Annotated in this window: 48 protein-coding genes and 4 pseudogenes (2 of these 52 cut by a window edge); 25 read left to right on the top strand and 27 right to left on the bottom strand. The window is 67.4% G+C overall.

Annotation, left to right across the window (positions count from 1 at the left end; all coding sequences use genetic code 11):
- Positions 1-641: the 5' portion of a S41 family peptidase gene (locus BKE41_RS02495; protein WP_245295889.1), read on the bottom strand. Its footprint begins 619 nt before the window's first position; only the first 641 of its 1,260 coding nucleotides appear in the window; its start codon is at positions 639-641; the stop codon falls past the left edge of the window.
- Between the two features lie 166 nt (positions 642-807).
- Positions 808-2,421: a bifunctional aminoglycoside phosphotransferase/ATP-binding protein gene (locus tag BKE41_RS02490; RefSeq protein WP_070998479.1), complete on the bottom strand. Its 1,614-nt coding sequence runs from the start codon at positions 2,419-2,421 to the stop codon at positions 808-810.
- A 212-nt stretch (positions 2,422-2,633) separates the two neighbouring features.
- On the opposite strand from BKE41_RS02490, the gene BKE41_RS02485 reads away from it, so the two are divergent.
- The 4 genes from BKE41_RS02485 (at position 2,634) to BKE41_RS02470 (ending at position 7,071) form a co-directional block, all read left to right on the top strand.
- Positions 2,634-3,035 (top strand): DUF6455 family protein, encoded by a 402-nt coding sequence (locus tag BKE41_RS02485; protein ID WP_024831150.1) that lies wholly within the window; start codon positions 2,634-2,636, stop codon positions 3,033-3,035.
- Positions 3,036-3,120: 85 nt separating this feature from the next.
- Complete coding sequence (locus BKE41_RS02480) at positions 3,121-5,730, top strand: HAD-IC family P-type ATPase (protein ID WP_070998477.1); 2,610 nt, start codon at positions 3,121-3,123, stop codon at positions 5,728-5,730.
- Between the two features lie 67 nt (positions 5,731-5,797).
- Positions 5,798-6,094: a hypothetical protein gene (locus BKE41_RS02475; RefSeq protein WP_070998475.1), complete on the top strand. Its 297-nt coding sequence runs from the start codon at positions 5,798-5,800 to the stop codon at positions 6,092-6,094.
- Positions 6,095-6,210: 116 nt separating this feature from the next.
- Positions 6,211-7,071: a universal stress protein gene (locus BKE41_RS02470; protein ID WP_070998473.1), complete on the top strand. Its 861-nt coding sequence runs from the start codon at positions 6,211-6,213 to the stop codon at positions 7,069-7,071.
- A 273-nt stretch (positions 7,072-7,344) separates the two neighbouring features.
- On the opposite strand, the gene BKE41_RS02465 is transcribed toward BKE41_RS02470, so the two are convergent.
- From BKE41_RS02465 to BKE41_RS02450, 4 genes are all read right to left on the bottom strand, one after another.
- Positions 7,345-8,037 (bottom strand): helix-turn-helix domain-containing protein, encoded by a 693-nt coding sequence (locus tag BKE41_RS02465; protein WP_070998471.1) that lies wholly within the window; start codon positions 8,035-8,037, stop codon positions 7,345-7,347.
- 121 nt (positions 8,038-8,158) lie between these two features.
- Positions 8,159-8,383 carry a hypothetical protein gene (locus BKE41_RS02460; protein WP_070998469.1) on the bottom strand — a complete coding sequence of 75 codons (225 nt, stop codon included), beginning with the start codon at positions 8,381-8,383 and terminating at the stop codon, positions 8,159-8,161.
- A gap of 91 nt (positions 8,384-8,474) precedes the next feature.
- Positions 8,475-8,843 carry an SPW repeat protein gene (locus BKE41_RS02455; protein WP_070998467.1) on the bottom strand — a complete coding sequence of 123 codons (369 nt, stop codon included), beginning with the start codon at positions 8,841-8,843 and terminating at the stop codon, positions 8,475-8,477.
- 401 nt (positions 8,844-9,244) lie between these two features.
- Positions 9,245-10,141 carry a LysR substrate-binding domain-containing protein gene (locus tag BKE41_RS02450; RefSeq protein ID WP_012317416.1) on the bottom strand — a complete coding sequence of 299 codons (897 nt, stop codon included), beginning with the start codon at positions 10,139-10,141 and terminating at the stop codon, positions 9,245-9,247.
- Between the two features lie 326 nt (positions 10,142-10,467).
- Here BKE41_RS02450 and BKE41_RS02445 point away from each other — a divergent pair, with 326 nt between their 5' ends.
- The 3 genes from BKE41_RS02445 to BKE41_RS02435 all read left to right on the top strand — a co-directional run bounded on the left by BKE41_RS02445 (position 10,468) and on the right by BKE41_RS02435 (position 13,782).
- Entirely contained in the window at positions 10,468-10,746 is a 279-nt protein-coding gene (locus tag BKE41_RS02445; protein WP_012317415.1) for a hypothetical protein, read from the top strand.
- Positions 10,747-11,075: 329 nt separating this feature from the next.
- Positions 11,076-12,776: an ABC transporter ATP-binding protein gene (locus BKE41_RS02440; RefSeq protein WP_070998465.1), complete on the top strand. Its 1,701-nt coding sequence runs from the start codon at positions 11,076-11,078 to the stop codon at positions 12,774-12,776.
- Positions 12,760-13,782 carry an HlyD family efflux transporter periplasmic adaptor subunit gene (locus tag BKE41_RS02435; protein WP_012317413.1) on the top strand — a complete coding sequence of 341 codons (1,023 nt, stop codon included), beginning with the start codon at positions 12,760-12,762 and terminating at the stop codon, positions 13,780-13,782. The genes BKE41_RS02440 and BKE41_RS02435 overlap by 17 nt, the downstream gene beginning before the upstream one ends.
- A 111-nt stretch (positions 13,783-13,893) precedes the next feature.
- Here BKE41_RS02435 and BKE41_RS02430 read toward each other — a convergent pair whose 3' ends face one another.
- The 3 genes from BKE41_RS02430 to BKE41_RS02420 all read right to left on the bottom strand — a co-directional run bounded on the left by BKE41_RS02430 (position 13,894) and on the right by BKE41_RS02420 (position 16,521).
- Positions 13,894-14,283 carry a response regulator gene (locus tag BKE41_RS02430; protein ID WP_070998463.1) on the bottom strand — a complete coding sequence of 130 codons (390 nt, stop codon included), beginning with the start codon at positions 14,281-14,283 and terminating at the stop codon, positions 13,894-13,896.
- A gap of 89 nt (positions 14,284-14,372) precedes the next feature.
- Positions 14,373-14,981 (bottom strand): response regulator FixJ, encoded by a 609-nt coding sequence (gene fixJ, locus BKE41_RS02425; protein WP_012317411.1) that lies wholly within the window; start codon positions 14,979-14,981, stop codon positions 14,373-14,375.
- Positions 14,971-16,521, bottom strand: coding sequence for a PAS domain S-box protein (locus BKE41_RS02420; RefSeq protein ID WP_071000621.1), 1,551 nt, complete (start codon positions 16,519-16,521; stop codon positions 14,971-14,973). The genes fixJ and BKE41_RS02420 overlap by 11 nt, the downstream gene beginning before the upstream one ends.
- Positions 16,522-16,782: 261 nt before the next feature.
- Between BKE41_RS02420 and BKE41_RS02415 the strand changes: the two genes are divergently transcribed.
- Positions 16,783-17,643 carry a universal stress protein gene (locus tag BKE41_RS02415; protein WP_070998461.1) on the top strand — a complete coding sequence of 287 codons (861 nt, stop codon included), beginning with the start codon at positions 16,783-16,785 and terminating at the stop codon, positions 17,641-17,643.
- Between the two features lie 242 nt (positions 17,644-17,885).
- Here BKE41_RS02415 and BKE41_RS02410 read toward each other — a convergent pair whose 3' ends face one another.
- The 5 genes from BKE41_RS02410 to BKE41_RS32570 form a co-directional block, all read right to left on the bottom strand.
- A complete protein-coding gene (locus BKE41_RS02410) occupies positions 17,886-18,317 on the bottom strand; it encodes a BLUF domain-containing protein (RefSeq protein ID WP_070998459.1) in 432 nt (143 codons plus the stop codon).
- Between the two features lie 79 nt (positions 18,318-18,396).
- On the bottom strand, positions 18,397-18,723 hold the full coding sequence (locus tag BKE41_RS02405; RefSeq protein ID WP_070998457.1) for a cytochrome c: 327 nt from the start codon (positions 18,721-18,723) through the stop codon (positions 18,397-18,399).
- Complete coding sequence (locus BKE41_RS02400; protein ID WP_070998455.1) at positions 18,723-19,535, bottom strand: universal stress protein; 813 nt, start codon at positions 19,533-19,535, stop codon at positions 18,723-18,725. The genes BKE41_RS02405 and BKE41_RS02400 overlap by 1 nt, the downstream gene beginning before the upstream one ends.
- Before the next feature lie 100 nt (positions 19,536-19,635).
- Positions 19,636-21,561, bottom strand: coding sequence for a heavy metal translocating P-type ATPase (locus BKE41_RS02395; RefSeq protein WP_070998453.1), 1,926 nt, complete (start codon positions 21,559-21,561; stop codon positions 19,636-19,638).
- Between the two features lie 64 nt (positions 21,562-21,625).
- Positions 21,626-21,898: an ATP-binding protein gene (locus BKE41_RS32570; protein ID WP_024831162.1), complete on the bottom strand. Its 273-nt coding sequence runs from the start codon at positions 21,896-21,898 to the stop codon at positions 21,626-21,628.
- Here BKE41_RS32570 and BKE41_RS32565 point away from each other — a divergent pair.
- The 5 genes and pseudogenes from BKE41_RS32565 to BKE41_RS29960 form a co-directional block, all read left to right on the top strand.
- Positions 21,818-22,381: pseudogene (locus BKE41_RS32565) on the top strand (efflux RND transporter periplasmic adaptor subunit); the annotation flags it as partial. The gene BKE41_RS32570 and the pseudogene BKE41_RS32565 sit on opposite strands and share 81 nt — an antisense overlap.
- A 25-nt stretch (positions 22,382-22,406) precedes the next feature.
- Entirely contained in the window at positions 22,407-22,820 is a 414-nt protein-coding gene (locus BKE41_RS32560) for a hypothetical protein (RefSeq protein ID WP_312892934.1), read from the top strand.
- 9 nt (positions 22,821-22,829) lie between these two features.
- Positions 22,830-25,628, top strand: a pseudogene (locus BKE41_RS02385) (CusA/CzcA family heavy metal efflux RND transporter).
- Positions 25,568-25,966, top strand: coding sequence for an efflux RND transporter permease subunit (locus BKE41_RS31915; RefSeq protein ID WP_245295887.1), 399 nt, complete (start codon positions 25,568-25,570; stop codon positions 25,964-25,966). Before BKE41_RS02385 ends, BKE41_RS31915 begins: the two are co-directional and overlap by 61 nt.
- A gap of 95 nt (positions 25,967-26,061) precedes the next feature.
- Positions 26,062-26,364 (top strand): annotated as a pseudogene (locus BKE41_RS29960) (IS3 family transposase); the annotation flags it as partial.
- An 87-nt stretch (positions 26,365-26,451) separates the two neighbouring features.
- Here BKE41_RS29960 and BKE41_RS02380 read toward each other — a convergent pair.
- The gene (locus BKE41_RS02380) at positions 26,452-27,531 is read right to left on the bottom strand and encodes a PAS domain-containing protein (protein WP_058606527.1); all 1,080 of its coding nucleotides are present in this window, start codon (positions 27,529-27,531) and stop codon (positions 26,452-26,454) included.
- A 571-nt stretch (positions 27,532-28,102) separates the two neighbouring features.
- Between BKE41_RS02380 and BKE41_RS02375 the strand changes: the two genes are divergently transcribed.
- The 4 genes from BKE41_RS02375 to BKE41_RS02360 all read left to right on the top strand — a co-directional run bounded on the left by BKE41_RS02375 (position 28,103) and on the right by BKE41_RS02360 (position 34,708).
- Entirely contained in the window at positions 28,103-30,508 is a 2,406-nt protein-coding gene (locus BKE41_RS02375; protein WP_070998451.1) for an EAL domain-containing protein, read from the top strand.
- Positions 30,509-30,650: 142 nt separating this feature from the next.
- Positions 30,651-32,348 (top strand): methyl-accepting chemotaxis protein, encoded by a 1,698-nt coding sequence (locus tag BKE41_RS02370; protein ID WP_070998449.1) that lies wholly within the window; start codon positions 30,651-30,653, stop codon positions 32,346-32,348.
- Positions 32,349-32,486: 138 nt separating this feature from the next.
- Positions 32,487-32,807, top strand: coding sequence for a hypothetical protein (locus BKE41_RS02365; protein WP_070998447.1), 321 nt, complete (start codon positions 32,487-32,489; stop codon positions 32,805-32,807).
- A gap of 440 nt (positions 32,808-33,247) precedes the next feature.
- A complete protein-coding gene (locus BKE41_RS02360; protein WP_070998445.1) occupies positions 33,248-34,708 on the top strand; it encodes a PAS domain-containing methyl-accepting chemotaxis protein in 1,461 nt (486 codons plus the stop codon).
- Positions 34,709-35,062: 354 nt separating this feature from the next.
- On the opposite strand, the gene BKE41_RS02355 is transcribed toward BKE41_RS02360, so the two are convergent.
- The gene (locus BKE41_RS02355; RefSeq protein WP_070998443.1) at positions 35,063-35,281 is read right to left on the bottom strand and encodes a hypothetical protein; all 219 of its coding nucleotides are present in this window, start codon (positions 35,279-35,281) and stop codon (positions 35,063-35,065) included.
- 1,159 nt (positions 35,282-36,440) lie between these two features.
- On the opposite strand from BKE41_RS02355, the gene BKE41_RS31015 reads away from it, so the two are divergent.
- The 4 genes from BKE41_RS31015 (at position 36,441) to BKE41_RS02335 (ending at position 38,898) form a co-directional block, all read left to right on the top strand.
- Entirely contained in the window at positions 36,441-36,716 is a 276-nt protein-coding gene (locus tag BKE41_RS31015; protein ID WP_133250850.1) for a hypothetical protein, read from the top strand.
- A gap of 21 nt (positions 36,717-36,737) precedes the next feature.
- A complete protein-coding gene (locus BKE41_RS02350) occupies positions 36,738-37,637 on the top strand; it encodes a hypothetical protein (protein ID WP_012317399.1) in 900 nt (299 codons plus the stop codon).
- Between the two features lie 197 nt (positions 37,638-37,834).
- The gene (locus tag BKE41_RS31010; protein WP_159392707.1) at positions 37,835-38,122 is read left to right on the top strand and encodes a hypothetical protein; all 288 of its coding nucleotides are present in this window, start codon (positions 37,835-37,837) and stop codon (positions 38,120-38,122) included.
- 581 nt (positions 38,123-38,703) lie between these two features.
- The gene (locus BKE41_RS02335) at positions 38,704-38,898 is read left to right on the top strand and encodes a hypothetical protein (RefSeq protein ID WP_133250851.1); all 195 of its coding nucleotides are present in this window, start codon (positions 38,704-38,706) and stop codon (positions 38,896-38,898) included.
- 1,072 nt (positions 38,899-39,970) lie between these two features.
- Here BKE41_RS02335 and BKE41_RS02325 read toward each other — a convergent pair.
- The 3 genes from BKE41_RS02325 to BKE41_RS02320 all read right to left on the bottom strand — a co-directional run bounded on the left by BKE41_RS02325 (position 39,971) and on the right by BKE41_RS02320 (position 42,313).
- On the bottom strand, positions 39,971-40,813 hold the full coding sequence (locus tag BKE41_RS02325) for an AMP-binding protein (protein ID WP_051475906.1): 843 nt from the start codon (positions 40,811-40,813) through the stop codon (positions 39,971-39,973).
- A gap of 501 nt (positions 40,814-41,314) precedes the next feature.
- Complete coding sequence (locus BKE41_RS31005) at positions 41,315-41,551, bottom strand: hypothetical protein (protein ID WP_133250852.1); 237 nt, start codon at positions 41,549-41,551, stop codon at positions 41,315-41,317.
- 99 nt (positions 41,552-41,650) lie between these two features.
- A complete protein-coding gene (locus tag BKE41_RS02320) occupies positions 41,651-42,313 on the bottom strand; it encodes a hypothetical protein (protein ID WP_159392706.1) in 663 nt (220 codons plus the stop codon).
- A gap of 470 nt (positions 42,314-42,783) precedes the next feature.
- Here BKE41_RS02320 and BKE41_RS29955 point away from each other — a divergent pair.
- Positions 42,784-43,658, top strand: a pseudogene (locus BKE41_RS29955) (IS5 family transposase).
- Here BKE41_RS29955 and BKE41_RS32555 read toward each other — a convergent pair.
- Both BKE41_RS32555 and BKE41_RS32550 read right to left on the bottom strand, forming a co-directional pair.
- Positions 43,651-43,992, bottom strand: a complete 342-nt coding sequence (locus BKE41_RS32555) for a hypothetical protein (protein ID WP_158682002.1) — start codon at positions 43,990-43,992, stop codon at positions 43,651-43,653. The pseudogene BKE41_RS29955 and the gene BKE41_RS32555 sit on opposite strands and share 8 nt — an antisense overlap.
- The gene (locus BKE41_RS32550) at positions 43,989-44,387 is read right to left on the bottom strand and encodes a hypothetical protein (RefSeq protein WP_159392705.1); all 399 of its coding nucleotides are present in this window, start codon (positions 44,385-44,387) and stop codon (positions 43,989-43,991) included. Before BKE41_RS32550 ends, BKE41_RS32555 begins: the two co-directional genes overlap by 4 nt.
- Before the next feature lie 651 nt (positions 44,388-45,038).
- On the opposite strand from BKE41_RS32550, the gene BKE41_RS30990 reads away from it, so the two are divergent.
- Complete coding sequence (locus BKE41_RS30990) at positions 45,039-45,386, top strand: hypothetical protein (protein WP_159392704.1); 348 nt, start codon at positions 45,039-45,041, stop codon at positions 45,384-45,386.
- Between the two features lie 443 nt (positions 45,387-45,829).
- On the opposite strand, the gene BKE41_RS02300 is transcribed toward BKE41_RS30990, so the two are convergent.
- The gene (locus tag BKE41_RS02300; protein ID WP_024831176.1) at positions 45,830-47,830 is read right to left on the bottom strand and encodes a glycosyltransferase; all 2,001 of its coding nucleotides are present in this window, start codon (positions 47,828-47,830) and stop codon (positions 45,830-45,832) included.
- Positions 47,812-49,062, bottom strand: coding sequence for an HlyD family efflux transporter periplasmic adaptor subunit (locus tag BKE41_RS02295; RefSeq protein WP_059407898.1), 1,251 nt, complete (start codon positions 49,060-49,062; stop codon positions 47,812-47,814). Before BKE41_RS02295 ends, BKE41_RS02300 begins: the two co-directional genes overlap by 19 nt.
- Positions 49,063-49,789: 727 nt before the next feature.
- On the opposite strand from BKE41_RS02295, the gene BKE41_RS02290 reads away from it, so the two are divergent.
- Complete coding sequence (locus BKE41_RS02290) at positions 49,790-50,767, top strand: sensor histidine kinase (RefSeq protein ID WP_053620294.1); 978 nt, start codon at positions 49,790-49,792, stop codon at positions 50,765-50,767.
- A 390-nt stretch (positions 50,768-51,157) separates the two neighbouring features.
- Here BKE41_RS02290 and BKE41_RS02285 read toward each other — a convergent pair whose 3' ends face one another.
- From BKE41_RS02285 to BKE41_RS02275, 3 genes are all read right to left on the bottom strand, one after another.
- Positions 51,158-51,394 (bottom strand): hypothetical protein, encoded by a 237-nt coding sequence (locus BKE41_RS02285; protein ID WP_012317391.1) that lies wholly within the window; start codon positions 51,392-51,394, stop codon positions 51,158-51,160.
- Between the two features lie 145 nt (positions 51,395-51,539).
- Complete coding sequence (locus tag BKE41_RS02280) at positions 51,540-52,895, bottom strand: sigma-54 dependent transcriptional regulator (protein ID WP_012317390.1); 1,356 nt, start codon at positions 52,893-52,895, stop codon at positions 51,540-51,542.
- Positions 52,892-54,754: an ATP-binding protein gene (locus BKE41_RS02275; RefSeq protein WP_070998435.1), complete on the bottom strand. Its 1,863-nt coding sequence runs from the start codon at positions 54,752-54,754 to the stop codon at positions 52,892-52,894. The genes BKE41_RS02280 and BKE41_RS02275 overlap by 4 nt, the downstream gene beginning before the upstream one ends.
- 295 nt (positions 54,755-55,049) lie before the next feature.
- Between BKE41_RS02275 and BKE41_RS02270 the strand changes: the two genes are divergently transcribed.
- Entirely contained in the window at positions 55,050-56,393 is a 1,344-nt protein-coding gene (locus tag BKE41_RS02270) for a dicarboxylate/amino acid:cation symporter (protein WP_012317388.1), read from the top strand.
- Positions 56,394-56,527: 134 nt separating this feature from the next.
- Here the strand turns inward: BKE41_RS02270 and BKE41_RS02265 are convergent, their stop codons facing one another.
- Positions 56,528-57,062: the 3' portion of an HD domain-containing phosphohydrolase gene (locus BKE41_RS02265; RefSeq protein ID WP_029360087.1), read on the bottom strand. It continues 542 nt past the right edge of the window; 535 of the gene's 1,077 nt are visible here — the last part of the coding sequence; the start codon falls outside the window, past its right edge; its stop codon occupies positions 56,528-56,530.

Here is a 57,062-nt window from a genome sequence, read left to right as displayed (position 1 = left end):
CGGTCCCGGCCAATGCGGGCCTTCAGGGTCTCGACCGCGCTGACCAGCCTGCCAGTGGTGAACTCGTCGAAGTGATCGACACCGACATAGGCGATGGCATCCAGGACCCGTATGCGGACCGGGTGCAGCGGTAGCCGTTCCCGTGTCATGATCACGTCGACCGGGGCAGGCGCCTCCATTTGCACGACCTGGAGGCGCACCGTGGAGCCCGGCTCGCCCCGCAAGCGGTCGGCGACTTGGTCGACCCCGAGGCCTTCGACGGCGTCGCCATCGATGCGCTCAATCACGGTTCCGGGCTTGAAGCCGGCTCGCGCCGCGGGGGCGCCGGGAAGCGTGCTCCGAACCCGCCCACCTGCCTCGACTTCCACGCCGATGCCGACGTAGCTCCCGGTATTCTGCTCATCGAGCCGGCGAAACTCGGTCGCCGTCAGGTAGCGTGAATGCCGGTCCAGAGAGGCGACCATCCCGGCGATGGCCGCGTCGACCAAGCGGCTGTCGGCTGGCATGTCGACCGCTCGTGTCCGGACGACGTGGAACGCAGCCCCGAAGGCGAGCAGGTCCCGATACGAGGACTCGCGCGCACGGTCGGGCCAAACGACGGCATCGGGTGAGGCCGGCGTCACGAGGGCCGTGCCGATCATCCCGGCTAACCCGGCCAACCCGACGATCAAGCACGCGACACCGCGACCGGGCGTTGACCGGTCGCGTGCCGGCTCGCCTTCGGTCGATCTGAACGGCATCGTCTGGCCCGGATTGCTGATGTGCCTTCAGGGTGGCTATGCGCGTCTGGCATCGCCTTGACGTGCGTCAACGGACGCCGGTGCGCGCCCCTCTCGACCGTCCCTGGCCGGATCTCGGGACCGCCTGAGGAGGACGGGCGGTCGGCTGCCCCGTCACGCCGACGCTCCCGTCGAGAGACAGGACAGTGGAGCGCAGGATGTCCAGCGGCAGGTCTGACTGAAGACGATGCCACGCGAGCGCGCCGCAACCGTTTGCGACCTGGGCCTTCAGGACTGCCGCCGTCGCGTCCGATGGGTCACCGACGCGCTTCTCGATGCGGCTTGCGAGCGTGGCGGCCGGCGCTTCCAGCCAGACGCCGAGGAACCCGGCATCAATGTCCCGGGCGACCGCCTCGATGCCTTCCCGTTCCGCAGGGCGGTCGAAGACCGCATCGGCGACGGCGCAATGGTCCACGGCCAGAACTCGTGCCGCCTCCGACCGCAGGATCTCGTAGACCCGACGTGACACGGCGGGAGCATAGGCCGATGCCGGCAGCCGCGTGAGGGCGTCGACGCCAAGCAGGCGCTTGCGGATGCGGTCGCTCGACAGAATCCGGGCACCCGGGGCCGCCCCGATCCATGGGGCAACTGCGACCGCGACGGTCGACTTGCCTGAACCGCTGAAGCCGCCGACTGCCAGGACGACGACTGGCTTGTCGGTGAGCAGGCTCTCCGCGAGGACCAAATAGGCTTGCGCCTCGGCCGTCTTCTCGGCGGCGGCATCGCCGGTTCCATCCGCCGCTTGCGCCGCGGTGACGTGGGCGCGGATCACCGCGCGCAACGCCATCAGGAACGGCAGCAGCCCGATCCCGTCGGTCTCGTCCGCCGAATCGAGGTACCGGTTGAGGAGGAGGTTGGCGAGGTCGAAGCGGTCACGGTGCCAGAGATCCATGAGGATGAAGGCGAGGTCGTACAGGACATCGGTCGTCGCGATGGTCTCGCTGAATTCGATGCAGTCGAACGGCGTCGGTCTTCCCTCGAACAGGCAGATGTTGCGCAAGGTCATATCGCCGTGGCAGCGGCGGACCTTGCCGGCCGTGCGGCGCGCATCGAGCAGGGGGGCGTGCCGCGCCAGGTGCGACCGGAACCGCGCCGTGAGAGCCTCCGTCCCCTCGACCGTGAGGAGCCCCATTGATCGGAGGGCGGCCTCGTTCATGTCGACGAGCGTCGCCATGGCGGCGGTCCCGCCTCCATCCAGGTAGATCTCCGCGCTGGCATGGAAGGTCGCGATGACCTGCGCGAGCTCCGCGACGTGGCTGGGTTCGAGGCGGCCGTCGCGAGCCATGACGTCGAACAAGTCCGCCTCCGGGAAGCGACGCATCTCCACGACGGCGTCGACGAGATCTCCGGCCCCGTCGAAGGCCAGTGTCCCGCCCGGGTCGTTCGTGATCCGCCGGGCTCCGAGATAGAGCGCGGGAGCCGTGCGCCGGTTGAGCGCGACCTCCGCCTCACAAGCCGCGAGCCGGCGCTCGGGCGTGGAAAAATCGAGATAGGGGAAGCGGACCGCGCGCTTGAGTTTGAACACGCGGTCCCCAGCCAGGAAGAGCTTGGAGATGTGCGTGGTCGCGGTGTCCACCTTTCCCGCGCACGCCAGGCAGCGTGTCAGGAACTCGACGACTGCGTCCTGATCCACGGCTGACATGCGGGTTGATCCTCGGGCAGGGCGATCTCGGAAACTGCGCGATCTGACAGCGACGCGTCGCGGTGGTCAGACCTCGTGGGGGCCCGCGAAGGTGCGGGCCGCGAGGCTGCCGCGCCGACCGTGATATCCGCCCGGGCCGCTCTGTCGACGTTGAGATGGGTCAAGGAAGCCGCGACCGCCGTGGGGCACGCAGGGGCTTTCAGGAGGCCTCAATGGCTGCGCCCGCCGACAGATCCGAACCGTTCGACCCGTTCGGCATCGCCGCCTCGATGACCGAGTGGTGCTGCCTGTTGAAGGCGGCCCGGGAGCTCAGGGACATCGACGCGGAGATGATGGAGACGATGATGGAGGCCGACGTCGTCGCCTCCGTCACTCCGTCCCCGGAAGCCGCCGCGAAGGTCTGCAGCGTCGCGAGGCTGATGCGAAGCCTCAACCTCGACCCAGAGGCCGTGCGGCGGCGTGAGCCCGAGGTCATGCGGGCACTTGAGGCGGCCTGCCTGGGCTGCTCGGAGCGCAGCCGGTGCACGCGCGAGCTGTGGTCCGGGAAGGCCGCCGACACATACCCGGAGTTCTGCCCGAACGCGGCATGCCTCGACCGGCTGCGCCATGCTTGAACCGGCCTTGGCCATCGAACCAGCACCGTTCGACGCGCAGGTCGCGGCGCATCGTGCCAGGCCGGGAGCGAAGCAAGCCCACGCCATGCCGGTCGGGGACGTTCCCGGGCGCTTCGGGACGAGCCTGCACGCGGGCTTGACGGGAGCGGAGGCTCGGCGCCGGCTCTCGTGGGCGGGTCGAAACGTTATCGCCCCGAAGGAGCCGACCGGCGCGCTCGTCCTGTTTCTGCACCAGCTTGCGAGCCCCGTCGTCTACCTGCTGGCTGCGGCCGGGGGACTGGCGCTCTACTTCGGCGATTGGCGGGAGGCGGTCGCGGTCGTAGCGGTCCTCGCCGTCAACACCGGCCTCGGCTTCTTCACCGAGCTGCGGGCGGTGCGGTCCGTCGAGGGATTGCGGGCACTCGGGACGCACTCGTCTCGCGTCCGTCGAGACGGGTACGTCCGGGTGCTGGCAGCCGAGGATCTCGTCCCGGGCGACATCGTGCTGGTGGAGGGCGGGGATGCGGTCCCAGCAGACATCCGGCTGGTCGAGGCTTCCAACCTGGGCGCTGACGAGTCGATGCTCACGGGCGAATCCGTGCCCGCGAACAAATCGGCGGACCCGGTCGCTCCGGACGCGCTCCTGGCCGAGCGCTCGTCGATGCTCTTCCGAGGAACATTGATCACTCGCGGCAGCGGTACCGGTATCGTCGTGGCGACCGGCGCCGAAACCGAGCTCGGCGGCGTCTCCCGCCTCGTGGAGCAGGCTGAACCGGAGAGATCACCACTGGAGCGTCGCCTGGAACACCTGTCCCGGCAGATGGTCTGGCTCGTCCTGATGGTGGTCGTTCTCCTCGCAGGCGTCGGCGTAGCGACCGGGAAGGATCTCCGCCTGATGACCGAAGCCAGCATCGCACTGGCGGTCGCGGCCATTCCGGAAGGGCTGCCCATCGTGGCGACCCTGACGCTCGCGCGCGGAATGTGGAGGATGGCGTGCAGGAACGCGCTCATCCAGCGACTTTCGGCCGTCGAGACGCTCGGGGCCACGACCCTCATCCTGACCGACAAGACGGGCACGCTCACCGAGAACCGGATGACGGTGCGGCACCTGTCGTCGCCCTCGGGCGATTTGCCCGTATCCGAGGGAGGCTGCGACGCGTCCAGCGAAGCCCAACGCCTGCTCCGCGTCGCCGTGCTCTGCAACGATGCCGCCCTTGGAGCAGGCGTCCGAGAGGGCAGCGGCGACCCGACGGAACAGGCGCTTCTGCGTGCGGGTCGGTCCGCGGGCCTCGACCGCGACGCCCTCCTGCACGAGTGGCCGAAGGTGAAAAAGCACGCCTTCGAGGCGGACACCCGCATGATGGCGACCGTCCACCCTTCGGGTCCACGCTACTGGGTGGCGGTCAAGGGCGCCCCCGAGGCCGTGCTCGCCGCCTCGCGGCGCACCGGCGTTGGGGAGTGCGACCGCCTACTCGACCACAACGACCGCGACCTGTGGCGGCGACGCGTCGAGGATCTCGGCGCACGAGGCCTGCGGGTCATCGCCTGTGCCGAGAAGATGGCGGACGACAGGGACATCCATCCGTTCGAGGACCTCACGTTCCTCGGGCTGGTCGGGTTGGAGGATCCCGCCCGGGAGGACGTGCCGGCGGCGTTGGCAGCCTGCCGCGCTGCCGGCATCCGCGTCGTGATGGTTACCGGCGACCACGCCATCACGGCGCGAAGCATCGCGTGCGCAATCGGGCTCGCCCAACCAGAAGACCGCGTTGTGGAAGGGGCTACCGCGGGCGGCCTGCCGAACGGACACGAGGACATCGCGGTCTTCGCCCGGGTGAGCCCGGTCGAGAAGCTGGCGCTGGTGCGTGCCTACCAGGACATGGGTGAGGTGGTCGCCATGACCGGTGACGGCGTCAACGACGCTCCCGCGCTGAGGCAGGCGGACATCGGTGTCGCAATGGGTCTACGGGGGACGGACGTGGCGCGCGAGGCCGCCGCAATGGTCCTCCTCGACGACGCGTTTCCGACCATCGTCGGCGCGATCCGGGAAGGGCGGATCATCTTCGACAACATCCGCCGGTTCGTCGCCTACCTCCTGGCCTGTAATTTGAGCGAGGCGATGGTGGTCGGGCTGGCGGTCGTGTCGACGTTGCCGTTGCCGATCCTGCCTTTGCAGATCCTCTACCTGAACATCGTCACCGACGTCTTCCCGGCATTCGCGTTGGCGTTGGGAGAGGGTCGCGACGACATCCTCCAGCGGCCGCCGCGGGACCCCAAGGAGCCCATCCTTGGGCGAAATCAATGGGGCTGGATCGTCCTGCACGCCGGCGCGATGACGGCGTCGACCTTCGGCGCCTTGGCCGTTGCCGAGCTCTGGCTCGCCTTCGACCGAGCGTCGATCGTGACGGTCACGTTCCTGACCCTAGCCTTCGCGCAGCTCTGGCAGGTGTTTAACATGCGCGCCTCCGGTTCGAAGTCCTGCCGGAACGAGGTCATGCGCAATCCCTGGGTCTGGGCCGCGTTGCTCCTGTGCACGGCGCTCCTCGTCGGACCGACCTACCTTCCTTCCGTCGGCACCGTGCTCGGCCTCGCCCCTCTTGGCTGGAACGGCTGGGCAGTCGTTCTATCGGCGAGCCTCGCGCCGCTCCTGGCCGTCCAATTCGCGACCCTGGTCGCAGGAGCAATCAAGCAGTCCGCGCGCGAGGGCCGATCCGTTTAATGTCCGATGAACTCGACACCAGCGACGGGGGCATTTTTGCGAGCTTTCACACTGGAGCAGGATAGCGATGGACCCGATTGCGGCGGATTGGGATGCACGGGTCGAGCGGCTGGCCGGTCGCCTTCCCGCGCGTCTGCGCGATGCGGTCACCTGGCTGAGAAAGCCATCGCGGCGCCCGGTGCGGCTTGCGGCGGCGCTCGCGCTGATCGGAGGCGGCCTGCTGTCGTTCCTGCCCATCCTTGGCCTCTGGATGCTGCCACTTGGCCTCGCCCTCCTGAGCGAGGACGTTCCGTCTCTGAAGCCGCGGCTTGAGACGCTCGCCAGGGCGGTCGAGCGCGCCGTTTCCCGATTCCGGAAGCCATGACCGAGCCGGCTGCAAATGACTGGCCGCGGTCGTCGGAAGACCCGGCGTTGCGCTGGATCAAGGTAGGTCCGCCGCTACGATGAAGACTTAGCCGACAAGGCAGCCCGGACCCCTCCATGGCCCTCCCATCCTCCTCCCCCCTCGCAGCATTCCGTGACATTCTGGTCGCCGTCACCCAGGAGGGCCGCGGCGACGAGCCCGAGACGGCGCTCGGCTATGGCCTCATGCTCGCCGCCACGGCGGGCGCCCAGCTGACCGTGCAGTCCGCCGCCCGCCGTTTGACCATGGTCGGCGGAGCGGGTTTGGGGTTCGTCAACGACCTCGTCGCGGGCGAGAACCGCCGCCTGCGCATCCTGGCCCAAGCCGTGGCCGAACGCGTCGCCGGGGACGCAGCGAGGGCGGGCGTGACCTGTACGACCGAAGCGCCCGCGCTCGCCTACCCCAACCTGGTCGCGCGGCTAACCGCCCGCGCCCGCCTCGCCGACCTGACCGTCCTGGATGCCGAGACGCGGGAGGTGGATCTCGATCGCGACCTGATCGACGGGGTTCTGTTCGGGAGCGGTCGTCCGCTCGTCGTCGTGCCGACGGGCCGCTCGGCGTTCTCCGCGCGGCGGGTCGTCGTTGCCTGGGACGGAAGCGCACAGGCTGCCCGGGCCGCAAACGACGCGCTGCCGTTCCTGCGCGCGGCCGAGGCGGTCGAGATCGTATCGGTGGTCGGCGAGAAGGACTTGTCGGCCTCGGCCGCCGGCGTGGAATTCGCGCCGCACCTCGCGCGTCATGGCGTGAACGTTTCGGTGAACGTCCTGCCTGTCGTCGCTGACGTTGCGGAGACGCTCAGGGCTCAAGTTGGACTGTTCCGCGCGGACATGCTGGTGATGGGAGCCTACCGACACTCGCGCCTGCAGGAATGGTTCCTCGGCGGCGTGACGCGGTCGCTCCTGACGCGAAGCCCGGTACCGCTGTTCCTTGCCCATTGACCGATGGCGCGGCAGGCGCGCCGCGAGCGCTGATCCCTCCGCCGCCCGGGGACATCCGCCCTTCAGTCCGATGCCCGCACCCTGCATCGGCCAGCGGGGAGCTTCGCCCGACAGGCCCGGATTGCCAGAGGCATCCACAAGTCCGTTGGGCATCGCCTCCATTGCGGTCCGACGAAACCGGGCGTGCGCTGGGGCAGCTCAGCCAGAGGAATTGCAATCGCGAGGGCTGCGGCGGAACCGTGTTTCGACACCTCCTCGGTGGCAGTTACCCCTTCAGTCCTCGACCACGCGGCGGAGGCGGGCACGTCGCAGGATGACCTGGCGGCCGCCGACACGCCGCAAGGCTCCGTCCTCCTCAAGCTGCGAGAGCGTGCGCGAGACGGTCTCGATGGTCAGGCCGAGGAAGTCGGCGATATCGCGCCGGGTCATCGGTAGGGCGAACGTCCCGGTGCCGCCCAGGCGCTCGTCCACCTCCATGAGGAAAGTCGCCACGCGCTCCGCCGCCGAGCGGCGCCCGAGCAGCAGCATGTGGTCCTGGGCGTGCCGCAGGTCGTTAGTGGCCATACCCCAGAGCTGGCAGGCGACCTCGGCACTTCCAGTCGCGGCACGCTCGACCTGCCGCCGCTTGAAGATCAGCACCTTGGTATTGGTCAGGGCCTCGGCGGTGTGACGGTTGCACGCGCCCTGCTCGAACCCGAACAGGTCGCCGGGCAGGTGGAAGCCGGTGATCTGGCGGCGGCCGTCGCTTAGCACCTTGTGGGTGCGCACCGCGCCGCTGATGACCTTGTAGACGAACTCGGCTTCCTCGCCCTCGCCGTAGACCTCCTCCTCGCGGGCGTAGGAGAAGGGCGTACCGATGAACTCGGGGCAACCGGCGAAAAGGACGCTTTCGTTGATGCCTGGGACGGAAGCGGAATGGCCGACCGGCACCCGGGTGGACGTCCGTGCCGTGTGCTCGGTGCTCATCGGTTCGCTCCTCACCTGCGTCGGTGGGAGGAGATTGGCGGCGGTCGTGGATCGACGAAATTCCGGTCAGTCTCTTAAGCGGGTCCGCTTAAGGGGAACTACGTAGCCTCGCTGGCCGCGATCAGATGCCCGCGGTCGCCACGAGCGCCCACGCGGGATCGGGGTCGGACAAACGGAGCAGACCGTTGCGTCCCGCGAGCATCCAGCCGACGGCGGTGGTAAGCCCGTACGCCAGCCCGCTCAGGACGAGCGTGACGACGTCGGCGTGGCTGCGGAGGGCGTGGATGCCGGCGCAGCCGGCCGTAAAGGTCGCCGCGGCGGCGAGCGCGACCGGGTCGAGTGGCATGGCGGCCTCCGGGTAGCGTTGCTTTAGGGAGATCGGCTACCGCCGCACTGGGCGAGGTACCAGCGCGGCCGCTGCGGCGACGGACGGTCGGTCAGACCGAGCGCGCCTGGGGCGACACGAACAGCCGCCAGATCTCGAATGCGGCCAGGGCGGCGACGGCAAGCCCGATCCCCACGTGCGTCCATGTTGGTATGGCCGAGTCCGCGAAGCCGAGTGCCCACGGGGCGATGGACACCCAGAGGCCGACGGCGAGGTTTATGTACTCCTCCCAATCGTAGGACTTGCTGAGGGCGAGCACCGAGATAATTGCGATGGCCATCCCGCACACGAAAGCGTTTCGGGCCGCGGCGGTCTCGCTTCCGAGGCTCAGGTACCAGGGCATCATGAGCAGAGCGACGCCGAGTAGGGCATTGAGGGCGTTCGGGATCATGTCCTCGGTTCGGTTCTCGATGGTTCGCATCGTCGCCTCCTTACGGGACGGGGGCACCGGTACTGGGCACGCCGAATGCCGAGCCCTTGGCGGCAGACGGCCTGCCACCTCCTGAAGCCGAGCATCCGGCAATGTCGCATCGAAGCTTTGATGTGGCTCAAGGAGCGCGAGGGGCGCCCGTCTTCACACCCCATAGCCATATGACCTGCGCTAAGCCGGCGCCTGGACCGCGACTGATCATGGCGACGGAGGAAGGTGACCATGCATGCAGCCCGCCGCGGGACTTCGCGGGCGCGGCGGCTTACGCGGAACGGCCCAGGGCCCACGTAGAGGGGACCGCGTGCGCCTTCCCCGTTCCGGCTAGCTCACAGCTTGGCGCGAAGGCCTCGCGAGGACCTTGATCTGACGCAATCCAGCAAGGACCGACGAAGTCAGGAGCCGACCGTCGCAGGGACCGCGACGCGACGCTCCAACGCCGCGACAATCGTCGTCGACAAAAGCTGCACCGCCGGCGAGACGTGGCCGGGAGCCTGGTAGAGGACGATCTCCGTATCGGAGAGCTTCGGCAGCCGAAGACGAGCCGAAACCGATACCATGTCCTCGGGGACCATCTCCGTCGGCAACACGGTCACCCCGAGCCCGGCCTGCACGGCGGCCTGCAATCCGGCCAGGCTCGGGCTGGTGTAGACGATGCGCCAGTCCCGGCCGGCGGCGTCGAGAGCCGACAGCGCGCGCTTGCGGTAGACGTCTGGCGCGGGTGACAGGACGAGCGGGATCGGACCGTTGCCCTCCGCGACCAGACGCGGCGATGCGACCCAGTCGAGCACCTCCCGCCAGACCTTAGTGCCGCCGCTCGGTCCCTGTGGCTCCCGCTTGAACAGGATCATGTCGTACCGGCCCTTGGAGAAGTCATCGAGCAAGTTGACCGTGAAGTCGCAATTCACTTCGAGCGCGACCTGCGGGTGGGCGCGGGCGAAGCACGCTAGAACCTCCGACAGGTGCGTGGTCGCGAAATCCTCCGGCGTGCCGAGCCGGACGACGCCTGTCAGTTCCGGCGTCACGATCTTGGACAGAACCTCGCCCCCGAGCTTGAGGATCTGCCGCGCGTAGGTGAGCAGTACCTCGCCCTCGGACGTCAGCTTGAGTTCTCGACCGTCACGGTCGAACAGGCGACGCGTGAGGCCGTCCTCCAGCCGTTTGATCTGCAGCGATACGGTCGATTGCGTCAGGCCCAGCCTGCTGGCCGCGCGCGTGAAGCTTCCGTTGTCGACGATGGCGACAAAGGTGCGCAGCAGGTCGAGGTCGAAAGGCAGGGACGGCCCGGGCATCGACCTCACGTCAGGTCACACGGGTCGGATCTCAAGCTCCTCGGTTGAGAATCCACTCATCCGGAATGGATCGCAAGGGCGTTGGGTGACAAAGCACACAGCACCTATTGAGAGTATACGGCGATTGAGGATTAAATCAGGGGAGCATATCCTAAATATTTGGTTTCACAATGATCTCCATTGAGAGTGTGAAATTGTAGGCCGAAGCTCAATACTCCAAATCAGGTTTGTGGATGGGGCGAACGCAAGCCGCCGATGCGGGTCTGCTCCAGCCGTTTGATCCACGGATAGGTCCCCACGACCGCAAACTTGATTGGAGACGAGTGATGAATGCGTCGAAGAAGTTATCAGCCGTGGCCATCACGGCCGCGCTCAGCGTCGCGCCGCTCTCCGCCGCGTTCGCCGATTTGCGCCTAGGTCCGGGATCGCGGCCTCTCCCGCAGACGACCTGGGACGGGCTCTCGACCGGTTCGCTCCTCCCGGCCGAGATCCTGACCCCGACCGTCGACGGCTGCCGCCGGAGCTCGGCTCAGGAGGGCAACGCCGACCAACAGCACTTCCCGGTGAAGCAGTACGGCCAGACGTCGGGCGGCTACCGCTGCTGAAGCGGGTGCCCTGCCTCGACCCGGCCGCCGTCCGGATAGCCGGCAATCGCTGTCGCCAACGCGGTCCGCCATGCAACGAACCATGGCGGACTGCGCTTGCGGTCCCGGCCTTCAGGGCATCCGCCGCACGCCCGGCGGCGGCGGCCCATCGCTTCGATCTAACACCGTGAGGATCGAGCACCGCCCAAGGCGGCTACCCTGTGTCGGTTCCGTGTTCCTTCCCCCCACGCATCCCACGGTTTTCTCCTCATTCTGAGGCCGCGCCCCGCCTCCGGGCCGGGACCGTCGTCCTCGCCCGCCCTCAATCCGGTCTCGAAGGTCCTCGCTACATGGATGCGACGAAACACAAACCGCTGACGCTCGCGGAAGCCTGCAGGCTCATCGGCCGTTTCCTCAGGCCGGAGGCCGGTTTCGTCTGGACTGCGGTCGTCTACGGCATCGCCGTGGCGCTCCTGGGCCTCGCCGTGCCGGTGTCGGTGCAGCTCCTGATCAACTCGGTGGCCAACACTGCGCTGCCGGCGCCCCTGTTCGTCCTGTCCGGGCTGCTCCTCGGCCTGCTGCTCGCCGCCGCCCTGCTGAGCGCCGCGCGGATCTATGTTTTGGCGCTGTTCGAGAGGCGCGTGTTCGCGAGAACCGTCGCGGACATCACCCTGCGCGCCCTCCATGCCAGAAACCCGCATTTCGACGATGCACGCCGCGGCGACCTGTTCAATCGCTTCTTCGACCTCATGACGGTCCAGAAGGCGGTACCGCATCTTCTGGTCGGCGGCTTTGCGATCCTCCTGCAGTCCGGGATCGGCCTCGTCCTGACGAGTTTCTATCATCCGTTCTTCCTCGCCTTTAATCTGGTCGTGGTCGCCGTGCTCGTCGGCATCGCGTTCCTCTGGGCGGCGCCGGCGGTCCGGTCCGGCGCGGCGCTGAGCCATGCCAAGCATGAGACGGCACGCTGGCTTGAGAGCGTCGGCAGTTCGAACGGCTTCTACAGGCATGGTGGTCGCCTCACGACCGCGCTTGCCCGTTCCGAGGCTTTGACCGCCACCTACGCGAGGGTGCATCGCCGCCATTTCCGTCACACCTTCGCACAGACCATCGGATTCCTCATGGTCTACGCCATTGCGAGCGCTGGGCTTTTGGCGATGGGTGGGTGGCTCATCCTGCAAGGGCAGTTATCGCTCGGGCAACTCGTGGCGGCGGAACTCGTCCTGTCGAGCGCCTTCTATGGGATCTCGCAACTGGGCTCCCACGCGCGGACCTTCTACGACCTCGTCGCGGCGCTCCACGAGCTGTCGCTGTTCGAAGAGATCGAGCAGGCCGACGGCGGCGGGGGGAACGGCCCTGGTCCGGCCGACGGGAACCTGTGCTTGCGCGACGTCGAGCACGATGGCCTGCGCTTCGACTTCGCGGTCGAGCGCGGCGAGATCCTCGCCGTGGCCGCCGGCGAAGGTGTCGAGCAGGCAATTGCGGACCTCATCGAGAGGAGGGTCCGGCCCGTGCGCGGCTGGGTGATGGTCGGGGGAGCCGACATCGCGGCCTTCGGTCCGGAGGGTCTGCAGTCCGAGATCCTCGTCCTGGATCGGCCGACGCTGCCCGAGACGACCATCCGCCAGTACCTGTCGGGCGACGACGAGTCGTGCCCCGCTCGGATGCACGAGTGCCTTGAACGTGTCGGGCTGGCTGAGCGCATCCGGCGCCTGCCCTCCGGTCTCGACACCGCCTTGTCCAAGTCCGGCTTGCCGCTCTCAACGGGCGAGGTCGTCGCCCTAAAGCTGGCCGCCGCCCTCTTGCGGCCGCCAAAGCTCCTCGTCCTGCCGACGCTCCTCGACCTGTTGCCACCGGATCGCATCGGGGCTGCGCTCGCGGGGTTCCGGGAGGCGGGCACGACGGTGCTGCATGTCACCCGCCGCCCCCCGATGCCGGTTCACGACGACCAGATCCGCCTGGGCGCCCACGGATACGGGCGCGCGGCCGGACGTGTGGACCAGCTCGACAAGACGACGCCGACGGAGAGGCCCCATGCTGTCGCGGCCTGAACATCTCCATCGCTTTCCGACCCTGACCGCGATCCGGCCTCCGCGTGCGGTGGTCGTCCTCGGCTGGATCATCGGGCTCGGAACCGTCGTCGCAGTCCTGCTCCTCCTGTACGTGCCCTGGGTGCAGACCTCGGCCGGGACCGGGCGCGTCATCGCGCCCAACCCCGCCGACCGGGTGCAGACGGTCACGGCACTGGTCCAGGGCCGGGTGGAGCATTGGTACGTCGAGGATGGCCAGCGGGTCCGCGCCGGGGATCCCATCGCCCGCCTCGTCGACAACGACCCTTTCCTTCTCAAGCGCCTGGGCGCCGAGCGAGAGCAGATCGAGGCCGAGATCGCAGCGGCCGATCAGGCCGTGAAGGTGGCGGAGAGCCAGGTCAGCCAGACGCGCGAGGCCGCGGAGAAGGGGTTCGTGACGCGGCGCAACTTCGAGGCCGCGCAGATCCGCGTCGCGGAGCAACGGGCGAAGCTGGCCGAGTCCAAGGCCAAGCTCAGCCGGCTCGAAGTGACCTTGAACCGCCAGTCGGCGCAGCTCGTTCGCGCGCCCAGGGACGGCCGCGTTCTGCACATCAACGCCGCGGCGGCCGGCGCGCTGGTCAACGCGGGGGACACACTGGCCACCCTCGCGCCGCACGCGCCGGAACGCGTCGTTGAGCTGATGGTCGACGGGCGGGACGTCGCCCTGATCCGACCTGGGCAGAGCGTGCGCCTCGCCTTCGAGGGTTGGCCAGCCATCCAATTCAGCGGCTGGCCCTCGGTGGCGCATGGTATGTTCGACGGGCGGGTGAGGGCCATCGACCCGTCGGCCCAACCAAGCGGCCGTTTTCGCGTGCTCGTCGAGCAGGACGCCGGCAGCTCCGCGTGGCCCGACGTCGACTTCATCCCGCTCGGAGCTAAGGCGCGGGGCTGGATACGGATGGAGACCGTCTCGCTCGGCTACGAGCTGTGGCGCGTGCTCAACAACTTGCCGCTGGATTTTCCCAAGACGCCTCAAAACCCGATCTGAAGAGTTCAGTCACAAACCAATTCTCCGCAGACGCTCTGGAGAGCGTGCCAAGGGTCTGCTTTGTATTACTGGAGCGTAGGTGTGTGGCCGGGGCCATGCTGGCGCTATGCCTCAAGTTCGCGAAGCCGAAATCCCGGCGGCCTCCTCGCCGAGAAGTCCGAAGAGCGCGTCGAACACGAGGGGTTTTTCGATCAATGGAATGCCCGCAATCCGAGCCCACGTCCGGATGCCCGGGTCGGGATGGCCAGTGATCAGCACGACGGGGACATGCGCGTCGAGGTCGCGCAGGCGGCCGAAAACCTCAAGACCGTCCATCCCCGCCATGACCTGATCGAGCAGTACGAAGGCCGGTCGCGGGCCGGGAAAGGCCGCCAGCAGTTCGCTGCCGTCGGCGAAGGTCTCGACGCGGTGGCCTTCGCATTCGATCAGGCAGCGCGTGGAATGCAGGATGGCCGGGTCGTCGTCCACGACATCGATGAGGGTCTCGCGGGCCCATGGCATGGCGCGCACCGTTCAATGTGGCTCTGCGTTGAAGCCGCCACCAAGCGTTCGCGGATCGGGCGCTCGCCTTGACCTGCCTCAAGCCCGCGTCAGGCTAGCCCGGCCAGCACCGACCAGCGCACCAATTCCTGCAGGCTCTCCGCCCGCGTCTTGGCCATGAGCTTGGCCCGGTAGATCTCGACCGTGCGCGGGCTGATGTCGAGCGTCCGACCGATCTCCTTGCTTGTGCCTCCGGCGACGAGGTGGTTCAGGACCTGCCGCTCGCGCTCGCTCAGGGTTCCGAACCGTCGCACGAACTCCCGCAGCGTCGGGTCGACCGCTCCGGCGGCCCCGCCGCGCTCCAAGGCCGACCTGAGCGCTTGGATGAGCGCCTCGTCGTCGAACGGCTTTTCGATGAAGTCGCAGGCGCCGAGCTTCATCGCCTCGACAGCGAGCGGCACGTCCCCGTGTCCCGTCATCATCACCACCGGCAAGGCGTGCCCCGCCGCCCGCAGGCGGCGCAGCAGTTCCAGCCCGTCGATGCCGGGCATGCGGATGTCGGTCAGGACGCATCCCCCGGCCGGCTCCTTCAGCCCGTCGAGCAGGTCCGCCCCGGCCTCGTAGAGCCGGACATCGAAGCCCTCGGTCCCGAGCAGGAAGCCGACGGAGTCCCGCATGGCCGGATCGTCGTCCACGACGTGCACGAGGTCAGTCGCCATCGGGCGGGTCTCCCACGTGAGCGGCCTGGAGCGTCAGCCGGAAAGTCGCCCCGCCGGTTTCGTTGCGTTCGACGTCGAGGCGGCCGCCATGCGCCTCGACGATGGTGCGGCAGATCGAGAGACCGACGCCCATGCCACTTCGCTTCGTGGTGACGAACGGCTGGAACAGCCTGTCCGCGACCTCCGCGGCGATGCCAGGCCCGGTATCCGATACAGTGATCTCGACCGTCTCCCCGTCGACGGACCTCGCCTCCACGGTCAGTTCGCGCCTGTCGCCCTGGTGCATGGCCTCGCGGGCGTTGCGCAGGAGGTTCACCAAGACCTGCTGCACCTGCACCCGGTCGGCGAGGACGCAGCCGGCCCGCGGGTCAACGGCGACGCGCGCGGCGATGCCCTGCTCGCGCGCGCCGACCAGCGCCAGCGCGCTGGCCTCCTCGATCAGCCGCGCGACCGGCTCGACCCGCTTCTCCGCCTCGCCGCGGGCTACGAACTCGCGCAGGCGCCGGATGATCTGGCCGGCCCGCAGCGCTTGCTCGGCGGTCTTGTCGAGGACTTCCATCGTCCGAGCGATGGCCTCGGGATCGGCCCGAGCCAGCAGGCGGCGGCAGCCCTTGGTGTAGTTGGCGATGGCGCCGAGCGGTTGGTTCAGTTCGTGCGCGAGCGCGGAGGCCATCTCGCCCATCGCGCTGAGCCGCGAGACGTGGGCGAGCTCGGACTGAAGTTCCTGGAGGCGGGCCTGGGTGCGCTGGTGCTCCGTGAGGTCGTTGATGAAACCGGTGAAGTACACCTGCTCGCCCGAGCGCATCTCGCCGATGGCGAGCTCCATCGGGAAGGTGGAGCCGTCCCGCCTCCGGCCGGTCACGACCCGGTTGGTGCCGATGATGTGGCGTTCCCGGGTGCGGCGATAGCGGTCGAGGTAGCCGTCGTGCTCGCCCTGCATCGGCTCCGGCATCAGGATGCGGACGTTCCGCCCGACCGCCTCGCCGGCCGCGTAGCCGAACAGGCGCTCGGCCGCGGCGCTGAACGAGTGGATCAGGCCCTTCTCGTCGATGACGACCATCGCCTCGGGCACGGTGTCGAGGATCGAGCGCAGATGCGCCTCGCGGGCCCGGATGTCCTCCTCGGCCCGCTTCTGCTCGTCGATGCTCAGGACCACCCCGCGATGCCGTGCCGGCCGGCCGGCGTCGTCGAAGCTCACCCGCCCGCGCGAACGCAGCCAGCAGACGGACCCATCGGGACGAACGACGCGGTAGTCGGCCTCGTAGCTTCCGCCCTCACGCAACGCCCGCTGGATGGCGTCAGCGCGGGCCTGCCGGTCGTCCGGATGGACGAGCGCCTGTGTGTCGGCGAAGGTGGTGAGCCGCTCGGGCGGCACCCCGAACAGGTGTGCGCAGGTCGGCGAGGCGGTGGCCCGCCCGGTCTCGATGTCCAGCGACCAGACGCAGATGCCGACATCGTCGAGAGTCCGCCGAAGCTCGTCGCTCGCCCGCGTGACGTCGCGCTCAAAGTCGGCGCTGGGCCTGTCGACGGTGTCCGTCATCGAGCGCACCCGTGAAAGTCCTTCGTGCGGCCGTCGTGGAACTCGTCTGTGTCCGACCGCGGGGCGGCTGCATCGCGTGCCTGGTCATTACTGCGATTCCGGGGCGGGGAACAGCCGCCGGTGCGTATTCGCCGCCGGGGTCGAGTAGTTCTTTGGGCCGAACCGGCAATGATACCGCGTCACCCGAGACGCTTGAGGTGGATCAACGCGGCGCGGTCGCGACTAGAGGAACCATCGGACGGCGGAACCCGGAGAACATCCATGTCCAGACCTAGCCCTTCGCCCCTCGCGGGCATCCGAGACATCCTCGTCGGAACCGCCGTGGAGGGCGAGCGTGAGGAAGCCTCGTCGGCCATCGGATACGGCCTGACCTTGGCCAAAGCCGCCGGCGCTCACCTCACCGTTCAGTCGGCCTCGTGGCGCCTGTCGGGCGATGACGCCTGGCTCGGCGAGTTTGACTACGAAGGCGTGTCGGTCGTGGACCGACGGCTCGACGAACTGGCCCGCTCCATCGCCGAGCGCTCGGCCGGGGACGCCGCGCAGGCCGGCGTGGTCTGCACGACCGAGGCGCCGAGCCTGCCCTATCCGGAGATCGTGAGCCGTCTCGCCACGCGCGCGCGCCTGTACGACCTGACGGTCCTGGACATCGGTCCGCGGACGTACGACCTCGACCGCGAGATGGTCGAGAAGGCGCTTTTCCACAGCGGTCGGCCGGTCATCGCCGTCCCGCCTGGACGCGACGCCTTCGTCGCGCGGCGGATCATCGTCGCCTGGGACGGCAGCGCCCAGGCCGCTCGGGCCGCCAACGACGCCTTACCGTTCCTGCGTTCAGCCGAGGCGGTCGAGATCGTCTCGGTCGGCACCGAAGCGGAAATCCACGAAGCGGTGCCGGGCGCCGAGTTCGCGCCCCACCTCGCCCGGCATGGGGTGAATGTCAGCGTCAATGATCTTCCGGAGCGGGATAGCGTCGCCGATACGTTGCGCGTCCAGGCCGGCTTGTTCCGGGCCGACATGATCGTCATGGGTGCCTACCGGCACTCCCCAACCCGCGAATACTTCTTCGGTGGCGTCACGCGCTCTTTCCTCAGGGGTAGCCCGGCAGCCCTGTTCCTGTCTCGCTGAAGCCTGGAGGACGACGATGACGGAGCGAGATCCTCAACGGAACGTCGCGAAAGGCCGGGTTTTTCGGTCGCGTAAACGCGGGCGCCTCTCCGAGCCGGCTGCGACGCAGTCGAAGGCCGACGAAGCGCCACCCCAGGTCCGTGCACCGAACAGGATAGAATGGGCCGGCCCGCTGAACGAGGAAGAGCGCGCCGCGCTTGGGGCTGGCTGGAGCTTCGTTGAGTGAAGGGGCCGCGCACGGCCTACGGCGGCCCGAGCTTGCCGGGCCGCCAAATTCGTGCACGCGCGAGTTCCCCAATGGCCTGGATCAAGCGGTGCACGTCGCCTCGATGCGGCAGGGGCGTGGCGCGCTCGGTCAGAGTTCCGATCAGCCCATCGACGAAAACGGAGGCGCCGGAATAGGCCAGGGTCCAGTCCGCGAAGCGCCGCCTGTCGATGTCATCGTAGACTAGCACCTCCACGCCTGCATGGCGCCGATCGCGCTGGATGCTGTCCATCAGCGCGTCCACCGCGGCGCGGGGGCCTTCGAGTATCTGTGCGAAACGCTCGCGCGACGCGACGAGTGCTCCGGTGATGCCGAGTTGTGCGTTTCTGGCCAGCGACGTCTCGACGATGTTCCGGACCTCAACGTCGGAGGACATCCGCCGGCTGACGTAGAGAAGCGACCCTTCCATGGTGCTCGTCCCTTCGGGGCTCGGCGTCCCGTCGAACCCTCGCCCTTGGTGTCCGGCTGCCGGCGCTTTGACGTCCGTCTCACCGCCTCAGCGTCCGCATATAGGCCGTCAGGTCGGCCGCATCGCTCGGATCGAGCCGGAAGTCCGGCATGGCCGGATGCCGGCGTTCGACGCCTTCATCTAGGACGTCGGCAAGGTCGCCTATGGGAAAGCGCTCGGCGAGCGAGCGGAACGGCGGCGCCTCACGCATAGGGCTCGCGCCCGTCATGCGGACGGCGTGACAGCGCGCGCAGACGATGCCCGCCAGGGCGCGGCCGCGCGCGGCGGAAGCCTCTTCCGCCGCCGCAGGCCCGGCGAGCAGTCGGAGCGCGATGCTCGCGCCGATCAAGAAACGCCTGCTGGGCATCAATGGCACATCAGGCTGCAGAAAGGGGAGCGGTCCAAGAGGTCTCGCGTCACGCCGCCGAATATCCACTCCCGCAACCGAGAATGGCCGTAGGCGCCGAGGACGATCAGGTCGGCGTCCTGCATCAGGGCGAAGCGCAGGATCTCCGAGCCGTCGTCGTCCTTTGTGTGCAGGCGGTGCGGTGTGACGTGGGCACCGTGCCGCGCGAGGTGGTAGGCGACGTCTTCCACGCCCTTAAGGCGTGCGTCCGTGCCGACCGTCGCGACGAGGACCTGGTCCGCCTCCCGGATGAGTGGCAGCGCGGCCGACACCGCCCGTCGTGCTTCGGGGCTATCCTTCCAGGCGACCAAGATGCGCGCCGCCTTCAGGTGCGCGGTCCTCGGCGGCACGACCAGGACCGGCCTGCCTGCCTCCATGAGCACGGGCCCGGGCGGCACGCCGAGAGGCCCTGGATCCTGGTCTCCGAGACCCTTCCGGCTCACGATCACGAGGTCCGCGGCGCGCGCCTGCTCGATGAGATGTGCGGTGGCGTCGGCGAAGCACCAGCGCCAGTCGGTGGGAATGCCATTCCCGGCGAAGCGTTCGAACGACGCATGAGCCTGTTCCAGGATGGCTTGTATCTGCGCCTTGTTGCGGCCTTCCTGGTCGATGGCATCGTAGATGTCCCGCACCAGGATGGGCGCTGGAACGGTGTGGGCGGCCACACCTGTCAGGGTCGCCCCGAAGCGTCGGGCCAAGTCGGCGGCAAGCCGTATCCGATCCGGTGCGGCCTCGCCGAGGTCGGCGGACACGAGGATGTTCGCGTAGTCCATGGCGGCCTCCGTTGTGCATCGATGCCGACGAGGAAAGCCTGTTCTTGGTTGGAACGGGCCACCTTGATCCATCGCAAGCCCCGTGTTCCGTCGACCGGCCTCATGGATGCCGCGCAGCCTCCCGCGCCATCGGCTTGCGAGCGTCTCGGGGACCGCCGAGCGCCCGCATGGCGTTGAGGATAACCGCTACATCGATGAGCTCTTGGAGCAACGCGCCCTGGAGGGGCGTGAGGTGTCCTAGTGCCGCCGCGGTCATGCCGGCGAGCGACAGGCCAAGGCCGATCCATACGCTTTGAAGCGCGATGGCGCGGGCCCGCTTGGCAATGCGGATGGCTTGGGGCAGGGGCGCCAAGCTGTCGACCAGTAGAACGACGTCCGCGGCTTCGGCCGCGGCCGCCGCACCCCTCGCGCCGAGTGCCACGCCGAGATCTGCGGCCGCCAGGGCGGGCGCGTCGTTGACACCGTCGCCGACCATCATCACCGGACCGTTGCGGCGCTCGGCGGCCACGGTGTCCGTCTTCGCCGTCGGGTCGAGGTCGGCGGCGACGGCGTCTACAGGCAGACCAGCGACGAGCGCCTCGGCGACGATGCGCCGGTCTCCAGTCGCGAGTAACACCCGCTCGATGCCGCACGCGCGCAGTTCCAGAAGCGCGCTGCCGCCGTCCGCACGGAGCGGGTCGGCGAACTCCAGGATGGCGGCCGGCGCGCCGTCAATGGCGACCAGCACCGTCGCCGCGGCTGCCGCCAGGCCTCGCGCCTCGTCCGGTATTCGGAAGTCGATCCCGTGGATTCGCATCAGGTGCAGCCCCCCGACGACGAGGTGCCGCCCCTCCACGAGACCGGTCACGCCTTCCCCAGGCGTCTCCTCGACGGCTTCGGGTTGCGAGAGCGTCAGGCCGCGTTGGCGCGCCTCTTCCACCAGAGCCTGCCCTACCGGGTGGCCCGAGGCTTGTTCGAGGGACGCCGCGAGCCCGAGCACCTCGTCCTCGTCAACGGCGCCGAGGGTCCGCAGGGCCACCATCCGGGCGGTGCCGTGGGTCAAGGTGCCGGTTTTGTCGACGACCAGGACGCGGACCTTGGCCAGCATCTCAAGGGCACCACCGCCCTTGATAAGGACGCCGATGCCGGCGGCGCGGGAGAGGCCGGAGACGAGCGCAACGGGCACCGCCAGGATCAGCGGGCACGGGGTGGCGACGACCAGCACGGCCAGCGCCCGAGCGGGGTCGTCGGTGGCGAGCCAAGCGCCTCCGGCCAGCAGCAGTGTGAGCATGAGGAAGGCGAGACCGTACCGGTCCGCCAAGCGGGCCATCGGCGCCTTTCGGGCCTGCGCCGCATCCACGAGACGGATGATCCCGGCATACGTGCTCTCGGCCGCGGGCCGATCTGCGACCAGCGTGAACGGCGTGCCCGCGTTCACCGTCCCGCTCAGCACGGGCTCGTTCGCGAGGGCGGTGACGGGCAGCGCCTCGCCGGTCAGGCTCGAACGGTCGAGCACGGCGCGGCCTGCGGCGACCCGGCCGTCCACCGGCACGACGTCGCCGACGCGCACGAGGATGCGGTCTCCCGGGACCAACGCCGCAAGGGGCACCTCCGTCAGCACCCCGCCGTCCTCGCGCAGGGCGGTCCGGGGCTGGCGCGCGATCAGCGCGGTCATGGCCCTGCCGGCACGGCCGGACGCGTACGCCTCCAACGACTGGCCGCCGGCGTACATCAGGGCGATGACGGCGCCGGCCAGCGGCTGCGACAGCGCGAGCGCGCCGCCCATCGAGAGCAGGGCGACGAGGTCGAGCCCAACGTCGCCCTTCGCCAGGCTCGTAACAATCTGGAATACGAGGGCTCCGAGGACCGCCAGGGTCGCGAGGGTCCAGGCCGCCGCCGCGATATCTGCCCGACCGAAGACCTGCACAGCCAAGCCGACACAGAGGCCGGCAAGCGGCAGGGCTGCAAGCCACCCGTGCACGCCCGGCGTCCATCCGGCGGCCACCGGTCGATCCGTCTCGGGCGAGCTTAGGGCTGACGACTTCATGTCTGCCCCTCCCGTTCGAGCCTACGAGATGAGCTCGGTCCGGCTTTGCAGGCCTTGCGCTGGATCAACGCGTCGCGGCGGGACCGCAGATATCGTGCTCGCTCGCCGGCAGGCCTGGGCCGGTATCCTCCACGGCCACCTCGATCGCTTGGCCGGTCCAGGCGACCGCAACCTGGACAGTCCCTCCCGGGGGCGTGAACTTCACGGCATTGTCGATGAGATTCGAAAGGGCCTTGAAGCAGAGGTCCCGGTCGCCGTGGACGGTGAAAGGTCCCACAGCCGAGAGGACGAGCCGGACGCCGCTCTCTTCGGCCTCGGGCTCGAAGAAGCCGCGCACGCAGGGACGTGTGCTGAGCCTCGCCGTCCGGCCCGGGACCGGGTGACGGCGGGGCAGACGCTCGCGACCCTCGATGCCGCCTTCCTCCTCGACGCCCGCAACGGGCTCCAGGCGGCTGAAGCCGCCCTCGGCGAGGCGCGGGCCTCCGAGGCGGTGGCAGCGCTACAGGTGAAGCGTGGGCTGGAGCAGCTGATATTCGGTGGCGTGGCGCAAGCCGAGGTCGAGCGGCGGCAGGTCGATCTCGCCAAAGCACAGGCGGCGGTCAAGTCTGCGCAGGCGAACGCGGAGATGTACCGGTCGCAGTACCAACGCCTCGCCCCGGCCGAGGGCGCCGCGCCGGGCACCAGCGCCGTGGTCACGCCGATTGCCGGCGTAGTGACGAGCGTCGGCATCACCCTGGGCGAGGTGGTCGATACCGGGCGCGACGCCTTTACGATGGCCGATCCCACCCGTGTCGTCGTGCTGGCGAACCTCTACGGGGCCGATATCTCCCGGGTGAAGGCCGGGGATGCGGTCTCGGTGGAGAGCCCGGCCCGGCCATCCGCCCTTCGAGGGCCATATCCGTTCGGTCAACGCCGCCCTCGATCCGGCGACGAACACGGCTCCGGCGCAAATCGAGCTCGACAACCCGCAGGATCTCCTGCGCGCCAACCTTTTCGTCTCGGTGACGGTCGCGGCTTATGTCGGTCGCGACGGCGTGACCATCCCGGCGGCGGCCGTGCAGCAGACGGACACCGGCCCCATCGCCTTCGTGCGCACGGCCCCGGACAGGTTCGAGCGGCGGGCCCTGACGCTGGGCATCCAGCGCACCGACTGGGTGGAGGTGCGCCGAGGCGTGGCGGCGGGTGAGAGTGTTGCGACCGCGGGCAGCTTCGGCCTGAAGGCCATCCTGCTGCGCAGCCTTATCGGCTCGACGGATTGAGCGGCGGCGATGAAGAGCTGGATCGCCCTCTCGGTCCGCCGCCGCTTCCTCGTGCTGATGATCGCGCTCGCCGCGGCGTCGGGCGGGATCGCCAACCTCGAAGGACTCTCGATCGACGCGGTGCCGGACATCTCGCCGAAGCGGGTGATGATCCTCACCCTCTCGCCGGGGCTCGGTCCCCTGGAAGTCGAGCGACTCGTCACCTTTCCTGTCGAGAACGCGATGGCCGGCGCGCTGGGGCTCTCCAACGTCCGCTCGACGTCCCGGGCCAGCGTCTCGGCGGTCTACGTCACCTTCGACGAATCCGTGTCGGTCACAGCGGCGCGGACGGAGGTGTTCCAGCGCCTGCCCCAGGCCAAGAGCCTGATGCCCGCCGGAGTCGGCGATTCGCAGATGGGTCCGATGGCGACCGGCCTCGACGAGATCTACCAGTTCGAGCTGCGGGGGCCCGCCTACACGCCGATGCAGCTCAAGCGCATCCTGCAATGGACCATCGCGCCGAAGCTGAAGCTCACCTCCGGCATCGCCGACGTGAACATCTACGGCGGCCAGATGCCGACCGAGGAGGTCCGCGTCTCGGCGGACGCGCTGCGCCGCTACGGCGTGACGCTGGCCCAGGTCTACACGGCGCTCGCCGAGAACAACGCAGCCCGGGGCGGCGCCTACATCGAGCACAACGACCAGCAGGAGACGATCCGCTGCCTGGGCCTCGCCAAGAGCCCGGAAAACATCGCGAACATCGTCGTCGCGACGGGCCCCGGTGGTGTGCCGGTGACGCGCGGCACGCTGGGCACGGTGCAGGAGGCCCCCAAGGTCCGGCTCGGCGCCGTCACCCACGACGCGGAAGGCGAGACCGTCATTGGCATCGCGATGATGCGCGACGGCGAGAATGCCAGCGCCGTAGTCGCGGAGGTGAAGAAGACGATCGCCGCCCTGCGCCAGCAACTGCCGCCTGGGGTCGAGATCGTCCCGTTCTACGATCGCAGCACGCTGGTGGACCGCACCATCCGCACGGTGGAGCACAACCTCCTCGAGGGGGCGGCGCTGGTGATCGTGGTGCTGCTCCTGCTGCTCGGCCACCTGCGCGCAGGAATGATCGTCGCCGCCGCGATCCCGCTCTCGATGCTGATGGCGTCTGCCGGGATGCGGCTGCTCGGCCTGTCGGGCAACCTGATGAGCCTCGGGGCGATCGATTTCGGTCTGATCGTCGACGGCGCCGTGGTGATGATCGAGAACGTGCTCCGCGCCCGGGGCGAGCACCCGGATCGCCCGGCCCATGATCTTATCCGCGCCGCCGCCGCCGAGGTGGTCCGCCCGGTGATCTTCGCGGTGGCGATCATCATGATGGTGTACGTCCCGATCCTCGCCCTCGAAGGCGTCGCCGGCAAGATGTTCGCCCCGACGGCGCTCACGGTGATCCTGGCGCTCGGCGCGTCGCTCATCGTCACCCTGAGCCTCATGCCGGCGCTCGCGGCGCTCTTTCTCGCGCGGCGGACTGTCAATGAGCGCGAGACGCGCCTCGTCCACGCGGTGCGGCGTGTCTACACGCCGGTGCTGTGCTGGGCCGAGCGGCACGCGTTCGTCAGCGTGCTCACGACGGTCGCCCTGTTCGCCGGCTCCTGCGCGATGGCCACGCGTCTCGGGGGCGAGTTCCTGCCGAAGTTGTCGGAGGGCTCGATCGTTATCACCTCCGAGAAGCTGCCCAGCATCGCGCTGAACGCCTCGCTCGCCACCGTCACCCGCATCGAGCGGGTGCTGAAATCCTTCTCCGAGGTGAAGCGGATCGTCTCCCTCACCGGCAGCGCCGAGATCCCGACCGACCCGATGGGCGTCGAATCGACTGACAGCTTCATCACCTTGACCGACCCCTCGACCTGGAGGACCGCCCACAGCCAGGAAGGGCTCGTCGCGGCGTTCCACAAGCGCCTCCGGTAGAAGGTGCCGGGCGTCGCCTATAGCTTCTCGCAGCCGATCCAGATGCGGATGGACGACCTCTTGGAGGGCGTGCGCGGCGACGTCGTGATCAGCCTCTACGGCGACGACCTGAAGGTCCTGAAGGACACGGCCGATTCCGTCGTGCGGGTGGTCTCAGGCATTCAGGGCGCGGCGGACGTGAAGGCCGAGGCGCAGGCCGGGATGCCGGCGCTCTCGATCCGGGTCGACCGGGCCAAGGCCGCCCGCTACGGCATCAACGTGTCGGACGTGCTCGACGTGGTCGAGAGCATCGGCGGGCGCACCGCCGGCATGGCCTACGGCGACGACGATACCATCACCGACTTTGTGGTCCGGCTCGACCCGGCCGACAACAGCGACATCGAGCGCATCCGCGCCCTGCCGGTGGGGCGGCCGGGCAAGGAGACCGGTTCCGCCATGACGGTGCCGCTCGCGATGGTGGCCTCGGTGGAGGTCACCTCCGGCCCGGCCCAGATCAGCCGCGAGCGGCTGCAGCGGCGGAGCTCGATCCAGGTCAACGTCCGCGGCCGCGACGTGCAGAGCTTCGTGGACGCCGCGCAGAAGGCCGTGTCCGATCAGGTGAAGCTGCCGCCCCGCTACGCGCTGCAATGGAGCGGCCAGTACCACAACCTGCAGGAGGCTACCGCCCGTCTCTCGGTGGTGGTGCCGGCGGCGCTGGTGGGGATCCTCGTCCTCCTCGTCGTGATGTTCGGCGACATCCGCCGCGCCGGGCTGATCGTCCTCAACGTGCCGATAGCCGCGACGGTGGCATCCTGGCGCTTGCTTTACGCGACATGCCGTTCTCGATCTCGGCGGCGATCGGCTTCATCGCGACCTTCGGCATCGCGATCCTGAACGGCGTGGTGCTGACGAGCACCATCCGCGATCTCGAAGCTTCCGGCCTCGACCCGCGGGAGGCCGCCACCCGGGCGGCCGAGAGGCGCCTGCGCCCGGTGATAATGACGGCCCTCGTCGCAACGCTCGGCTTCCTGCCGATGGCCCTATCGACCAGCGCCGGGGCGGAAGTGCAGCGCCCCCTCGCGACCGTGGTGATCGGCGGGCTGATCTCCGCGACGTTGCTGACCCTCGTGGTCCTGCCGGCGGTCTATCCGGTGGTCGCCGCGATGCGCCTACCCTTCAGCAGTGCGCGAACCGGCAGATTGATCTTCCCTCGGCTTCGCGGATACCTCTGATACGCTCGTGCTGAGCGGGGAAGGTGTCGGATGGCGAAGACGAAACGCGAGTTCACGCCCGAGTTCAAACGCCAAGCGGTCGCCCTGCTGGAGAGCAGCGGCCGGCCGCCGGGCTCATCTGCTACCCGGATCGCGGCAGCCAGTACGCGGCGCAGGCCTACCGTAAGCAACGCATCAGCATGGGGGCGAAGCCGGCGATGAGCCGCACGGCTTGCTGCTACGACAACGTCCCGATGGAGAGCTTCTTCCACACGCTCAAGATCGAGCTCGTCCATCAGCGACGATGGACGACCCGAGACGAGGCGCGGCGCGATCTGTTCGCCTACATCGAGGGCTACGACAACCGGCAACGCATCCATTCGGCGCTCGGCTCTCTCACGCCCGAGCAAGCCGAGAGGGCCGCGAACCGATCTCCCCCTTGCCCGCGAAGTCAGGCGCGGATCAGGTGCCAGATGCACCGGATGGTCAAGCGGCCTCAAGTGCAGTCACGCCTCGCGCACGCCGGGCTTCTTGCCTGCCTCGAAGATGAATTCGACGCCCGCCTCTTCCAGAGCACGACGCACGGCGAGCAGGGTGTCCCAGCGCGACCTGACCGCCGAGGTCGGATCCTCCAGCCGGTTGAGGGTCGAGACCGAGACGTTGGCCCGCGCGGCAAGCTCATCCTTCGAGAGGCCGGTGATTGCGCGGGCCGAACGGATCTGGCTCGGGATCAGGGTCTCGTCGGCGACCGAACCCTGCGCGGTCCCCGGCGGCGGGACCGCCTCGGGCGGCGGGGCCCCGTAGCGGGTCCGTCCCGGAACGTTTAAGCAGACTCCGACCCATTCGCGGACGGAGCCGTCCTTGTTCAGCACCGGCGCGCCGCGCGCATTGAACCACCGGTAAATCCCGTCCGCGCACAGGACGCGATAGTCCGTGTTGTAGGGCGCCGTGTGCTCCACCGCCGTGGTCCAGGCCGCGAGCGTGCGGGAGCGGTCGTCCGGGTGGACGGCGTCGAGCCAGCCCAGACCCTGCATCTGCGCGTGAGACTGACCGGTCAGGGCCATCCACTGCGGCATCTCGCTCGGCTCGCCGTTCGCCTTGTTGACCCAGAAGACCGCTGCCGTCGCGGCGATCAGCGCGTTCAGGCGGTCATGCCGCTGCATGAGCGCGTTCATGGTCTCGTGCTGCGCCGTGACGTCGAACACGACGCCCATGCCCTGGCTCGGGCGCCCGTCCGAGCCGAGCATGACCTCGGCGTGGTGCAGGAGCCAGCGCTGGGTCCGGTCCGGCCGGATGATGCGGAACTCGCGACTGACCGGCTGGCCGGAGCGTAGCACGGCGATCTGGTCACCGTGCGCGGCCTGATCCTCCGGGTGGATCATGTCGAGCCCGAAGCCGAAGGTCATCTCCGTGGTCGGGTCGAGGCCCAGAATCCGGTAGAGGCCCGGCGACGCGTCCAGTCGCTCGGAGCGCAGGTCCGCCGACCAGAAGCCGATTTTTCCCGTATCCTCGATTAGCTTCAAGTAGTGGCGCGAGGAGAAGCCGCGCGGGGCGGCGCCGATCTCGGTCTTCGCCTGCGGACGCATCAATGCACGTGTCGGCATCGCCTCACCCCGATTGCCAGTGCTCCAGAGCTGAGATGCGGAATGGCATAAGCGTGGCCGTGAAAGCGTTAAGAAGACAGCATTTGATCCATATTGACTGACATTCGATGGCGAATGTCAGTGTCGTGCAGGCCAAAGATTGATTGGGAAAGGAAGCCTGCGGCGGATTCCTTCTTGGCGATCGATGGATACCAGAATGCGATGGGTTATCTATCGGGCGAGCCCGATGTATATGCCGAAGAATGGAATAAATAATCTCACTACGCTCGAAGCTTCGGATGTCTCCGGTGGAATGACAGGAAATTCGATTCCCTCGAGCGCGATTGAACAGGAATTCCGGCGATCGGCTTGAGACTCTGGCAGTCCGAAGCGGTCATCCTCGCACTGGAGACGCGGCGAGACGTCTCCTGCCTGGGTACCTGAATGTCGCTGCCGAATGCCGAATGCCGGGCGAAGTCGTGCACCCTCGACAGTGCACCGACGTCGATCCAGTTCGACCTCCGCGGCAGGGTGATCGCCGCCGACGCTTCGACGTCCTCGAACGGGCGCGGCCATGAGTGAGATCATCCTGCCGATGGGCGTCGACGACGCGGCGCACCTGCCCGACGAGGACGCGCGCCTGCGTGAGGCGATGCGCGCCACGATGCTCGCCGAGACGCTGCAACTCGGCCGTTACTCGGCGGTGACGCAGGCCGCCGTCGTGCTCGCGCTGGCCGTCATCTTTTGGGGCATCGTCTCGCACGCTTACCTGTCCGGTCTCGCGGTGGCGGTGACGGCGCTGTGCGCGGTGGCTATGATCGCGATGCGACGCTATCGCGGCCGCCTCGGCGACCGATCGATCGCCCGGGAGGCCTTCGCCGTCCTTCACGGCCTCGCGCTCGGCCGCGGTCTCGCCTGGGCCAGCATGCCGGCGATCCTGCTGCCCTCGGTCGACAATGCCTACCGGATCGTGGTCGGGGCCGTCTGCGCCGCCCTGATCTCGCACGCCTACGTGGCGGGCCCGATCTTCTCCCTGGCGCTCCTGGCCGTGGCGCCGGTGGTGGCCGGCATCTTCGTCGGGCTCGCCGGTTGCGAGAGCCCGGTCGGCGAGTACGTCGCCGTGCTGCTGTCGCTGTACGCGGCCTTCGTCTTCGTGAGCGCGCGTCGGATGTGCCGGCACTCCTACCAGCGCCTCTGCGACCGCGTCATGGTGCAGGCGCAGAGCGAGACCATCGGGTTCCTCCTCAAGGATTTCGCCGAGGGCACGAGCGACTGGCTCTGGGAAACCGACACGGTCGGGCGCCTTCGGCAGGCCCGCGCCGCTGTCGCCGCCCTGCTCGGCGTCGAGGTCGCCGGGCTGCGCCACCGGACGTTGTCTGAGCTCCTGCGCGCGTTCGCCGACCCGGACGGCGACGGCGCGGATGCCCAGGCCGTCGCCGCGGCGATCGCGGCGCGCGCGCCTTTCCGCGATCGCACCATCCGGCTCCGTACCGCGGTCGGCACGCGCTGGATCACGCTCAACGGCAAGCCCGTCTTCGACGCACAGGGAGCGTTCACGGGCTACCGCGGCGTGGGCTCGGACACCACCGAGAGCCGGGAGGCGCAGGCCCGCATCGCCTTCCTGGCGGGTCACGACAGCCTGACCGGACTGCCGAACCGCAGCGGCTTCCAGGACGCGCTGGGGACGCTCTGCCGCACGGTCCGCATGGCGGAGAGACCGAGTGCGCTGTTCTATCTCGACCTCGACGGCTTCAAGGCCGTCAACGACAGTCGCGGCCACCTCGTCGGCGACCGATTGCTGCGCGCGGTGACTGCACGCCTGCTCGCCATCGGTGAACCGCACAGCCTGTTCCGCCTCGGCGGCGACGAGTTCGCGATGGTCGTCCGCGACCTCGGTCGGCCCGCGGCCGAGGCCCTCGCCGCCCGCGTGGTGGCCGAGCTGCGCCGCCCGTTCCAGATCGACGAGGCCCGGCTGGAGGTCGGTGTCAGCGTCGGCATCGCCTACATGCCGGACGACGCGGTCGAGCCTGCCAGCCTGCTCATGCGCGCCGACCTCGCCCTCTACGCCGCCAAGGCGGACGGCAAGGGCTGCTGGCGGACCTTCGATCCGTCGCTGGAGGAGCGGGTCGTCCGCCAGCGGCAGTTCGACCTGGACATGCGCGCGGCCCTCGCGGCGGGCGAGATGGAGCTGCACTACCAGCCCCTGGTGGACATGCGGAGCGGTCGTGTAGCCGGTTTCGAGGCGCTGCTGCGGTGGAACAAGCCCGGGTACGGCTGGGTCTCGCCGGGGGAGATCATCCCCATCGCCGAGACGACCGGCTTCATCGTCGAGATCGGCCGCTGGGCCCTGCGCCGCGCCTGCACCGACGCCCGCACGTGGTCCGACCTGAAGATCGCGGTGAACATCTCCTCCATCCACGTGCGGATGCCGGGCTTCCACGCCGAGGTCGCGGCCGTTCTCCGCGAGACCGGCCTCGCGCCAGATCGGCTCGAGATCGAGATCACCGAGTCGGTGCTGCTCGACCACGGTCCGGAGGTTCTGGAAAACCTGAAGCGCCTGCGCGCGACGGGCGTGCGCATCGCGCTGGACGATTTCGGCACGGGCTACTCGAGCCTGAGCTACCTGACCGAATTCCCGTTCGACAAGGTGAAGGTCGACCGCTCCTTCGTGCGCGATCTGCAGGGCCGCCCCGAGAAGGTCGCCGTGGTCGAGGCCATCGCCCGAATGGCGCGGGCCCTATCGATGAGCGTCACGGTGGAGGGCGTGGAGACCCGGCAGCAACTGGACGTCCTGCGGGACAAGCGCTGCGACATCGCGCAGGGCTTCCTCTACAGCCCGGCGCGCCCGGTCCACGAGGTCGCGGCACTCATCGCGCGCATCGAGGGTGCTGCGCCGCCGCCGAGCGTGAGCGCCGGCGATCCGGACGGGAGCCCGACCGCCGACGCGCGCTCGGTCCTGTCGCTGGCCCGCGCCTCGTAGGCGACGGGCGGCGCATCGCGTCGCCGCCGAAAGGCAGAAAACCTCTCTCGTCGCGCTGAGGACGCCCCCGGCGCGCGCTTGCCGGGCAACGCGTCTTTAAATGCGGCGACTTCAAAATTCAGAAGTAGCGGAGCAACAGTACATGTCGCGCCTTTCCGACCTCAAGATTGTTACCAAGGTGACGATCCCGCTGCTGCTGGTCGCCGCCGTCGCCGGCGGGCTCGTGTATCGCGCGCACGGCGTCTTTGATGAGTTGAACGAGAAAACGCAGCACATCGTCGATGTCCAGTCCGCGCGACTTGAGAATATCCTGACTGTTCGCACGAACGTCCTCGAGGCGACGGTTCAGAATCGGAACATCCTCATCGAGGACCGGCCTCCCGAGCAGGCCATGTACCGATCGCGCTACGACGAGGCCGTGAAACAGGCCTACGTGGCGGTCGACAGGCTGATCGCGCTGTCGAACTCGCCCGAGCGGCGGGCCGTCAATCAGAAGCTGCGCGAGGCCGTCGAGGTCTATTTCCACGTCGTCGGGCGCGCGAACGCGGCGGCCCTCGACAGGGACGCCGAGACCGCGCGGAAAATCGTGCTTTCCGAGGGTCTCGCGGCCCGCAACAAGGTCCGCGATCTCGTCCAGCCGCGCATCGACAATCTCGCGGCCGAGCTCGCCCAGGCGAAGGCGGAGGCCCAGGCGAGCGCGGAGCGGGCGACGACGGTCCTCGTCACGGCCGCGGTCGCCGGGCTGCTCGCGGCCCTGGCCATCGCGTTCGCCATCGTCCATTTCGGGCTGACGCGGCCCCTGACCCGGTTGGTCGCCGTTCTGCAGCGCATGGCCAAGGGCGATCTCGACGCCGACATCGCGGAGGCTGCCCGTCGCGACGAGATCGGCCAGGTCGGCAAGGCCGTCGCCGACATCCGCGCCATGGTCGCGCGGAAGGCCGTCGAGGACGCGGAGACGAAGCGCGCCGCCGACGCGGCGCTAGGCGCCGAGCGACGGCGCATCATGATGGACCTCGCGAACGGCTTCGAGCGGACGGTCGGCGGCATCGTCGGGATGGTCTCGGCCTCCGCGACGGAGTTGCAGGCCACGGCCGCGACGATGACGGCGACCGCGACCGAGACGGCCACGCAGTCCACGGCCGTGGCGGCGGCGGCCGATCAGGCAGCGTCGAACGTCGGTACCGTGGCGGCGGCCTCCGAGGAGCTCGGGAGCTCGGTTCAGGAGATCGGCCGTCAGGTACAGGGATCGGCATCCCTCGCCCAGGCCGCTGTCGGCGAGGCCGACCGGACGGCCCGGCTCGTCGAGGACCTCACGACGGCCGTCGCGAGGATCGGTGACGTCGTCGCGATGATCTCGGCCATCGCCGGCCAAACCAACCTCCTGGCGCTGAACGCGACCATCGAGGCGGCGCGGGCCGGCGAGGCCGGCAAGGGCTTCGCGGTCGTCGCAGCCGAGGTCAAGGAACTCGCGTCGCAGACGGCCCGGGCGACGGACGAGATCGGCGGCCATATCGGCCGCATCCAGGGCGTGACGGGCGAGGCGGTCTCGGCCATCGGCGCGATCACGGGGCGCATCCGCGAGATCAACACGGTGGCGGCCAGCATTGCCGCCGCCGTGGAGCAGCAGGGCGCGGCGACCCAGGAGATCGTGCGCAACGTCGCCCAGGCGGCGACGGGCACCGCGGAGGTGACCGGCAACATCGCCGGAGTCGCCTCAGCGTCGGAGGCTACCGGCGCGGCGGCGACCCAGGTGCTGGCGTCGTCCGGCGAGCTGTCGCGACACGCCGAGCAGCTCGCAGCGGAGATGACGCGCTTCCTCACCACCGTGCGCGCGGCCTGAGGCGATCCCGATGGCGTGCAGCACAGCCAGCGTCTCGGGCCTCGGGGTCAATCCCACGCTTCGGCTGGGTTGCCGGGGAGATGCCCCGTCGGGGCACCGGCCTTGCGGCCCGTACCGGGTCGGGCTGGCTTGATCGCCATGGCCGACATCATTCCCCTCGGCACCATCCCGGGCGCCGAGAACGCCCGCGCGATGCTTCTAGACCTCCGCCGGCGCCTCGATTCCGGCGAGGACATCGGTCCGCGGATCGCGCAGATCCGTCAGGCCGCGGCGTCGATGCGGGCACTGGCTGGCGGCCTCCGGCGGGTCCTGCAAGCCCCGGACGAGAGGCTGTCCGCCGAGCCGGAGGTTCTCGTCGCGGCCTGGAAAGTCCTCGCCTTGGCGGAACGCAACGTCGCGAAACTCGAGGAATTCCTTCGGCTCGCGGACGAAGAGGATTTGGCGCAGGCTTCGCGCTAGCCTTCGGGCCAGCCTCGGGAATGCGGGCCAGCCGATCCGCATCACGGTCCTGACCCAGGCTGTCCGAGCTCCGCACACCGGACCGACGTGTCCGCGCGATCGAAGGCGCGCGGTGAGCGACCAGAGAGACCGCGCTCGACGTCACGCGCGGATCGGACCGTCGCCCGTCGCGGCACCGTGCGCAGCGGCTCTCGACGCGCGCTCGAACCGGCTCCGATCATTTCGTGACCGCCGTTCGCCTGTCGACAGTCGCGGAGACTTGAAGGCAGGGATCGATCTGACACGGAATGGGTCATAGCCCGACCATGATCTGTACTGGGCTCAAAAAATCCTTTTGAAATGGAACGTGGTGGCGCACGGTCCGAGCCGGATTCCGAGATGCGACTAAGACCAACTTATAGTCTCGGTGTCACGATACGGCGTCCAATGAGAGTTGCGCCATGTTCCGTAAGCCCGCCTTTGATGAGAACCAAGCCACCATCGACGCGCTGACGCGCTCGTTGGCCATCATCGAGTTCGGCATGGATGGCACCATCCTGCGCGCCAACCCGAATTTCCTGGCCGTCGTGGACTACGATCTCGCTTCCCTGCAGGGTAAGCACCACCGGATCCTGGTTAGCGAGGAGACGGCCAACGGTCCGGAGTATGATGAATTCTGGTCGAAGCTGCGGGCCGGCGAATTCATGTCCGGTGAGTTCCCCCGCCGCGCGCGGTCCGGCGCGAGGGTCTGGCTCGAAGCCACCTACAACCCGATCCTGGGCTCCGACGGCAAGCCGTTCAAGGTCATCAAGTTCGCCAGCGACATCACGGCCAAGAAGAGCGAGACCAACCGGCTGCTGCGCATGATCGACGAGATGCCGGTCGCCGTCATGACCGCGGATCCGAAGAACGATTTCAAGATCAATTACATCAACAACACCTCGCGCAAGACTCTGGAAGCCATCGAGCGGCATCTGCCGATCAAGGTCTCCGAGATGATGGGCAAGTCCTTCGACGTGTTTCACAAGAACCCGCATCACCAGCGGAACATGCTCGCCGACGCGCGCCGACTGCCCCACCGCACCAAGATCAAGGTCGGACCCGAGACCCTCGATCTGCAGGTCTCCGCCATCACCGACGCGGACGGAGCCTATGTCGGGCCGATGTTGACATGGTCGGTCATCACCGCACAACTCGCCATGGCCGCGGACGTCGCCGGCCTCGTCGAGGCGCTCGGGACCGCGATCGGCGAGATGAAGGAGTCGGCGGAGGGCCTGAACCGCTCGGCGGACGCGGCGAGCGAGCGCGCGAACTCCGTGGCGGCCGGATCCGAGGAGATGACCAGCTCGATCCACGAGATCTCGGGTCAAGTCGGGCGGGTCTCCGAGCGTACCCAGCAGATCGCCAACCAGGCGACGGCGACGGACGTGACGGTTCGCAACCTCGCCGCCAATGCCGGCGAGGTCGACGCGGTGGTCGGAATGATCAAGTCTATCGCCGACCAGACCAATCTTCTCGCACTCAACGCCACGATCGAGGCGGCGCGCGCGGGTGCGGCCGGTCGTGGCTTCGCGGTAGTGGCCACGGAGGTCAAGGAGCTTGCCGGCCAGACGGCGAGAGCGACCGGCGAGATCACGCACAAGGTCCACGCCATCCAGAAGGCGACCGGCGAGGCCGTGACGGCGATCCGCTTGATCACCGACGAGGTGGCCGAGCTCTCGAAACTCACGCTGGCCATGGCGAGCGCCGTCGAGGAGCAGGCCGCCTCGACCCAGGAGATGTCGTCCAACATCACCGGTGTCTCGGCCGCGGCCGGAGAGACGGGACAGCTCGCAGAGATGGTCCGGCGGATCTCCGACAAGCTCGAGGCGCATTCCGCCGGCCTCGGTGCCAGCATGGAGAAGTACCTCAAGGCGAGTTGATGAAAGCATAAGGAGGCCCTTCCAGCTATCTGATTTAGGCTCTCCGAGGGGAGCTGAAGCGAGCGCTGCTCCGTCGATCCTTCTGGGAGGCGCCGAGGTGGGCCTGCTTTGCGACGCGCAAGACTGTGATCGCGCATTACAGGATGTGGCAGTCGCCTCACTATTGGCGAGACAAATAATCTTTGAGCGAGGCGCTGAAATTGCGGGTCACAGTGCTGCTCTGTAAAGAGAGTTGAGCGCCTCATGATGATTGATTGCATCACGACCGCAAACATCATAACCGACTGCGAGGGAATGATCATTCGCTCTGACGAGCCTGTATTGCGAATTAGTGCGCAGCAAGAGGTAAGGCGATCACTGGCGGGCCCTTGTGATCTCAATCTGTGCCACCGACGCAGGCGAACAGGCCAAGCGGTGAGCGATCTCTTGAAGAGGACGCAAGGCGAACGCCTCGCTCTGATCGGTGTACGCAATCGCGAGATGGCGGCCGACGATACGAGGAATCTTCTCCTGGAACGTCTGGGGCTCATCCAGCGGATCGGAGGTCCGCGCCTGCATCATCTGCGCGGTCATCCCATTGTTGAGTGGACCATTACCGAGGCAGGCAAGACTGCGCTCTCTGAGTTCATGATCGCGACAAGATGGCTCTGAACCACGGGAAGCAGAGAGGTTCGCCCCACGTGTGCGCTACGGCGGGATCCCCGGATGCCGGCCGGATCGCTCCCACCTGTGAGGTTGGATCTGGAGGAGTTGGATAGCGTCTGTGATTGCCTCAGCCAGCGCACTCAGTGGCGGCGCAACCGAATGAAATTGACCCATCGCCTGCAAACGGCGCAGGGAAGACCTTCTTCTTAAAAGCTGAGCGATGGTACCAGTTTCGACCGGGACCGATTGCCTGCCAACAGGCGCCGACAGGGCCAGTATGAACTATTTGTCGATGATGGTCCGTGAAATAATCTTTAAACCTAGAGCATTCGAAAGGACTGAGAGGATCGAAAGGCAGGCGCCAATCGGGGCGATTTTGCTCAATTTTGGGGATGCAGGAGGAGCTTGCTGATTGCCTGGGATGGGCGCATCCCTGCCAAAGTGGTAGCGAAACCTGCATCCGCTCAGGTAAACCACATGGCCGCGCTTGAACCACTGCATTGGGACGATTGGAGGCCGTCCGCTCTTCCGGCAGCACCACTCCGAAGCCGACCGGCAGCTTTCGGCCAAGTCCAGCCCCGCCGGCATGGTTCTCTGAATGGCCGAGGTGGGTGGACTTCCGCCGGTCCGCTTCCAGGCGACAATGCACGAAGGCAGACGTCGTTAGCCCGACCTAGGACGGAGCGTGACCCACGGGCGCCCGGCAGGCCCCCGCTACACCGCCGCTGTTCTCGATTATGCGCCATTCTTCGGGAGGCGTCCCGCCACGCTATAGGCCGCGCACTCGCGCGCGGCTCTGCGCCCCTGTTCCCGGAGGTGAGCGCATCGAGCCGGCGCAGGGCGCAGTCGCTCCGCCGGACCCCGTGCCGGGCAGGCAGTCTGAAATGCACTCAGTTCCTTAAAGCCACCGCCAGAGACGCCCGGCATCCAGACGGCGCAAGTTCATAACCTTTCGCCGTCACACGTTTATGCATCAGATTTGTTTACAAATACTCATTTTGTCCATCGGACAAAATTTATGCTTGACGGGTTAAGGCAACGATGCTGATAAACGGAAATTGCAGCATCGATAGGTAGGAATACAGAGATGATGATTCGGTCGATCGGGCACGCTGTGCTGTTTTCAGCGATCACTCTCGGGTCGATCACTGCTGTTTCGGCGGCTCCCGGTAACAGCGCAGGCGGCGGCAACAGCGGAAATGGCACCATTCCGGGTCATTCCAACGGTCTCGGCGGCGGAGATGGCGGCGGTCGCTCCGGAGGCGCACCCTCACCCGAGGTCAACGCCATGCTGGGCCTCGCCCTCGCCGGCGGCACCCTCGCGTTCCTGCGCCGCAGACGAGCAGGCAAGGCCAAGTCGTAAGCTTGACCTGCAGGCCCACCCATGAAGGCGCAGACTTCGTCTCAGTCGGGGTTCGTAGCGGTGACCGGCCGGGAGCTGGCCTCACTCTTCGCCATGCCGGCCGCCAGCTGGGCAATGCTGGTGTTCGCCTGCGGCACGGCCCTCTCGGCGGCGCTGCAGCGCCTGCTGCTCGAGCACGATCCGGGCACGCAGCGCCTGATCGAGCTCGATCTCGGCGAGATGTTCGCCACCGTCGCTGTCGTCGCGCTCGTGCTCTCCTCGCGCAAGACGCGGTCCGCGCTGCAGCCGATCGACCTCGCTTTCCTCTGCGTCTGCGCCCTGCCCTGGCTCCTGCCCGAGGCCCACGCGGTCTATGCCGGCATGACGATTGTTGCCCTTTGGCTGATCGCCCGGCGCGCCCACGATCGCTTATTGGTCGAGGTCGGGCAGGTCTGGCTCGCCCTTTCCCTGTGCGAGCTGTGGAGCAAGCTCGCCTTTAAGCTGTTCTATCCCCTTATCGCCCCCGCCGAGGTAGCCTTCATGGCCTGGGTCGGGCGCTCGGCCATCCCAGGCCTGTATGCCAGTGGCCTCTACCTGAGCGGCCGCCCGGGCTGGTCAATCGTCATGCTGGAGGGCTGCTCAGCGTTTCACAACCTGTCGCTGGCGGCTCTCATCTGGCTGTGCGTGCTCAGGATCGCCGGCCGGCGGGCCACCCGTGGGGCGGCCGCAGCCCTGGCGGCGAGCGCCGCACTCGTCGTGGCGATCAACGTTGCTCGGATCCTGGCCATGCTGCCCTCGCAGGAGGCCTACTCGTTCTGGCACGATGGCATTGGCTCGGTCATCGTCGCCCTCGCGGCTGCCACGGCCTCGGTGCTGCCGATCGTTGTTGTCGTCGAGCGTGCCGTCGGAAGCGAGCCGTGCTCGGCCCCGCCAAAGGCCTGAGGCCGGCCGATCGCGCGGCGTTGGCCGTCCTTTGCCTGCTCCTCGTCATTTCGGTGTGTGGGCGCCTCTACGCCTGCTGTCTGCTCGAGCCGGCTCTGGAACCCACCACTATCGTAGCTGCGAATGCAGACCATTTCCTGCCGCGGGCGGAGGGCCCGCGCCGTGCGGTTCCGGTAGGCGCTTGCGCCGGTCCCGTCATGATCGAGTTCGTAGAGCCTATTTCACACGGCCGGGACACGCTTCTAGTGGCACCGCCCGACCAGGGCGACCGAGTCTTCTACGTATATCAGGGCTGGATTCTGCACGATCCGAATGGCGCGATGAAGCTGAGTGCGCTACACGTCCTGCGTCGCGCGATGGGTCTCGTCGGCCTCGTTGCGGCCAGCGAGCGGGACAAGCTTGCCATGAAGGTCATCGTGCCTGCCGGCTGCAGCGCTTCCCCCAACGCCGTAGTGGCCGCGCTGCCGGGCAAGGCGCGGCCCTGAGTCTCATCACTGCGCCGACCGGCTGCAGCCATTGCGGAAGCGGTGGTCGATGCCATGCCGCCGTAGCGGTTAGATCGCGCAGTATCGCAGATAGTCCATCAGTCCGCTTTCGACGGTGCCTAACAGGCTAACGCCGAATGACCTGAGGTCGAAATCTAGATGGTGGCTCAGGATCGATCCACCTGGTTCATTTTGGAGGATAATGCCTAGAACCGACACTGAGAAGGACATTAATCTCTTTCGCCGACACGCTGAATATTGCAATCTCGTTGATCCCTCAGTCGGAAAAGCCGCTTCAGCTTCGTCACTAACAACCCTGCGGTCTGAGATTTGTCCTGCCCCTCTTGGTGCAAGACGCGAAGACGACGCAACAGAGCGGTGACCTCCGCGTCGGCCGTCACGATGTCAGGGTTCTTTCGCAGCAGTTCTTCGATCCAAAAGTCCGACATGCTCCTACCGAAGCTGTTCGCGGCAGAGACCACCCGTTGCCTCAAGGAGGTCATCATCGCCTCACATCTCACGACTTCGTGAGGTATGGTACTTGCTGTACATGATATCTGTTCGGCATGGGGAAGCCAGCCATGCCTGATGAAAAGCCCGTTGCGACGGCTGTGGCTGTCCGCGAACTGATCGATATCGAGCTCATCGACGGGGGTGACACCGTAGCTGCCCGCTTCATCGCGGCAGATGGCCAGATCGTCGGCGTGGTCATCCCACGAAGGGTGTTTACCGAGTTGCAGGTGACGGTACCTGATGGCTCGGATCGTAAGCGCTAGGCCGGGCTTGTATCGAACAGATGGCCAGCGACCGCTTTGTAGATGCGCCCCTGGCCAATCGGGCGGCTGGGTTGGGTCGGTCCGAGGCCTTCCGCTTTTCCTGTCGGTCGTCTCCGAAGCGCCCGTTCTGCTTCCGGCCAGAATCCGTCGTACAGAATCGTTATGGCGCGCAGAACCGGACGTTCGGCTTGGCGCCCATCCCGACCTTTCAGCACGCTTCGTAGCCATCTCCGAAGCGGACGTCCCGGTAGCTGTATCTACAGGATGGGAGAAGGTGATTCGACTGAGACCGGGTACCGCGCGGCTTAGGCGGATGCCGCCGCGGCCAACAGCGGCGCGCGGACGCGTTTCATTTCCGTGGGCGCAGGCTCGTCAAGTGCAGTCCTCGCCAACCCGCGCGATGGCGCGAACTGCCTCCCGGTCTGGCTTGCCCTGCTCCGTGCGCGGGACCCGCGGCACTGGGAGGAACCGAACTCGCGACGCCATGCCGGGACCATGGACGGCATCGACCGCTCGCTGGCAGGCGAGGACATCCAGGGCGTCCTCCGGCCACGCCTCCACAACCGCGGTCCAGGTCGCGGTCCACAGTTCGTGACGACCACGGCGTACCGAACGGAGGTGACGCCACAGAGGGTGTCCTCGACCATCGTCGGCGTAAGCGTGCGTCCATCGACCGAGAGGGCGTCCACAGCTCGACCGAGAGTATGCAGGCGGCCGGCCGCATCGAGCCGTCTTAGGTCTCCGGAGCGGTACCAGCCATCGTGGAAGGCCGCCGCGTCCAGATCGGGCCGGTTGAGGTAGCCGCTGGCCATCGCGGGCGAACGCACCTCGACCGAGCCCCCCTCTTCGGGAGCCGCGAGGCCACCCTCGCCCCGCCGGAACCTGACCTCGACGCCGGGAAGGATGGGCCCGGCGGAGCCGAAGCTCTCGGCGTCGGAGATGTCGTGCCCAGAGGGCGGCAGGACGCTGATCAAGCCCATCTCGCTGGCCCCGTAGGTGTGGGCGACGACCGGGCCGAGGCGCGCGCGGGCTTGGCGGCGCAGCGTGGGCGGCGCGGACGCCCCGACATGCGTCAGGCAGCGCAGCGACGAGAGATCCCGCCGCGCGACGTCCGGGTGGTCCATGAGCTCAACAATTGCGGCTCGACCAGGAAGAGGTCCGTGATGCGCTCACGCTGAATGATGCCGAGGGTGTCGGCCGGATCGAAGCCGTCCCGCAGCACGACCGTTCCCCCGCCGAGCAAGGTCATGTCGACCAACACTTGGGACAGGTACGCGAGGCGTCCGTTGACGAGTTGACGCCTTTCCGCGGAACTCAGGACGTCGACAATGGCGGCGTAGGCGGCGAATGTGCGCCAACTCCCCTTGAGTACGCCCGTGCTGCCGCCGGAGGAGATCACGACGCCGAGGTCGTCCGGCCTGGCCGCGCAGGCGAACCACTCGGTGGCTTGGGCCCTCGGCCAGCGCATCGAGTGGCCTCGGCCGGAGCCGGCGACGCCGCCTCCGGCCGAGGCCACCCCGATGCCACCATCAACCGGGACGAGCTTCGCGGTCTCGGGGAAGACAACGAGGAGGTCCGGCGCCGTCAATCCCAGGAGTTCCGCCTGCGCGGCCGACGATGCCGTGACAGACAGGAAGGTCGTCGCGGCTGCGATCAAGTTCGCGGCGTAGCGCACGGCGAGGGCCGCCGGACAGTTCGGGGCCAGGAGGGCTAGGAGCGAGCTTCGCCGGATCCCGATGCCGAACAGGGCGCGGGCGTAGCGATGCACGGACGCGAGCAGTTCGCCAGCGGTAACGGTCGCACCGTCGTATCGAAGGGCCGGAGCGGAGATGTTCCGGCTCAGCCGCTTGATCGACTCGGCGACGTAGACCGAGGTGGTCGCCGGGTACCCTGACGGCACGGTGCCGCTCGTCACGACGCGGCCCGCTGTCCGGACACGAAGCGACCGACGGCCGGCCCGCGATAGAAACCGGACAACCGATCTCACCACCGGCGATCATATGTCGGTTCGAAATGTATAGCTTTGCGCCGTTTCGGAAAAGTTTTCGCAAACATCGTGCGGCTCGATGGCTTATGAAGACTTGCTAAGCCAAGCGGTTCGCTGCTTCAGTTCCAAGACGTCACGACGGAGTGGGGCATGAAGCGCACAATCGCGGGCGTATCGATCTGTTTCGGGATGTCCGGCCTGAGCTCGATACCGGCTCAGGCGCTGTCAGTCGTCACCTCTCCCGGCTCCGGCAGCCCGGTCGAGCTCATCGCCGAGATACATCAGCCACCTTCACCGGAGAGCACCCGCCAAAGGTTGCGATAGCCTTCGCCGGTCAGAACGGCATCGGCGGGTCGGCTCGCGTTCCAGTCCACGGCACCCATGGCGTTCAAGCACTGTCGTGCCTTTCCCACCGGGTACTGAGCATCGTCATCCTTTACGGTCGATCGATACAGCTCGGCGAGTTTTTCCGCTGCGCTTCGTGGTGCAGAGTTCATCCGCAATCAGCACGGCCGCCTCCGTACGAACTCCATGATAGATCATCGCAGGAAGCGCATCGAGACGGCGTCGACCCCGCTCGGTCAGCGCGTCGAAGTTCACTCCGGTCATGCGGCTGAGCGCTGAAATACCCCACGTACCATTGTTGACGATCGCTCGATAGAGCACCCTGAAGGGTTCAGCCAGGGCATCAGTATCTGATACATTTATTCCCTTCAAAAATTATTTTTTGGACATCTCTTCAAGAGCGTTGCTCTTGATTAAATCTTAATTGACAATAGATAATAGCGCATTTTCTAAACATTCGCCGCTGTATTTCTCCAGCTCCTCCTTGAGTTGAAGAATCTGCAACATGACTCCGGAGAGATCAGCCATTTTGCCGCTCTTTCCGAACAGGCCTTCCGGTGCCCAGTCGCTCGGCGTGAGCTTCTTCTCCAGATTCTGAAGGCCTTTGAGCGCTTCCCGAACGCCTTCGGGAGAGAACCCGGTCAAGTCTGCGAGGTCGGCAAAGCCGGAATTCTTGGCAAGGTTGCGGGCGTAGCTCTGCGTTGCGTCAAGCAACATGTCTGCCTTGGATCTCGCACTCGGATCGTTGCGCAACGTCGCGTAGCCGTAGGTCTGCCTGAGAAGCTGCTCGGACTTGGCGAGCACCGCGTCGAGGTTCTTCTCGGCCCAAAGATGCGCGACGTAACACCGAAAATCGACCCATTGGGGCGCATAGATGATGGATTGAAGTTCGTTTAGACGTCCGCGGGCCTCGAGATCGTCGATCAGAGAGACCGAGCGTGAGGCCAGCGCACCGGTGTTCCGGCCGACGTACTCGATGAGCTCGCGTCGGGAGGTGCCCTCCGCGAGTCCGACGACACCGACGCTATCGTGCCCGATGTGCCCTGCCCTACCCATTAGATTCCAGAACTCGCGCGGAGACATCTCGATCGAGCGTCCATCTTGCGGAACGTGACGCGATGCCGGGAATATGGACGAAACGGGGAAATTGATGCCTTGCGCGATGGTCGAGGTTGCACACAGACCCTAAGGTGACCGGCCTCGGCAAGCCATTCCATCAGCGTCCTGATCTCGTCCGACAGGCCGGCGTGATGGACTCCGACCCCGTGCTCAAGCGTCGCAATCAGTTCGAAGTCTGCACTGACCTCCGTGCGCAGATAGTCCTGCACGAGCCGAACTTCGTCGGGTTTTCTTGCGAATTCCGGAAGAGTGGCCGCCGCGTGACGGGCCATCGACCAGACGGTGTCGATCCTGTTTGCGACGCCAATGCTGCTACGACCGCGCTCCGACATCACGCAGGCTATCGCTGCCGTCTGCAGGCCAAGTCCGATCTGCGTGCCGCCGATGAGCACCTTGCTCTTCGGAACGTCGATCGGTTTCACGGGACCGGCCGAATGCGTGCCGCGGAGCGGCATGGCCTTTTCAGTGACGGTCAGGCTCTCGAACTGACTGACGCGCAGTGGGAGCAGATCGCCCCGCTGCTGCCTCCGCAGAAGCCGCGCACGGGCCGGCCTGCGGAGGATCACCGGCAAGTCCTCAACGGCATGCTCTGGATCGAAGCGCATGGGCGCATCCTGGGAGGATCTCCCGGCGCGCTATCGTGCTGTGGGAACGGTGTCGAGCCGGTTCTACCGGTGGCGCAAGGCCGGCGTGTTCGACCGGGTGCTGCGGCGGTTGCAGGCGCAGGCGGATGCGCGCGGCGACCTCGACTGGGACCTGCACTTCGTGGACGCCACGGTGGTGCGCGCCCACCAGCACGCCGCCGGGGCACGCCGGTCCGGCGCCGTCGGGGGGTGAGGCGACCGTCGAGGGCGTGGGCGAAGCGCGCGGGCGCAGCCAGGGTGGCTTCTCGACCAAGCTGCATCTGCGTGCCGAGGGCGGGGGTAAGCCGATCACGGCGGTGCTGACGGCGGGCGAGCGCCACGAGCAGTTTGCGTTGAATGCGCTCATGGACAAGGGCGCGGTGCCACGTCCAGGGCGAGGCCGCCCGCGCCTACGTCCCCGCCGGACGGCAGGCGACCGGGGCTACTCCAGTCCGCCGGCCCGTTGTCGCCTCTGACAACGCCGGGTCGAGCCGGTGATCCCCACCCGCAAGGATCAGCCCCGCCAGCTCGATTTCGACAAACCCGCCTACCGCCAGAGCAACAAGGTCGAGCGGTTGATCGGCCGGCTCAAGCAGTATCGCCGCATCGCCACCCGCTACGAGAAGCGAGCCGCAAACTACCTCGCTATCGTCACGCTCGGCATGACGATGCTCTGGCTCAGATGACTTTGCAGAGACGCCCTAGTGGCGCGCCATCTCGATCGTGCGCTGATCCAGGCCTGCGCGGGTTCGCCGGGCTGCGCGACGGGCGGCGCATGCACGACCTGATGTCGAGCGCGCGGTACCGGGCGCTCTGGCCGCACCGCGCGCTGTCCCGCTCGGGCGCGATCGCGTTCGCCAATACGGCGACCGGCTCGCGCGAGGGCATGCCATTCGCCACGCTGACCGCGAGCCGCGGCGACCGGGTCATCATCGACGATCCCCGCTTCACCGAGATGGTCGAGACCGAGCGCGAGCGGACGCTGCGGATCTTCCGCGAATCGGTGACGACGCGCCTCAACGACCCGGCGCTCCGCGATCGTGGTAATCATGCAGCGCCTGCACGAGCGCGACGTAACGGGCGAGATCCTGCGGCTCGGCCCGGGCTACGTTCACCTGATGCTGCCAATGGAGTTCGAGCCGGACCGCGGCTGCCGGACGCCGAGCTTTGCCGATCCGCGCACGCTCGACGGCGAATTGCTGTTCCCGGAGCGCTTCCCGCGTACGCGCCGAGCGCGACAAGATCCCGCTCGGCGCGTACGCGGTGGCAGGCCAGTTCGAACAGAGGCCCGCCCCGCGCGAGGGCGGGCTGTTCGACCGGTCGACCTTGTGCAGAACGTCCGAGACGCTCCACGGTCCCGCGCTCACTGAAATCGAGACGGTCGCGGGCTCCGATTCAACGACCGCGCCACCCACCAGCCCTGACCTCGGCCACGGTGCGCCACCGCGTCTCCGTCGGAGGCCTCATGCCCGAGCTGTCCCTATCCTGCCGCTGACGAAAGTCGATGCGGCCAACCAGCTCGACTACGACCTGGCTGATCGTCGCTCATCAAGGTCGGCCCTCGCGACGATGGAGGGCGATCAGCCCGGGCCGCGCCATCTCGTCGGCCTCGCGGTCACGAAGGGGGGTGAGGGTGACACCGGCGCCTCCGAAACATCCTCAGCGGGGGCGATCCGCGACCACGTGGCCAAGATGAGCCCGGAGTCGCGCGGATTTTCTGATCAAGGTCTCGCACCAGATCCCGCAGCAAGTCGCGCGCTGATGCGCTCGCACCCGCCCTCTGCGGACGGTCGCCCGCGACCACGTGTGATCCCATCGTGTTAAAGGAACGCATCAATGCTCTTCTCGAAAGCGGCGGCATCATGAAACGGTTAATGCGGCAATGAATGCCAGTATATAGACATTTCATGTCGAAGATTCTACAATTAAACGTCTGCTAACGCTCCGCGCCGTAAATCCTGCACCCAAGCCGCTGCGTCGCAAAATTCATTCTCTAGATATCTGTGGTCCACTATGAGATCTCCAAACCCAAGCGCCTCCTTGGCGTGCAGGAGAGGAGAACCTCTGTGGCATCAGCATACGTGATCGGCGGGATCTTAGTGCTCGGCGCGCTCACGGGCGCAGCAGATGGAGCGATAGCTGCCTGCAACGTCCAATTACATATAGCGAACACATGTCTGGGCAATTTCAAGTCCGCGACAGGCCGTGGCAGCGATCTTTTGAAATCGACGGAGGAGCGCATCGGCGCCGATGTGAAGATGGGGGCTTGTTCATCCACTGACCGGGCCGAAATCGGCCGCGCCTCGTGGAATGCCGGTGAGAGGGCAATGCAGCTCTCTCAAGATGGGCAGCTCAAATCGACCAGTGAGGTCCAAGAATTTTGTCTCAATCATGCTCGAAAATTTTCCAATTGAAATTATATATATTATGCGGACGACAAATAACTTTCTATAATACAGTTATAACTGTAATTTTCATTGCATTGCCGTGGAGCAAATTTGTAAATTACTATTTCCCGCCTGTCCGCTGCACGACAGACTTGCTGTTTGAGAATGCGCTGCCAGCTCGCGGCCAACTCAGACAGGGTCACTTCGTTCGTCGAAGGCAGTCCCACGTCTGGGTCGAGGCTCCTGAGGTTTATGGTCGCCTTCGGCACCTACGGCTTGCTGTGGAAAGCATACAGGATGACGTGCAACTCCGACGGCCGGACCGTCTCCACGAAAGCACGGCCGAGCGACCTGACGAGCCGCGCTACACCCGCGTCAATCGGCCAGCGACCGGGTGAAAGCTCGGATGCTGCCACCCTCGGTAAGATCGACTTCGTCAAAGCCTCCGCACGGCTCGGCGCGGAGGCGCGCTAAATGATCTCCGGGCTTTTGCCGAACATCCGCGACCATACCCCGCCTGCGATAGCCGACTTGTCGAGGTCGTGGATGTCCTGGCTGTAGCGGCCTGTGTAGAGCTTGACGATCATGCGGTCGCGGCATTCGCCCTCCAGCTTGAACCTGAATTTCACGCTGACCGGCTTGCCCGCCTTCGGAGCCGCGACCTTCTCGACTGTGCAGCGCAGGTGCGGGAAGGCGTCCATCTCGACCCACATGTAATCACCGGTGCGCAGGCCCGGGGGCGTGGCGAACTCAGCGATTCCCCCGTCCAGCGAGAGACTGACGATGCGCGCCTCGCGGTACGTCTCACTCACACCGAGCACGCGTGCGCGCTCGTTCGTGGAGAAGGACTCTACGAGGGGACGTGGCTTCTCAAAGCAGATCAGCGCAGCGATCATCAGAACCACGATATTGATTACCGCCCAGTAGGCTGACACCACCGAGAACTCGCCCTCACCGATCCGCGACCATTCGGGTACGATGTTGACGATAAGACCGAGCGACGTGATCGCGATCAAGGAGGCGATCCAGAGGAACGTGTAGGCGTCGAACTCGGACTCCTCATTGCCCGAGCCCTTCGGCGTCACCTTGAAGGGCACGCCGAAGGGCTTGATCAGGCTGGAGAGCACGACGGGCAACATGCGGAAAGTCGCGAAGGTGCCGACCGCCGAAGAGATCAGGGGCAGGTACCGCGTCGGCGTGAGCCAGCCCATCAGCAGGAAATAGCCGACCAGCACAGGAAGCTGGTAGCGCACGATGTCCTCGGTGCCGGTGAAGTAGAGCGGCGCCGATCCCGTCCACAGGTAGACGGCGGGCACGATCAGGATCACGAAGCGGACGGTGTACTGAACCAACCAGGACAGGGGTATGAACATCACCCGCTGGAACAGGTTGAGGCCAGGACCGCGCAGCGGGCCGTTATGGAGGTAGATCGTCTGGATGCCGCCCCGGCACCAGCGCCCGCGCTGCACGAAGTAGCCCTTCAGGTTCTCGGCCGCCAAGCCCATCGACAGCCGCTCGTTGAGGTACCGGGTCTTGTAGCCTTTGTTGAGCATCGCGAGCGTGGTGAGCAGATCCTCGGTGATCGAGTCGTGCGGGAAGCCGCCGATCGCGTCGATGGCGGCCCGCCGAGCGATGGAGCAGGACCCGCAGCAGAAGCTCACGTCCCAGGCATCGCGGGAGGTGGCCATCTCGTCGAAGAACAGCCGCTGCTCGTCGGGCCAGACCTTCTCGAGATTGAGGTTCGACTGTACCGGGTCCTTGTTGAAGAAGTGCTGCGGCGTCTGAACGATGCCGATGGTCGGGTCCCGGAAGAAGGGCAGCGTGCGGCGCAGGAAATTGCGGTACGGCACGAAGTCGGCATCGAAGATCGCGACGAAGGCACCCGACGAGACCTTCAGGCCGTTGTTCATGTTCCCCGCTTTGGCGTGGCTGTTGTCCGGGCGCGTGACGTGGATCGCGCCCTTCGACTCACAATAGGCGCGCAACCAGTCGCGGCGCTTGTCGTCGAGGACATATATTTTCAGCTTGTCTCGCGGATAGTCGAGCGCGAGAGCCCCGACGATGGTCCGTTCCAGAACATCCAGAGGCTCGTTGTAGGTCGGAATGAACACGTCGACGGTGGGCAGGCTGTCAGGGCGGGTGGCGAAGAACGATTGCTCCAGGCGGTCGGCCTCGGCGTGCCGATCGACGTAGCGGCTCATCGCCACCAGGAAGAGCAGGATGTCGGCGAAGGCACCCATTTCGACGCAGAACACGAACCACGTCCAGAAGAAGCCGAAGCTTCGATCCGCTGGGTAGGGCAAGACGGTGTGGAAGAAGCGCCACCAGAGATAGCGCACGGCGACGAGCAGCACGAAGGCGCAAGTCACCGCGCGCGTCCACGTGCGATCCCGCGGCCAGTTCAGGGCGAAGATAAAGAAGAAGGCCGCTACGAAAAGCGTCGGCCCGAGGCTCACGAGATGCTGAACCACAGGCCCTTCACCCAATTCATGACCGGATCGAGGGCGGTTTGAAGGGACGACCCGGCACGCGCGAACCGAACTTGAACCGTGCGACCCACCTGGCAGAAATTGGCGTAATCGGTCTGCATATCGCTCGGGTCGAGCGCGACCCGGATGCGGGCATTCTTGCCCCGGCTTTGCGGCGGGATCGCTGCCAGCACCACCTCTTCGACGGCGGCTGCCGACCCGCGCACCGACAAAACACGACCAGGGATCACCTGGGACGTTCCGAGCAGCCGTACATCGGCGCTGTCGCCCGGCTTGATCTCATCGTAGTTCACCTCGTCCACGAGGATGTCCACGAACAGGTCGCGACAGTCGAGCAGGCGCATCAACTCGTTGCCGACCAGCACGTTTGAGCCAGCCACGACGTTGTTGCGCCAGATGACACCCTTGAACGGAACCTGCACCGCGACGAAGGAGAGCCGGTCGTTCCGGGAGCGCTCCAAAGAAAGCTGGAGGCTCAACTGCTGGGTGCGAGCTTTCTCGATCCGGATCTGCGCCTCGACGTTGGCGAGCTGGATCGTGACCTCGTCGATACGCTGCTGCGAGTAGGGTACGTCATTGCGGCCCTCGCCGACGAAGGTGCCGCGCTTGAGCGCATCCAACTGGCGCTGGAGCCGCTCCAGCTCGGCCTTGGCGATGTTCTGCTCACTGCCGGCGCCGACTGAGGCGGCGCGGGCTTGTTCGACCGAACTCCCTGCCACCACGCCGGTCGCGCCGAGCGTCTGCTTGCGCGCAAGGTCCGCCTCGGCGGAGGTCTTGTTGGCCTGCGCCGTCGCGATGCGCTGCTGACGGATGATGATCTCTTGCTGAATGCTCACTATGCTCGCCTGCTGGTACTCTCTGAGGCGACCGATCAGATCAGTTTTGAGTGCAGATAGATCCTTCGCTTGCAGCTCGAGTGCCCGCAACTTTTCCTTGGATGCAGCCAAGTCAGCATCTAATTGCGCCTCGGCGGTTCGCGCGATGCGGCCATTGTTGATGAAGAACACCGAGGTATCCTCGGGCAGCGCCGTCCCGACCTTAGGCGGCGTATCGGAGACCACGCCCTCGATGGGCGCCGACACGACGGCGAAGCGCGCGTTCACGGTGCCGTCTAGGCTGGTGTAGCCTGTGAAGCTTGGAAGGACTGCTAGGATGGCAGCACTCAGGAGGAGCACGCCGACCAGCACGCGCATCCAGCGACTGTTCCAGGGCATTCGGCGCCTCAGTTTTGTATGATTGTTTTCAGATCCGGTATCGCTTCTGTCCGTATCGAGCACAACTACGCGAATTAGGCGCCAGTTCCGCCTCGAGATACATCCGGCGAGCTTTGAATCGCGCTCCGAATCTCCGAGATTGCTATAGTTCATGGACTATTAATTTGAAGCTCCGGAGCCGGCCCCGCGCTGATTGGGACGAGTTTGCGGGTAGCGCGTCGGTAGGTGAAGGAGCTTGCTCATGCCTTCGCCCCTGTTTCTGGACCTGCGCGAACGTGTTACGGCTGCCGTGGTGGCGGGTGCCTCCTGACGCTGCGCCGCGGCCCGCTGCGCGTCCTCGGCGACGGCGTTTCGCCTCGGAGAGAGCGACGTCGGCGCACTGCATCAGCTCTTCAGGGCTCGACCGATCCTCGCATCCGCTCAAATTAAGGCTGCAGCCAATGGAAGCGGCGCACTCGTTGAGCGCGTACGGTCTTTCGATCTCGGCGATGATGTCTTCTGCAAGGCGTGCGGCCGAATCGGAACCCGATCGGACAATCATCGCCATCTCGTTCGTCACTGAAGGCTCGCGATGCCGGACAGGTCTCCCGCCCGAGGCCCTGTTCGCGCATCCTCGCGGAGGATGACAGCGTGATCGAGCTATGCCGGAGCCGGCACGTCATCCGCGGGTTATATGCCGGCATCGCAACGGGCGGGTCACCCCGATAGGCAGGCACGCGAGAACGACATGAACGGGGGGCTCGAATTGACCGGTGACGAGTGGACGTTGGCGAATTTCACCGGCGCGATTCACCGGGGCGGCGTCGGCCTCTGGGCGTGGTCGCCGACCCAACGGGTAGCCCAGCTCGACAGCCTGTGTCGCGAGTTCTGGGGCGTCTCCGGAGCCGTCGTCGACATCGACGTGCTGTTCGCGCGCGTCAACGCCGCCGATCGCAGTGCGATGGTGAAGGAATGGGCGGCCAGTGAGCGGGACCCGCATCCTTACAGCTTCGACTTCCGTATTGGCGAGGGTGCGGACGCGCGCTGGATCTCGGCGCGAGGTGTCGGCGGGGACGCCGGTCGGGTCGGGGAATGGGTTCAAGCCATTTTCCTCGACATCACGGACCGCAAGCGGGCCGAGGAGGCCGAACGGCTTCTAACCGCTGAACTCGCGCACCGGGTCTCGAACATGTTCACCGTAGCCCGGGCACTGACTTCCATCGTCGCCCGAGACGCAACGTCGGCGGCGCTTTTCGCGGAGGACCTGTCGCGGCGGTTCGGCGTGCTGCACGAGGCGACCGTCCTGGCAACACGCGCTCAGCAAGGCGAGAGCGGGAACGTCTCGATGGGCATCCTCGCCGAGCGCATCTTGGCGCCTTATAGGCACGGCAACAATATCGAGATCGACATCGATGACGCCGTGGTTGCCACCCAAGGCAAGGTCAACGACTACGCGATGATCTTTCACGAGCTCGCCACCAATTCGGCCAAGTACGGGGCCCTTTCGGGCGGCGGGACCCTCAAGGTTCAGGGACAGATGGCCGCCGATGGGATGCACGTGACGTGGCGAGAGCGGTCAGCGCCTTCGGAGGTGCCTAAGGCCGATGGAACCGGGTTCGGGTCGCGGCTACTCAAGCAGACCATCGAGCGAAGCCTGGGCGGTCGCTTCGAGCGCGCCATCGACGGGAAGGGCCTGCGCTTCGCGATGGTTATCCCGCAAACCTGACGCGTGAACCACGCAAGGTGCCGCGCCGGCGACGTCGTCCGGCCGGCGGTACGTATGCCCTCGGCCGCCGTTTCATGGCGAATTTTGGCCCACCGCCCGGCATCCGCTTCTCAGATCTGACACCCGAAACCGGAACAGCAGGACTCTCCTCGTCGCGGACGGCGCGAAGCTTTCGTGCTGGGGTACGACTGGTGCCTTCGGCCGCCAAGTTGACAGCTCAGTGCTCGAATCGCAGCGCAGAAGCGAAGCACCGCAATCTCTATGTCGGGGATTCGAGTCCCTCCCTCGCTACCATCGAATCCAGCCCGCCTGGTTCCACACACGGCGGCCTTTCCGGGCGCCGACTCAACCAGAGGCACGAACTTTTCGGCAGTTCCGCACCCCTGAGCCTCAGCCGACGGGGCCGGCATCGAGCGACACCCGGAAGCGCATCCGCACCACGCCCGCGTCGTCGCGGACCGCCGCGATGTAATCCTGACGCCCGGGCCGGTCGGAGAGCCCCTGGGCGATGCGCGTCATGATCTTCACAGCCTGCGAACGGGCGGCTTCGAGACTGGGCAGGTCGTAGCCGTCCTTGTCGCGGACCAGTTCGGTTCCGTCGTGCAGATCGATGAAGAAGCGGGGCATGGGCGGCTCGGCGGGGGGATCCGTCAGCCACGCTAAGCAGTTTCCGCACCGGTCCACGTACCCCTTTTCGGCATGTCGCCGTCGCGGCGATCCCGCGCTGGAGCCGGGGCCGTCGCGGTCTCAGGACATGCCGAACCCGGCCGTCCTAGCGGTAGTCGCCCGGCGTCAGGCCGTGCCGGGCCATCTTGTCGTAGAGGGTCTTGCGCGGCAGGCCGAGAGCCTCGGCGGCGGCGCGGACATCGCCGCCGGCCATGATCAGCTCGTCGCGGATCAGTTGGCGCTCGAAGCGATCGACCTGATCGGCGAGGCTGCCGGCCGCCAGCTCGGCGGCGGGCTGCGCCGTCGCGGCGAGCCCCAGCGCGCAGCGCTCGGCAAAATGGCCGAGCTCGCGGACGTTGCCCGGCCAAGCGTGTCGGCGCAGGTGATCGCGGATTGCCGCCGTGACCGGCGGCACCGGGCGCCCGAACTTCTCGGCGGCGCGGCGCAGGAAATGCTGGAAGAGCAGCAGCACGTCGTCCCCGCGATCGCGCAGGGGCGGGATCGTGATCGTGATGACGTTGAGCCGGTGGTAGAGGTCGTCGCGGAAGGTGCCCTGCGCGGCCGCCTGCCCGAGATCGACCTTCGTGGCGGCCACCACCCGCATGTCGACCGGCCGCACCTCGTTGGTGCCGAGCGGTTCCACGGTTCGCTCCTGGAGCACCCGAAGGAGCTTGACCTGCAGCGGCAGCGGCATGCTCTCGATCTCGTCGAGGAAGAGCGTACCGCCCTGCGCGTGCTCGATGCGGCCGACGCGGCGCTTGAGGGCCCCGGTGAAGGCCCCGGCCTCGTGCCCGAACAGCTCGCTCTCGACGACGCTGTCGGGCAGTGCCCCGCAGTTCATCGCCACGAGGTTCCGCTCGGCGCGACGGCTCCACCGGTGCAGGGCGCCCGCCACAACCTCCTTGCCGGACCCGGTCTCGCCGAAGACCAGCACGTCGACATCGGCCCGCGCGACCTCGCGCACCAGGGCGCGCAGCCCCACGATCTCCGGGGACGTCCCGAGGAAAGCCGGATCCTCCCCGGTGGCCGCGTCGAGCCGGGCCCGCAGCGCCCGGTTCTCCATGACGAGCCGGCGCCGCTCGAGCGCCCGGCGAACGGACCCGACGAGCGCTTCGGCGGGATAGGGCTTGGCCAGGAAGTCGTACGCACCCTCCTGCATGGCGGCCACCGCCATGCGGATGTCGCCGTGGCCGGTGATGAGGATGACCGGCAGGTCGGGATCGACCCGGCGCAGTCGCGCCAGGAGGGCGACGCCGTCGAGCCCCGGCAGCCGCACGTCGGTGACGACCACGCCGGGCGGCGCGGCCAGGATCGCCGCGAGCGCCGGCTCGGCGGCCGCGAAGGTCTCGACGGTGAAACCTTCGAGTTCCAGGCTCTGGCCATTGGCCCGGCGCACGTCCGCCTCGTCATCGACGAACACGACGCGCTCGGTCTCCGCCTGCGCGTCTGCCGATCCGTTCACGGTGTCGCTCCCACGGGCTTGCCCACGCTCGGGACCGCGTCCCCCGCCCGGATCAACTCCATCCGGAAGACCGTCCCGGCGCCGTCGCCGCCGGCCAGGATCAGGTTCCCGCCGCAATCCTCCACGATCCCGCGGGATATGGCGAGGCCCAGGCCGAGGCCGTCCGCCTTGGTCGTGAAGAACGCGTCGAAAACCTGGCCGCACACCTCCGCGGGGATCCCGGGCCCGGTATCGGCCACCTCGATCGCGACCCGCTCGCCGCTCTCGACGAGGCGCAGGCAGACGCGGGCCTCCGCGCGCCCCGCCACAGCGTCGATGGCATTCTGCAAGAGGTTGACCAGCACCTGCTCCAGCCGCGGACCGTCTCCGAGGACGCGTAGCTCCGGGGCGGGCCGGTCCGCCTCCAGCAAGACCTGGAGCGCGGCGGCGCGCGCCGCCACGAGTTCCAGCGCGTTCGCCACCACCTCGCGCAGCAGCACCGGCTCCCGCCGCGGCGAGGCGCGCCGGGCGAAGCCCTTGAGCTGCCGCGTGAGGCCGGCGATCCGGTCGGTGAGCCGCCCGATGGCGGCGGCGTTCTCGGCCGCGTCCTCGCCCCGACCGCGGCGAATGAGGATCGCGGCGTTGTCCGCGTAGGAGCGGATCGCCGCCAGCGGCTGGTTGATCTCGTGGGCCATGCTGGCCGCGAATTGGCCCAAGGCGGCGAGCCGGCCGGCCTGCGCCAGTTCGCGGCCGAGGCGCTCGCGCTCGGCCTCGGCGCGCTGCCGCTCAGCGATCTCGGCGCGCAACTGGGCGTTGGTCTCACGCAGCGCCCGCGTGCGCGCCTCGACGCTGGATTCCAGCTCCGCCCGGCGCGCCGCGGCCTCGGCGAGCCGGGCCCGTGTCCGGCGCCCCCGATCGGCCAGGGTGAAGAGTCCGTACCCGGCGAGCGCCGTGACCAGGGCCGCGATGATCCAGGCCTGCAGGCGCTCCCGCTCGACGGCGGTCCCGACCGGCGTCAGTGTCCGCAGTTGCCAGTCCGTGCCGGGCACGGGCGCCTGCGACTGGATGGCGGTCCAGGCCGGGACCGACCCGCGTCCGACCCGCACCACGTCCGGTTCGCCCGCGACCGGATGGATCGGCAGCCGCTCGAGGCGCGCGGCGCCGAATTCCTGTCCCGCCTCGATCCGTGCGCGTTCGGCCGCGTCGACGGCGTGGAGGGTGTCGAAGCGCCAGTTCGGCTCGCTGGTGACGAGGACGATGCCCCGGGCATCGGTCACGAAGGTGACCTCGCGGGCGGCGCGCCAAGCCGCCTCGACCGCGTCGAACTCGACCTTCACCACCACCACGCCGGTCCCGGCCCCGATCCGGCGCGCGAGGTACAGGCCCGGCCGACCGCTGACTGTTCCCAGGGCGAACTGGGATCCGGCCCCGCCGGCCAGAGCCTGCTTGAAATAGGGGCGGAAACCGTAGTCCCGGCCGACGAAGCTGCGATCCTCCCCCGCGTTGCTCGCCGCGACCGAGAGACCGTCGGCGCGGATGACGTAGATGACCGCTGATCCGGTGGCGGCCGCGACCTGGGCGAGCCGCCGATCGACACGATCCAGGAGGTCGCGTCCGGGATCGGGGCCGACCGCGGCGGCGACCTCGGGGTCGGCGGCGAGCGCTAGCGGCAGGGACGCTTGCTTCTGCATCTCCGCGAGCAGCACGCCGACCTGCAGGCCGATCGCCGAGCGGGCGCCGCGCCGCAGGTCCGACAGGGCCCAGCGCTCTGCGGCCCGGCCGGCGAGCCACGCCGCCACGAGGATCGCGCAGAGCCCGACCAAGACGGCGAGGCCCCGGCGCGAGGGCTTGCCCTGGCCGGACAGCGTCAGCGCGCTCAACGGCGGCCGGCCTGTCCGGGAATCCGGACCGTTCCGGCTGGCCGCGTGCGAGAATCCGCATTCTGGCGCGCCTCGCCCACCGCCGCCTTCAAGAAAAAGCTCATCTTAATCAGCTGGTTAAAGAAAAGTAGCGGCCGGCGTCCGAGTGGCATGCCGGTTGCCATTCCCGTCACGTAACGCAGCCATGTCGCCAGTGAACGGCTGCGCGCCGAAAGGCCAACAGCAAGCGCGGACACCGTCGGCTCACGCCGACGCAAGCCGCCCCATCCGAAGCTCGCGACAGGGAGAACGCCCCATGGCTGCCGTGCCATCACCACTCACCGCCCCGCATCCGCCCGCCAGACCGAAGCCGCTGTACCGGACGCTCTACTTTCAGGTCCTGGTCGCCGTCGCGATCGGCATCCTGCTCGGACATTTCTACCCGCAGCTCGGCGCCGAGTTGAAGCCGCTGGGCGACGCCTTCATCAAGCTGGTCAAGATGATCATCGCCCCGGTGATCTTCCTGACCGTCGTCTCCGGCATCGCCGGCATGACCAATCTCGAGAAGGTCGGCCGGGTCGGCGGCAAGGCCCTGATCTACTTCCTGACGTTCTCGACGCTGGCGCTGATCGTCGGCCTCGTCGTCGCCAACGTGCTCCAGCCGGGCAACGGCCTGCACATCGACCCGAAGTCCCTGGATCCGAAGGCGGTCGCCACCTACGCCGGCAAGGCGAAGGAGCAGAGCATCGTCGACTTCCTGATGAACATCATTCCCACGACGGCGGTCGGCGCCTTCGCGGGCGGTGAGATCCTGCAGGTGCTGTTCTTCTCGGTGCTGTTCGGTTTCGGCCTCGCCTTCCTGGGCGACCGCGGCAAGCCGGTGCTCGACATCATCAAGGTCCTGTCCGAGGCGATCTTCGGCGTCGTCAACATCATCATGAAGGTCGCCCCAATCGGTGCCTTCGGCGCGATGGCGTTCACGATCGGCAAGTACGGGATCAGCTCGCTCGCCAACCTCGCCTACCTCGTCGGCGCCTTCTACCTGACCTCGGCGATCTTCGTTCTGGTCGTGCTCGGCGCGGTCGCCCGCTACAACGGCTTCTCGATCATCAAGCTCATCCGCTACATCAAGGAGGAGCTGCTCCTCGTGCTCGGCACGTCGTCGTCCGAGTCGGCGCTGCCCTCCCTGCTGGAGAAGATGGAGCGGGCTGGCTGCTCGAAGCCGGTCGTCGGCCTCGTGGTGCCCACGGGCTACTCGTTCAACCTCGACGGCACCAACATCTACATGACCATGGCTGCGCTGTTCATCGCCCAGGCGACCGACACGCCGCTGAGCCTCGGCGAGCAGGCGCTGCTGCTGCTCGTCGCCATGCTGTCGTCCAAGGGCGCCGCGGGCGTGACCGGCTCGGGCTTCATCACCCTCGCGGCGACGCTCGCCGTGGTGCCCTCCGTGCCGGTGGTCGGCATGGCGCTGATCCTCGGCGTCGACCGCTTCATGTCGGAGTGCCGCGCGCTGACGAACTTCATCGGCAACGCGGTGGCCTGCATCGTCGTGGCGCGCTGGGAGAACGAGGTCGACGAGGCCAAGCTCGCCGCGGCCCTGTCCGGTCAGACCCTGGCGCCGCTCGCGCCCGCGCCGGCTCTCCAGCCGGCCGAGTGACAAGTCGGCGGCGCGGGCCGCGCTTCGGCGAGGCCCGCGCACATCGTGCGGAACACAGATCGCGCCGCGCCCCGGAGGGATCCGCGGCGCGGCGCCCGTACGTCGGTGCGCGACGCAGCTGCGGCGGGACGCCGTCAGGCAGCGTTGAGGGTGTGGGGCGCGAAGGCGGCGACGACCGGCCGGAAGGCGCCGACGATCGCCGGGTCGAGCCGTCCCGCCATGCCCTCCAGGATCGCGTAGGCCGCCTCGCTGGCCATCGGCGGCTTGTAGGGCCTCTGCTCGATCAGGGCCGCGTGGATGTCGCAGACGGTGACCAGACGGACCAGGTCGGGGATCTCGTCGCCCTTGAGGCGGTCCGGATAGCCCGATCCGTCGAGCATCTCGTGGTGCGACCGGACCACGTGCAGCATCTGCTGCTCGAAGCCCTGATCGACCAGCATGCTATAGCCCTTCTCCGGATGGAGCCGCATGACGGCCAGTTCGGCGTCGTCGAGCCGCCCCGGCTTGTTGAGGATCGCGGCCGGGATATGGATCTTGCCGACGTCGTGCAGCAGGGCCGCCTTCGTCAGGCGATGGCGCTCCTGCTCGCCGAGGCCGAGGCTCGCCGCGAAGGCCGCCGCCAGCCCGGCGACGAGCAGGCAGTGCTGGTGCGTGGCATCGTCGAACTGC

The organism is Methylobacterium sp. C1, from assembly GCF_001854385.1.
Lineage (GTDB): Bacteria > Pseudomonadota > Alphaproteobacteria > Rhizobiales > Beijerinckiaceae > Methylobacterium > Methylobacterium radiotolerans.
This window is presented reverse-complemented; position numbering and strand designations above follow the sequence as displayed.

Coding starts and splice junctions, on each gene's coding strand:
- BKE41_RS02490 (WP_070998479.1), bottom strand. CDS start 2,421: ATGTCAGCCGTGGATCAGGACGCAGTCGTCGAGTTCCTGACACGCTGC.
- BKE41_RS02485 (WP_024831150.1), top strand. CDS start 2,634: ATGGCTGCGCCCGCCGACAGATCCGAACCGTTCGACCCGTTCGGCATC.
- BKE41_RS02480 (WP_070998477.1), top strand. CDS start 3,121: ATGCCGGTCGGGGACGTTCCCGGGCGCTTCGGGACGAGCCTGCACGCG.
- BKE41_RS02475 (WP_070998475.1), top strand. CDS start 5,798: ATGGACCCGATTGCGGCGGATTGGGATGCACGGGTCGAGCGGCTGGCC.
- BKE41_RS02470 (WP_070998473.1), top strand. CDS start 6,211: ATGGCCCTCCCATCCTCCTCCCCCCTCGCAGCATTCCGTGACATTCTG.
- BKE41_RS02465 (WP_070998471.1), bottom strand. CDS start 8,037: ATGAGCACCGAGCACACGGCACGGACGTCCACCCGGGTGCCGGTCGGC.
- BKE41_RS02460 (WP_070998469.1), bottom strand. CDS start 8,383: ATGCCACTCGACCCGGTCGCGCTCGCCGCCGCGGCGACCTTTACGGCC.
- BKE41_RS02455 (WP_070998467.1), bottom strand. CDS start 8,843: ATGCGAACCATCGAGAACCGAACCGAGGACATGATCCCGAACGCCCTC.
- BKE41_RS02450 (WP_012317416.1), bottom strand. CDS start 10,141: ATGCCCGGGCCGTCCCTGCCTTTCGACCTCGACCTGCTGCGCACCTTT.
- BKE41_RS02445 (WP_012317415.1), top strand. CDS start 10,468: ATGAATGCGTCGAAGAAGTTATCAGCCGTGGCCATCACGGCCGCGCTC.
- BKE41_RS02440 (WP_070998465.1), top strand. CDS start 11,076: ATGGATGCGACGAAACACAAACCGCTGACGCTCGCGGAAGCCTGCAGG.
- BKE41_RS02435 (WP_012317413.1), top strand. CDS start 12,760: ATGCTGTCGCGGCCTGAACATCTCCATCGCTTTCCGACCCTGACCGCG.
- BKE41_RS02430 (WP_070998463.1), bottom strand. CDS start 14,283: ATGCCATGGGCCCGCGAGACCCTCATCGATGTCGTGGACGACGACCCG.
- fixJ (WP_012317411.1), bottom strand. CDS start 14,981: ATGGCGACTGACCTCGTGCACGTCGTGGACGACGATCCGGCCATGCGG.
- BKE41_RS02420 (WP_071000621.1), bottom strand. CDS start 16,521: ATGACGGACACCGTCGACAGGCCCAGCGCCGACTTTGAGCGCGACGTC.
- BKE41_RS02415 (WP_070998461.1), top strand. CDS start 16,783: ATGTCCAGACCTAGCCCTTCGCCCCTCGCGGGCATCCGAGACATCCTC.
- BKE41_RS02410 (WP_070998459.1), bottom strand. CDS start 18,317: ATGGAAGGGTCGCTTCTCTACGTCAGCCGGCGGATGTCCTCCGACGTT.
- BKE41_RS02405 (WP_070998457.1), bottom strand. CDS start 18,723: ATGCCCAGCAGGCGTTTCTTGATCGGCGCGAGCATCGCGCTCCGACTG.
- BKE41_RS02400 (WP_070998455.1), bottom strand. CDS start 19,535: ATGGACTACGCGAACATCCTCGTGTCCGCCGACCTCGGCGAGGCCGCA.
- BKE41_RS02395 (WP_070998453.1), bottom strand. CDS start 21,561: ATGAAGTCGTCAGCCCTAAGCTCGCCCGAGACGGATCGACCGGTGGCC.
- BKE41_RS32560 (WP_312892934.1), top strand. CDS start 22,407: ATGCGGTCTCGGTGGAGAGCCCGGCCCGGCCATCCGCCCTTCGAGGGC.
- BKE41_RS31915 (WP_245295887.1), top strand. CDS start 25,568: ATGCCGTTCTCGATCTCGGCGGCGATCGGCTTCATCGCGACCTTCGGC.
- BKE41_RS02380 (WP_058606527.1), bottom strand. CDS start 27,531: ATGCGTCCGCAGGCGAAGACCGAGATCGGCGCCGCCCCGCGCGGCTTC.
- BKE41_RS02375 (WP_070998451.1), top strand. CDS start 28,103: ATGAGTGAGATCATCCTGCCGATGGGCGTCGACGACGCGGCGCACCTG.
- BKE41_RS02370 (WP_070998449.1), top strand. CDS start 30,651: ATGTCGCGCCTTTCCGACCTCAAGATTGTTACCAAGGTGACGATCCCG.
- BKE41_RS02365 (WP_070998447.1), top strand. CDS start 32,487: ATGGCCGACATCATTCCCCTCGGCACCATCCCGGGCGCCGAGAACGCC.
- BKE41_RS02360 (WP_070998445.1), top strand. CDS start 33,248: ATGTTCCGTAAGCCCGCCTTTGATGAGAACCAAGCCACCATCGACGCG.
- BKE41_RS02355 (WP_070998443.1), bottom strand. CDS start 35,281: ATGACCGCGCAGATGATGCAGGCGCGGACCTCCGATCCGCTGGATGAG.
- BKE41_RS31015 (WP_133250850.1), top strand. CDS start 36,441: ATGATGATTCGGTCGATCGGGCACGCTGTGCTGTTTTCAGCGATCACT.
- BKE41_RS02350 (WP_012317399.1), top strand. CDS start 36,738: ATGAAGGCGCAGACTTCGTCTCAGTCGGGGTTCGTAGCGGTGACCGGC.
- BKE41_RS31010 (WP_159392707.1), top strand. CDS start 37,835: ATGATCGAGTTCGTAGAGCCTATTTCACACGGCCGGGACACGCTTCTA.
- BKE41_RS02335 (WP_133250851.1), top strand. CDS start 38,704: ATGCCTGATGAAAAGCCCGTTGCGACGGCTGTGGCTGTCCGCGAACTG.
- BKE41_RS02320 (WP_159392706.1), bottom strand. CDS start 42,313: ATGTCTCCGCGCGAGTTCTGGAATCTAATGGGTAGGGCAGGGCACATC.
- BKE41_RS02295 (WP_059407898.1), bottom strand. CDS start 49,062: ATGCCCTGGAACAGTCGCTGGATGCGCGTGCTGGTCGGCGTGCTCCTC.
- BKE41_RS02290 (WP_053620294.1), top strand. CDS start 49,790: ATGAACGGGGGGCTCGAATTGACCGGTGACGAGTGGACGTTGGCGAAT.
- BKE41_RS02285 (WP_012317391.1), bottom strand. CDS start 51,394: ATGCCCCGCTTCTTCATCGATCTGCACGACGGAACCGAACTGGTCCGC.
- BKE41_RS02270 (WP_012317388.1), top strand. CDS start 55,050: ATGGCTGCCGTGCCATCACCACTCACCGCCCCGCATCCGCCCGCCAGA.